Source organism: Agrobacterium sp. 6Ca8, assembly GCF_055382765.1.
Window position 1 is genome coordinate 1190172 of the sequence record NZ_AP026434.1, and the last position, 55647, is coordinate 1245818.

Genomic DNA, 55647 nt, shown 5'->3' on the forward strand with positions numbered 1-55647 from the left:
GGCATTGCCCGGCCGGAGGCAGAAACACGGGCAATCGAACTCCTGAAGATGGTCGGCCTGGCCGACAAGAAGGATCACTATCCAGTGCAGCTTTCTGGCGGCCAGCAGCAGCGTGTCGCCATTGCCCGCTCTCTTGCCATGCGCCCGCGTGTCCTGCTTTTTGACGAACCAACCTCCGCCCTAGACCCCCAGCTGGTCGGCGAAGTGCTTTCCGTCATCCGTGGCCTGGCCCACGAGCACGATTTGACCATGTTACTTGTTACCCACGAGATGCGTTTCGCTCGGGAAGTGTCGGACCGGGTCTGCTTCTTCGACAAAGGGCGTATTTGTGAGCAAGGAACGCCAGAAGAAATCTTCGGCGCACCAAAGGAAGATCGGACCCGCGAGTTCCTGTCATCCGTTCTGCGGTAACCGCACTCTCACACGACCAGGAAACAGCCATGACCACAGCGACGACGAGGTAGCAGATGTGCTCGATGATGCTGAATAGGGTGGTCACACCGGAGGCGACCTGAAGCAGTTCCCCGAGGCGGCTGAGCAAAATAGCCGTCGCGCCGCAACGTCTCGCCGCTGCGGCTGGATTTGCTCATTAATCAAGTGTTGGCGAGATTGACAACACCGTAAGATGTTGGCATTATAGACAACAAGAAGGGTCTCACGATAACAGAACACAAAAGTGTTGGTGCCGACGGCAGCATTATCCAGTTCGTTATTTGGAAAGTTCCAACGCCTGTTCCCCCAACCGAACATGGGTTCAAATATCGAATGGTCTATGCCCAGAACGGCATTAGGGTTGTGGGCTTCGACAATGAGCGGGGTAAAGGCGATCACATACATCTGGACGGCCATGAGTTTCCTTACCGGTTCACAACAATCCACCAACTGATTGAGGACTTTTTATTTGAGGTCGAAAAACGGAGGCAGTCATGAGAACTTTGACCATCACGACAAATGCCGACTGGAAATCGGCATTACGCGTAGCAGGTAAGCGCGCTGCTATTGGCCTCGAAAGCGGTGAGTATCAGGGTGAAACGCTAAACTTTGAGACACCCGGCACATTCTTTTCGCGTCTCACCGAGCGTCGTTGGGAACTACTGAACGTCCTTCTGGGAAGTGGAACGGTTGGCGTGCGAGAGCTTGCGCGCAGACTGAACCGGGACGTCAAGCGCGTCCATGAAGATGCTGCGGTGCTAGTCGAGCTGGGACTGATTGAGAAGGACGAGCGCGGTGCATTAAGTTGCCCGTTCGAGCATATCCATATCGATATGATGATGGTGTCAGCAAGACAGGTGGCGTGATAGGAGAGAGGGCGCTGACGTGTAGCACGATTAGCGTCGATTATGGCGAGAGGAACCGCCTTCGGCCCTTCGCCTCCCGGTCCCCTCGATACGGACACGGCACTCTGTTGATCTGAACCCTTCATACTGGACCGTTTTTGGTTAGAGTGTTCCGGTGCATTTTCCTGGCTGGGACAGGAACGGAAGACGATGAAAGCATCGCAGTTTTCGGACGCACAGAAGACGTTCATTCTGAAGCAGGGTCATGAAGGAGTGTCGGTGGCGGAAATCTGCCGGTGCCACTCCAGTTCCGCCGAAGTGCGGACGAAGATTGGCTGGTCGCCAGCACTGGCTGCGCAGCAAACCAGACACGGTTTGGCAGGCCCGACAGATGGCCAGGAGCATTCACATGAAAGTTGAAAAAATCACTTTAAATCCAGGCGATCAGGTTCCCAACAACCAGACCTTCCCTGTCATCATCTATCGACACGTCGGCTCGCCATTCGATTCCGCTGCTTTCGAGGCACTGTTCGCACGAAACGGATGGCGCGGCATCTGGCGCAATGGTGTGTTTGCCTATCACCATTACCACAGCGGCGCGCATGAAGTTCTGGGCGTGGGGGGCGGTGAAGCGACGTTGCAGATTGGCGGGCCGGATGGGCAAACCTTGCACGTTACGCAAGGTGACTGTCTGGTCTTGCCAGCCGGCACAGGCCACATGAAGCTGAAATCCTCTGCGGATTTTCAGGTTGTCGGCGCTTATCCACCCGGCCAGGAGGCCGATGTTCAGACGTCTGCACCAACCAGTGCGATGCTTGCACAGATAAAGTCTTTGCCAAAGCCGACGACCGACCCCGTGCACGGAGCATCAGGTGGCCTGATCGATCTCTGGTGAGAATGAGCCGGGTTTTCGACACCTACCAGCTTCCATCACTAATAAGAAGTATTGAGACTGCTCCGAGATTCAAGCCTCGGAAAGCTCCTGCTTCACCGCTCCCCCCGCAACGCGCGCAATACTCAGGAGTCGCTCTATGTCGCGGCCAATCCGCGCCATGGCGGAGAGACCGACCATGGTCGAACTCACGAAATCCGCCAGACGCTCAGCCTCTTCCGGATGGCGCGCGGCAATATAGGAGCGGATCACGCCCTCTGCCGCCGTGTGAAAAACGCGGGCTGCGGCACGCGCCTCTTCATCGTCGCAGCGCGTGCCTTCCAGAACGAGGCAACCAGGGGCTGCGGAATGAGCTGCATAGCGTCTTGCCGCATCTTCGAGCAACGATGCAAGGCACTCGCCAACCTCACGATCCGGCCGCAGAATATCGGCAAGAGGAATTGCTTCCGTTCCGGCATAGAGATCAAGAACCCTCTTGTAGAGGCCCATCTTGCTGCCAAAAGCGGCATAAAAGCTTGGCGGGTTGATGCCTAACACCGAGGTAATCTCCGCGACGCCCACAGCATCAAAGCCACGCGCGTGGAAAAGCTGCTTGGCCGTGGCCACAGCCTGATCAGGATCAAAACGGCGCGGACGGCCGCGGGAGCGAATGTTTTTTGTATCGGTCATTACATAATATCTTGACGAGTGAGTTATTCGGTATTTATGTATCGATCATTAAATTAATTTTCAAGGTCATGGAGAGTGCTCGTGTTTCAAGGAAAATCCGTTCTGGTTCTCGGCGGCAGCCGAGGCATAGGCGCAGCCATCGTGCGGCGGTTTGCAGACGAAGGTGCAAAGGTAACGTTCACCTATGGCGCGTCCCAAGGTGCGGCGGAAGAGCTGGCGAAGGAGACGGGCAGCACTGCCATACGGGCGGACAGTGCTAACCGCGACGAAGTCATCCGCGTAGTGCGTGACAGTGGTCCTCTGGACATATTGATCGTGAACTCCGGGATTGCCATTTTTGGCGATGCTCTCGAGCAGGACCCTAATGCCATCGACCGTCTGTTTCAGATCAACATCCAGACGCCCTATCACGCCTCTGTGGAGGCGGCGCGGCGGATGCCTGACGGTGGCAGGATTATCGTTATCGGCTCGGTCAATGGAGACCGGATGCCGGTGCCGGGCATGGCCTCTTATGCCGTTTCCAAATCGGCCTTGCAGGGGCTGGCGCGCGGTTTGGCACGCGACTTCGGGCCACGCGGCATCACCATCAACGTTGTGCAGCCCGGCCCGATCGACACCGACGCGAATCCGGAAAACGGGCCGATGAAAGACCTGATGCACAGCTTCATGGCACTCAAGCGCCATGGACGGCCGGAGGAAGTGGCCGGCATGGTGGCCTGGCTTTCCGGGCCTGAAGCCGGTTTTGTGACGGGCGCGATGCACACGATCGATGGCGCATTTGGCGCCTGATAAGCAGATTGCCTGATTGTTTGCGGCCGGTTTCGGGACAGCACGATGGTGTTGCTCCCGAAACCGGCGAATAGAATTCGGCGAAGGAAATTTCGCCGCGATCTTATCGGTTTTGCCTTTGGGTGATCTATCGCGGCATTCGGGCGAAGCCCTTTGCCAAGATTGGGCCGGTTGGCCTGCCTGTTGGTGATCCGCCTGCCTGTTCAAGCGTGATCTCGTAGAGCTGGTCGCTTCTCGGGGTCGGTAAAGCCGGTCCATCGAGACGCGCTGAACGGACGCCATCGATCAGGCCGAGCGAGACCGGGCCAACATCCTTGGACGGCAATGTCCATACCTGGATCGTCTTGTCTCCAGGCACTGCAAAATCGGCCAGCATCCGCACGGTTGCTCTTTCGTTGCCGAAATCCTCAACAACGGCCTGAACCTCACCCGTCTCGTTGACGAGGACTGCGATCACCAGCGGCTCCGTTGTCCGTGTCAGGCTAAACGTAAGGCCGGCGGCGAGCACAACGGTTGCGGCAATGGCAGACACGGCAACGGCGCGCCAGCGGTTTGTGCTGTTGTCGTTTGCCGTGTGGGTGGGCTTAAGGGATGCGGATGTCGACTGAAGCGGCAGGCGGGATTCGATGTTGCTCCACAATTCGCCCTTGATGGATGCCGGCTCAACGGTGGTATCGAGCGGCAGAAAACGCTCACGGCTGGCCGCGATTGCCGCCCGCAATTCGCCATCCGTTTCCATTGCCGCCTCAACAGCCGTGGCTTCGGAGGTCTCCAGCAAGCCCAATACATAGTCATCGGCGATGGCGGGAATATCTTTGCGCTCCATCATCATGCCATGCACTCCCGAAGCGCCGAAAGGCCGCGCCTGATCCAGGATTTCGTCGTTCCAAGCGGAATGCGCAACCGGCCAGCGATTTCGCCGTGGGAATATCCGGCCACGTAGGCCATCAGGATGCCCTGTCTCTTTGTCTCCTCAAGACCGCCGAGACATTCATAAAGGCGTGAATTCCGATCAAGCTTCTGCCATGCGGCCATTACTTCATCTGCCTGCGCGCCATCGCGGAGCGTTTCAACATCCTCCACGGGGAGTTCACGCCTGCTGTCGCGCAGAAGATTAAGCGCCCGGTTTCTGACGATCGCGTAAATCCAGCCGCGCGCCGACCCCTGATCTGCCCGGTATTGGTGCGCATGGGTCCAGATGCGCACGAAGCTCTCCTGTACCACCTCTTCCGCCAGTTCCCTGCGCTTGACGATGCGCTCTGCCACTGCAATCAGCCGGCCTGCCTCGCGATCGAAAATCGCACGCAATGCGTTTTTGTCCCCTTTTGCGCAGGCTGTGAGCGCCCTGTGTAGATCGTCCGGCACGGAGCCCATCTGCATTTGAAACCTTTCAACGTCTGATCGCCAGCATGGTCGACTTGGGCATAATACCCATCGTGGCGGCATATGGATGCATCTCGCAAATATTTTTTCGCTGTCTGCATCCAAATGCACCCTGCCCGGTGTCTTGAACTGTGGAAGCGTCGAAAACCAACCGCTGGACGCCTTCCGAACGGTTCAACGCACGGGAGAAACACCATGAATATCATCCGCTCCACTCTGATCGCCTCCGCCGCTTTCGCAGCATCGGCAAGCATCGCGGTTTCAGCACCGGTCCTGGGGCTGACCGGCGACAAGACGCTCGTCATGTTCGACACTGACAAGCCTGCCGTTACAAAGACAATGGATGTCACCGGCGTCGACAAGCTCATTGGCATCGATTTTCGCCCCGGTAACAAGACTGTCATCGGTGTAACGCCGGACCACCGCATCGTCTCCATCAACCTTGAGACAGGTGCTGCAACCGATGTGGCCAAGATGGACAAGATGCTGACCATGACCGAAGCGCCTGTTGTGGTCGATTTCAACCCAGCAGCGGATCGTCTTCGTTTCATGACCGGCACGACCAATCACCGCGTGCATCCCGACACCGGCGCTGTAACGGTTGATGGAACACTGGCTTTCGAAGATGGCGACATGCACAAGGGAGAAGCGCCAAACATCGTTGCCGCCGCCTATACCAACTCGATCGGCAAGCCGGAAAAGACGGCCATGTACAATATCGACGCGACCATCGGCGCCCTGGTTCAGCAGACGAAGCCGAATGACGGCACACTGAAGGCAATCGGCAAGCTCGGCCTCAAGGACATGCCGGCAACCTACGCATTCGATATCCACGGCGAGGAAGGCGGCAAGAACACCGCATACCTGGCCGCCGGCAACACGCTTTACACCGTCAACCTCGAAACCGGCGCTGCCACCGAAATCGGCGGGATCACAGGCGCAGACAACGGCTTGCGCGACATCACTATTCTTCCCGCGATGTGATTGGGGGTCGTAGACTGGGGATTTTAGTTGTCAGAAAGGGCTGGTCCGGTTGTGCGGGCCGGCCTCTTTTATTTAATCGGTAATGTTGACGATCAGATATTCGGAAACAGATCTTATTGTTGGGGTGTATGACAGTCGTCCGTTAACGATCGAGCGTAAGCCAACGAAAATATTGATAACACTGACACATACACCCACCGCCGTCAAAGAACCGATAAGTCCCCGCGACACCTTACCAGCTCCCTCAGTCTTGCCGTATCGCGCACCACATCGTCTTCGCTATCTTTCCATAGGCAAACACAAATACGGCACACCCTGTTCAAAATGCGTGTCTAACTCGAGTTATTTTTCACCTAATGGTTGACTCCATGTAATCTATTTAAATACCTGCTAGTAAAAGTTTATGCGCATATTCTAATGCTGGGGGGGCATGATGGGTGGCAGGTTGAGCTCGTGGAAAGACGCTGCAGGTCGTGCGGTGTCCTGTCTTCATACGATATCCAGAACGGGCGCCATCGCTCTTTCGCTTCTCCTTGTCCTAGCGACACAGGCGCTTGCCCAGTCCGTCACGGTTTCGGCCGTGCCTGCGACGTTCAATGGCCTTGGCGATAACATCCGTTTCGATTACGTTATTGATCCCGGCTCCTACACCATCACCAGCATCAATCCCACAACCACGTCCATCAAGGGTGCAGTAGTATCCTGTCCCAGCGTGGGCAGCGGCCTTGAATGGCCCAACAAGCTGACATGTACTGCGGCTTACCGCGTCGACGAATTGGATGTCATGGCCGGGCAGTTTTCGGATTTCGCCAGTTTCTCCGGCACCCGGGTGGGCGGACATTCTTTCAGCTTTACCAGCAATACGCTCGTCGTACGCGCCGTAGCAGGCGGGCCTGTCGTCCTGTCGGTAACGTCTTCGCCCAACCCATCCTTGCCCGGCCAAGAGGTGGAAGTCACGGCAACCGTCTCCTCCATGGGCTGCAATGCCGGCCAGTCGCCTCCGGGGAGCGTCAGCATTTCCATCGGTTCCCAATCGGCCAATCTCGGTCTGGCGCCGACCGGGCCGGTGAGCCCGGCATCTTCCGCCACCTTCCGGACGACGAGCCTGTCATCCGGAACATATCCAGTAAGCGCTTCCTACACAGGAGGCAGTGGCTGCAGCACATCTTCCGCAAGCGGCTCCAATCACACGGTCGAAACCAAACCGACTGTGACGATCAATCAGGCAACAGCGCAAGCGGACCCGACGTCTCGGTCGCCGATCCTGTTCGACGTCGCTTTCGACAAACCCATTGTTGGTTTTTCCGGCGCCGATGTGCAGCTGTCCGGCACGGCCGGCGCCACCACGGCCACGATTTCTGGTTCCGGTCCCACCTATCAGGTGGCGGTGTCGGGCATGAACCGGGCCGGAACCGTTGTTGCAACGATCCCAGCCGGAAGTGTCACGACACCGGCCGGCCTCGCAAACGAGGCGTCGACGAGTTCGGACAATTCGGTCTCATACGACCCGGTCAAAATCACCCCTGTCGCGATTGCCGATCCAGCCTATCAACAGGTCTATGGTCCGGTGGGCCTGACCGCGAGCGGCGGTAGTGCGCCTCACAGCTTTGCGGTCTCAGCAGGCACGCTGCCCGGCGGGCTTTCTCTTTCCAGCAACGGTGAGCTGACGGGCATTCCAACTCAGACCGGCAATTTCAGTTTTACCGTGACGGCAACCGACTCTGACGGTGCGACAGGAGAACAATCCTATTCCGTTTCCATCGCGGCACCCGTGATAGATATAAGTCCCACTTCCATCCCCAATGCGACGTATGACATAGCCTACAACCAGACCCTAACAGCCTCGGGCGGTGCATCACCACACAGCTTCTCAGTGAGCACGGGCTCGCTGCCGCCGGGCCTTTCATTGGCTGGCTCCGGCGAGCTTTCCGGCACGCCGATCTTGTCGGGCACCTATAACTTCACAGTCACCGCATCCGATGTAAATGGCCAGACGGGCAGCCGCGCTTATTCCATTAGTGTCGCATTCACTCTGCCCGATGCGCCGGTGGGTCTGATGGCAACCGCTGGTGACACCCAGGCGGCCGTGTCCTTCCAGCCGCCGCCACGCAATGGTGGTGTGGCGATCACGGGTTATATCGTGACAGCGACCCCCGCAGATGTGGCGCCGGTAGCAGGGGGGAACAGCCCCATCGTTGTCACAGGCCTAACCAACGGCCAAAGCTACACGTTCACGGTTACCGCCGAAAATGCTGCCGGTCAGAGTGTCGCCTCCGTTCAATCAAACAGCGTCACTCCGAAAGCGTCACAGACGCTCACGTTCAACAATCCGGGGCCGCAGACGTTTGGAACGACGCCCACGCTGACGGCTAGCAGCGATTCCGGATTGTCTCCGATTTTTACTTCCGTCACGACCGGCACCTGCACAATTACAAGCAGTGGCCTTCTGACCTTTGTTTCTACAGGCACATGTACGATCAATGCGGATCAGCCCGGCGACAGCGATTATCTTCCTGCGAGCCAGATCACGCGCTCGTTCACCGTCAATCCACAGGCACCTGTGGCCAACGCGGTCTCGGTCAGTGTCGCACCTGATTCGTCCGACAACGTCATCGCTCTCAATGTGACGGGTGGAGACCCGGCCAGCGTCGCCATCGCCACGGCTCCGTCCAATGGCAACGCGACAGCAACCGGAACCATGATCACCTATACGCCAAGACCGGCATATACGGGTCAGGACAGTTTCACCTATACGGCAACGAATGTCAGCGGTGTGTCTGCGCCTGCAACCGTCACAGTTTTGGTCACGGCGACGACACTCGTCTTCTCTCCCTCCGCAGGACGGCTGACGGATGCATTCGTCGATATGCCCTATATCCAGACCGTCACAGTATCAGGCGGCAATGCACCCTATCAATATACGAGCAGCGGCGCGCTGCCCGATGGCCTCAACCTGAATTCCGCCACCGGAGAGATCACGGGCAATCCGACGACGGAAGGAAATGCGAGCTTCAATATCACCGCACGCGACACCAACGGCGTTACCGCTTCTGCTGCCTACACCATAGCTGTCCTGGTTGCCGCGCCTGTCGCAAGCGACAGCACAGTAACCGTCGTCGCAGATAGTACCGGCAATCCCGTACCTCTCGGCATATCGGGAGGCAGGCTGGACACAATCGCTGTTATCACCGGCCCATCACACGGAACTGTCAGCGTGATCGGCACCAGTGTTACCTACACGCCGAACAGCGGCTATTCCGGCACCGACAGCTTTACCTATTCGGCGAGAAACTCTTCGGGCAATTCGTCCGCCACGGTCACGATCACAGTTACACCGCCAGCGGGCGCCCTCGCCCTTTCACCCGCAGGCGGAGCTTTGACGGAAGCGATGGCAGGAGAAGCTTACAGCCAGTCCATCACGGCTTCCGGCGGCACCAACCCGCTGCTCTACAGCCTTGCCGGCGGTACATTGCCAAAAGGTATGATCCTCAATCTTTCAACCGGTGAACTCACAGGTCCGCTGGAGACCGAAACCGAGGGTGACTATAGCTTTACCGTTCAGGTGCGGGACGCTCGAGGGGCAACCGCTGCAGCAGCCTATACGCTGAAAGTGAAGACCCGCGAAATCAACGTCGCCAACCGGGAGATCAGCGTAGCGCCGGGCGCAACACCGCCGAATATCAATCTCGCCACAGGCGCCACGGGCGGTCCCTTCACCGGCGCCGATCTCACCTTTGTCAGTCCTGCCAACGCCGGTCGGGCAAGCATCGTGAACGGCGAATTCGCTCAGGCCGGCGGTACGCAGGCGACGGGATTGTACCTCAAATTCATCCCCAATCCCGCATTCTCGGGTCAAGCCCGGGTGGGTTTTCGTCTCGTCAGTGCACTGGGTGCCTCCAACGAGGGGACCGTCACCTATAATCTCGGTTACGATGCTGCACAGGTGGCAGACGAGATAAATGATCTCGTGCATGGATTTGTCCGCGCCAGACAGAACATCATCGCGTCAACGATCAAGGTGCCGGGCCTTCTTGAACGGCGACAGATGGTCAACACCACCAGTGCCGTCACTTCACGTGCAATGCCTTCCGGAGAGGGCATGGTTCTGAGTTTCGCCACCAGCCTTGCGCAGATCGAAGCTGCCCGAAACAACGCCGATGGCGTGACGAGAACGGAAATGCCGCTTTTCAACATCTGGCTTGACGGCTCGTTCCTCGTCCACAACCGGGATGAATCGGGAAGCAAATGGGGCAGCTTCGCCATGGTTTCAGCAGGTGTGGACTATTTGCTTTCCGACAAGGCAATGCTTGGTTTTTCCTTCCATTTCGACCGCATGACGGATCCGACGAACGGTGACAACGAGTTGACCGGTAACGGCTGGCTCCTTGGCCCCTATGCCTCGTTTGAAATCGCCAGAAGCGTTTTCTGGGACAGCAGCCTGCTGTATGGCGGCTCTGCGAACGACATCGATACACCCTTCTGGGACGGATCCTTCGATACCAGCCGTTGGCTTTTCGACACGTCGATCTCGGGACGCTGGGACATCAATGACGTCACGACCTTCACGCCCAGATTTCGAGGTGTTTATCTATCCGAGACTATCGAAAACTATACAGTCGGCAATGACGTTGGTGACCTGATCGAGCTGCGCGGTTTTAAGGAAGAGCAACTGCGTGTCAGCCTCGGCGCCGAGATTGCGCGCCAGATTTCCCTTGAAAACGGTTCCATCATGACACCGAAATTCGGCGGAACAGTTGGTGTTTCGGGGCTGGATGGAGAAGGCGCCTTTGGCTCCCTCAGCACGGGAGTAACAGTTGAGACTGCGGAAAACTGGTCCATTGACGCCGGCCTCCTTTTTAACATTGAAGGCGATGGGGAAACCTCGGCTGGCGCAAGAGTGGGTGTCAGCAAAAAGTTTTAGACCAGGGGCTTCGTCACCATCACAATCGTGGATAATGCCTTGCAGACGATGGCACTCACCATTCGATCCTTGAACCGTCATAGGCAAAAAACTGCCCTGTTTGTGCCGGTGTGAGACCATCGATTGTTTCCATCAGGCGCGCGGCAGACTGCTGCGGGGTGAACAAGTCTTTGCCCTTCGAAAATTGCTTGGACAGCTCTGTTTCGACTGTTCCGGGATGAAGCGCCACGATGATGGCCTGTGGGTTTGTGCGGGCGATTTCGATGGCTGCGGTTCGGATGATCTGATTTTGAGCGGCCTTGGATGCTCTGTAGGAGATCCATCCGCCCAATCTGTTGTCGCCAATCGAGCCAACGCGCGCGGACAGGGAGGCGAAAATGCTTCGCCCGTCTCTGCGCAGAAGCGGGGTGAAATACTTGAGCAGCAAAGCAGGGCCTATGGCATTGACCGCAAACTGCCTCGCCATTTGAACTTCGTCGATCGCCCTTATCGATTTTTCGGGACCGGCACCATCGACCGTCAAGGCACCGGTTGCATTGAATATCAGGTCGAAGGAGCCGCGCTGAGCCTCCAGACGGGCGGCAACTTCGCGCACTCTGGTTTCGTTCGTTATATCGAGACCATCGACGCTTCGCGAGAGCGGCAAGGCGAACGCGCAACGAGGGTCGGCCTCGAAGTGCGACAACAGGGCTCCACCAATGCCGCCGGATGCGCCCAAGACGATCGCCCTGTAGCCATTTTCAAGCGACTGCATCATCCATGCGCTCCATCAGCTGTTATTTCTGGACCGGAAACTCGAGCTTGCTGACGTCGTAGCCAAGCTCACGTGCTTTCGTGATCATTTTATTGAGCTTCGTTTTGGACGGGATGTTGCGGGCGTAGATCCACACATCGCCGGTCGACGGGTTGGCGCTGATGAACCAGGACTTATCAGGCGATTTGTAGAAAACCCAATAATTGAATGTGATGAAAAGAGGGTAGCGAACGCGCATCTTCGCATTGGTTGATCCGAAATCCTCGATCTTGCCGACGCCGTTCACCGTCTTGAGGCGACCCTTCGGATTTCCTGCTCGACAGCCATCTTCTATCAGCACTTCATCCGCCGATGCTCCCTGCCGATAGGTGGAATATCCTGCAACACATCCGTCTGTCAGCAACATGGGTGTACGGCCGATTTCAAGCCAGGTACCGCGGTAATGATCGAGACCGACGGCAACTGGTTTGGGGGCTGCGGAAACCGCAAAACCGGCAAACAGAACCAGCGAAAATGTCAGGGCACCAATCACGCGGTTACAATGTCTAAGCATAAACTCCTCCTGTCGATGGCACGGCTCTTGTTCAGATTTCGGTTCGCCGTGAAATGCCGGCATATCTAAGGGCGATAAAGACCATGAGGCTGGCGGCAGAGAACGCATTCAGATTGAGAAGCGTTGCAAGATCATCTGCCGACCAGGATTGCAGCGGCGCGCCGAGAAACGTCCGCGAGAAAAAGAAAGCGATGAAGACGAGGATTGCCGTCGCATATTGCCAGAGCTTCTCGTCTGCGCGGAACGACATGGCTGCAAGCATGATGCAGGCTGCGAAGAAAAATTCGGTGCCAGAAGCCTGGCCGAATAGTTTGGTTTCAAACAGCGTGTCGATTGTTCCCACCAAAGGGAGAGCGAGGCGCGCGGCCAAAGGGGATTTTTTCGCCAGGAATGGTATCGCGAGAAAGAATGGCACCGACAATAGGGTGACAAGCGATGCCATGGCTCCGTCATCGACCAGATACCACACGTAAAGCGGATAAAATGGCTTGTTGAGGATGATGACCCAGGCAACGGTTATGGTTGCTCGTGTCAGATCATCTCTTGCAGCAGACCCTGCATTTGCGGGCTGGCTAGCGTGGCTTTGAAGCTCCATCGGACCCAGATTCGTCTCCCTTTTCGCCTGAACATTGAAGGCGCAAGCCATGTACGAAAGGCGAGCCAATTTGGTTTCATCCTGCCAAGAAAACTTTGTCATCATGTTCGTCACCATTGTTGCGACGCTGGGACCATACCCCGCCAATGAACCACGACTGAATAATCTCTTCAGCTTCCGTTCCAACGAGACCGTCTACAACAAAGACGTTCAACCGCGGTCTTATCCGCCTGAGGAGACAGTCATGATCCGTACGTCTTTCGTAGCAATTGCACTCTCCGCTCTCGTTGGCTTCACCGCCACGGCCCCCGCCATGGCCAACGATGTGCGCATCGAACAATATGGCTGGTCGAACTCTGCCGGTGGCGCACAGGAAGGTTATGGCAACCGGATCCGCACCTACCAGAACGGCGGCTATAACCGGATCGTCGGCCATCAATATGGTCGTCACAACCTTTCGGCTGTGGGTCAGGAGGGGCATGACAATTACGGCTCCACCTATCAGAACGGCAGCCGCAACGTGGCGGGCATCGGCCAGTTCGGCTCCAACCACACCACCATCCTGACCCAGGACGGCAACGGCAACATCGCGGCCGGCGTTCAGGTTGGCCGTGGCTGCAGCGCCAATGTGAACCAGGGCGGTAATGATAATGTCGCGGCCTTCGTGCAGGCCTGCCCGTAAGCCGCCGCAGGCCTTGACGTGCAACTGGTCGAGATCAAGTCAACAGATCATCAAGGAGACTAGCCATGCCCTACAGCGTCACACATCCACGCCGCCTGGCGGCTATCCTTGCCGTTGCACTGCTTCCCTTCGGCGCCATTGCAGCCATGTCGACCGCAAATGACCTGAGCGAAGGCAAGCTTTGCGAGATCAAGGCAACACCGCAGGCGGGCATGGTCAGGTTGGAGGCCTTCGCAAAGGGTAACACCGGTGCTGGAGGTACCTATGCCTTTCACGTCGAAAATTCAGGAGGCAGCGGGAGTTCCGTCATCAACCAGGGCGGCGGCTTTGATGCCGCTGCCGGGCGTTCGCAACTTCTGAGTTCGGTAACGCTTGGCGCGAAGGGAGCGCAGTACAAGGCAGTGCTAGATCTCGAAATCGATGGCAGGCGCTTCAGCTGCACGAAGCAGGTTGGCGGCGACTAGGCTGACCTCAACTATACATTTCCACCAGAGAGGGCGCCGGTTGAGCGCCCTTTTCTTTGATCCTCGTGCAGCGACTGAACGACATGTGAATGGGCAATTCCGTTCGGGTTCAGTTGCAGGATGCGAGATTGGATCATCGGCAAGGGCACTGACAGAATGGAGATCAGAATGACCCGCAACGTGTTGAAACTTCTCACCGTTACTCTGCTTGTTGGAGGCCTCGCGCCGCTCGGATTTACGGCTCCCGCCCATGCCGGTGGCCGCATTTCCTTTGACCTCGCGCCTGGCAATTCCGGGGATGAGGATCTGTTCTCAACCGGTCTGCGCGCCTACTCGCTTTATCGCGATCTGAAAGACGCAGACATCCGGCAACTGGGCCGGGGAAATGCGGCAGGCATCGCCCAGAACGGTCGCGGCAATCTCGGCTTTATCCGGCAGCGGGGCAACGGCCATTCCGCAACGCTGCAGCAAAACGGCAATAACAATGCCTATGGCATTTTCCAGTATGGGCGGAACACCGAAACCAACGTGGAGCAGAACGGAGACAACGGCAGCGGCCTGACATTCAGCTACGGCTGGTAAGTGATAGTTTAAAGTAAGCTGAGAAACGCGGCAGGCTTCACGTCGTTTCCGATAGCTCGCCTTCGCCGCTCTCATCATTGGCGCCATTGCCGCATGGACCGGCGGCGCTGTCGGTACCACGCGGAGCTGGTTTTACGAGCCGCGTCATGACGGAGATATGCGCAGGACAGCTCTGATCGGGTATCCCGCCGTCGGCAAAAACAGAGAAAGAGCCGCGTCAGCTCAGACGGTTCAAAAACAGAGCCGCCTTTGCTCTGATATCATGGCGGACGTCTTCGCTCATCCGGGACCATGTGGCGTAGGGCTGCGCCAGCCGATGGTTGGATTTCAGCCTTTCACGGTTGCGGGCCAGAAAATCCCAGTATAGCGCGTTGAATGGGCAGGCCTTGTCACCGAGACGCTCCTTGGGGTCATAGCGGCAATTACTGCAATAGTCCGACATGCGATTGATGTAGTTGCCACTTGCGGCATAGGGCTTTGTTCCGAGAAAGCCGCCATCGGCGAACTGGCTCATGCCGATCACATTCGGCAGCTCAACCCATTCATAGGCATCCGCATAGACCTCGAGATACCATTGATGAACGGCCTTCGGATCAATGCCGGCAAGAAGGGCAAAGTTTCCCGTGATCATCAGTCGCTGGATATGGTGAGCATAGGCATTTTCGATGGTTTCCGTAATTACGGTCGCCATGCAGTTCATGTGGGTTTTGCCCGTCCAGTAAAAGCCCGGTAGCGGCCTGTCGTTTTGGAAGAAATTGCTGTCGACATAGTCAGGCCCGGCAAACCAGTAGATGCCGCGCATATATTCCCGCCAGCCGATGATCTGGCGAATGAAACCCTCGACGGCATTGAGCGGTGCCGCGCCCTCGTAGTAGGCGCGCTCCGCCACCCTGCAGACCTCCAGCGCATCCAGCAGCCCGCAATTGATGTAAAAAGACAGAAGCGAGTGGTTGAGATACGGGTCATCCTGCAGCATGGCATCTTGCGTGGCGCCGAAATTCATCAGGAAATCGTTTATGAAGGCACTGAGCGCCCGCTCGGCATCGGCGCGGGTGACGGCGAACCCAAAGTTCTCAAGCTTGCCGAAATTGTCGGGAAACAGCCGCTCGACGGTGTCGATGACATCCCTTGTTATCCTGTCCGGTGCGAAGACCGGGTGTCTTGGCCTCAGCAGGTCCGGCTTGGCGGGACTGCGGTTTTCCGAGTCAAAATTCCAGCGTCCACCGACCGGCTCTTCGCCATTCATCAACAGGCCAGTCTTGCGACGCATTTCCCGGTAGAAATATTCCATCGTCAGGCTTTTGCGCCCGGCCGCCCAGCGCTCGAACTCCTCATGGCTGGCAAGAAAGCGCCGATCAGGGCGGATATCGACCTCGATATTGAAGGCACTGGCGAAGCGCTCGATCTCTGACTTGACGCGCCATTCTCCAGCCTCGGTGACGCAAATCCTGGAAGGGGTCAGGTCGTTTAACGCCCGCTGCACCTCACCCGAGAAGGAGCCCGCATTGTCGGGATCATCAATCCGCGTGTAGCGAACCCGGTATCCTTCGCCACGCAGTTCCTCGGCGAAGTGGCGCATGGCGGAAAAGATGAAGGCGATCTTCTTTTTGTGATGGCCGACATAGGTAGCCTCCGCCATTACCTCGCAAAGCAGGATCGTGTCGCGCGTCTTGTCGACACCATCCAGCGAAGATAGGGAGGGAGATAATTGATCGCCGAGGATCAAGACCAGTTGAGACACCGACAATTTCCTTCAAACCCGACATAATCATCACCTGCGCAAGATCACGGGCTAGACGCCCACTCCCTCTTCAGGGCGGCATAGATGAATTCATCCCCCCAGGTGCCGCCAAACCGGTCATTCTGGATCAAATGCGCTTCTTTCCGCAGGCCTAGGCGTTCAACAACGCCGATCGATCCGTGGTTCAGGGCATCCAGCCGCGCGAAAATCCGGTGATATCCGAGCGTCTCGAAGCCGAGGCTTATCATGGCCCGGACGGCTTCCGTCGCATATCCCTTACCTGAAAAATCAGGATTGAAGACATAACCGACTTCCGCCTGCAAAGCTGCCTTGCTCGCAATTTTAAGCAGGACTTCGCCGATCAACGTGTCATCGTCGCTGCGCGTAACGGCGAGTCGCAACGTATCGCCGTCCTCTTCGAACGGAGCCTCGAGCAGCGCTGCGAACTGCGTTTTCACCGCATCATCCGAAGGCGGTGCGGCATAGAGGAAACGGTAGACGTCATCGCGTGTGTGGTAATCGGCGTATGATGCGAGATCAGCGGCCTGGAATTTACGAAGGATCAGCCGGTCGGTCTTTATCGGTAGGTAGTTCTCAGGGTTCATTTATGCGCACTTTCAATAATGCGCGATATCTGGGGTCGCGTGCACCTGATCGCAAGAGAGCCCTCAATCGAGATCGTTCAGAGTATCTGGTCCACCAATGCGCTAGTCGGAAAGGGTGGCCAGAAGCTTTCCGCCACTGTTCAGCACGCTTGACCGAGGCGACACCGGTTCAGAACCGGTGGACGCAGGTGATGGTGTTATCAACCATGCACCGGGATAATCAGTCCGGATGTGCCGGGGATTGAGGCGAATTCCAGTGCCGGCTGCGAAGTGGAGCGCGCCCGCCGTTGCTTCCTTCGACAAAACCGCACTTCGGATTTCATAGAGTTTTCTTTCTCCATCGAGGGCGAGCGTGACATCCTCAAGAGCGAAATCATCAATGCGGATAACCTGGCCCGTGGGCGTGTCGAGAACCCACCTGTCGGAATCGATGAAACCGTCGGTATAGACATTGCCGGTGGAGGCACGCAGAAATGTGCCCTTCGGCAAGACAATGCCGTCGACGATGTTCCCGTCGGCAAGGACACATCGGCTGAATGCGGATACATCCCCGTCAGCCTTCAGGTCGAACTCCACCGGTTGTGCCGCATCGCAGCGCCAGCCGCTCTGCAGGGTCACGCCTGTGCCCGTCACCCGCATCGTCTCTGGAACAAAGCCGACGGTCTCATAATTTCCGTTGGTTTTTATCGCGATATAGCGGGCGATCTCGACGGCATCGACATTCGCGACCCGCACGGGATGGGGGAAGACCGCGCGGTTGAAGGATTCCCTGGTGTCGGCCACGGCCAGTTCAAGTTTCGTGCCTTTGGGCATGTCGATCTGGCCAAGGCGCACCGGCTCCCCAAGCTCCGGGCGATAGCTAGACGCCATTTCCCTGTCATAGGCACGCATCTGGAGATAGAAATTACCGAACTGCCAAAGTGTAAAAATCGCAATGGCGGTCGCCAGACCATAGGGCAGCATCATCGGGCGCGCCCAGCGGCCTCCTGCGTATCGTGCAACCAACACCACTGTCCAGATACCCCAGACCAGTGTCGTGGCAAGAAGGAAGGCAAGCAAAAGCAGCGTTTCGACGGAGGGTAGTGCTACTGGGATCATGCGAACCAACGAAATGATGCGGATCGGTAGCGATCCTGACAGGCAAGATAGCTCTACCCGACGAATGGTGCATTGTTCAACGGCCTGATCTGCCGGCCGGCACGCCACTGAATTCGATCCGGCTGCCTCAGCCTGTCGCAAAACGTCCGGTCAGGACGATGGACGGGCGGCATATTGCTCGAATTCGACGAGGCTCGTCGGCCTCGCAAAAAGATAGCCCTGAAACAATCGGCAGCCGTAGGACAGCATCATCCGCAGCTCCGCCTCGGTCTCCACGCCTTCGGCCAGAACTTCCAGTGAAAGGTCGTGCCCCATCTGGACGATGTTTCGCGTGATTGTCGCCATACGCCCGCTTTCGGTCACTCCCGTCACGAAGCTGCGATCAATCTTGATCTGTTTGAGCGGCAATTGCCGCAGGTAGCTTAGTGAGGAGTAGCCAGTGCCGAAATCGTCGAGTGAAATCGTAAAGCCGGAACGATCAAGGAGCTTCATTTTCGCGATCGCTGCCTCTATGTCGAATAGGAAAACGCTCTCGGTCAGCTCCAGCTTTAGAAGCTGTGGCTTGATGCCCTGAGACGAGGCGGCATCAAGAAGCTGCCCGGAAAATCCCGCGTCGACGAAATGATCGGCAGTGATGTTGATCGACAAGGTGAGATTCTGGGTTGCCGGGTTCTCTTGCCATCTCGCAAGTGTCTTGCAGGCTTCCGCAATGACCCAAGCGCCGATTGTCGGCATGAAACCGGTTTGCTGCGCAAGCGCGATGAAATCGGCTGGCGGGATGTATCCCCGTTTCGGGTGGTTCCACCGCAACAGCGCCTCTGCGCCAAGCAGCGTGCCATCCGCGCGAACCTGCGCCTGGTAGAAAAGTTCAAACTGGCCATTCGAAAGCGCGGAGCGCAGTTCCAGGGCTTTTTTTGTATGACTGCGAAACTGCGCCTGCATGGCGGCGACACCGCCACACAGCATCAACGCTGCGAAAACACTGTTGAACCAGGCGCTGATGCTGCGCACATCCTGCGGCATGGGAGTACTGAACGAAAACCGCGCGGCGGACGCGCAGAAATAAACAAAGGCCACGAGACTTGCCGCGATGACCAGAAACTGGGCGGCGGAACGCTGGCGTTGAAAATTCATGTAGCCGACGAAGATTATGACGAGCAGGTAGAGATGCGTCGTCCTCGGTACGGTATCGTCGGAGACATCGATAGCGACGGAGTACCAGCAGACGAACAGGATGCAGGCGCTCTGAGCCAAGATGAGTCCGAGGGAAAAGTGGCCTATCAGACAAGTTAGCCAGCACGGAACGATTGCAACCCCCAGAATGAGGAGGCTGAGCGCAATGCCCCATCTTTCCGTGAGAATGAAAAACACGAACCAGCCAGTCGCCAGCGCCACGCCCATCCAGGCTGCAACTCGACACAGGAGAAGAAGATGCTGCGAATATTCCTCTCGGTCTTTTGTTTTCTGAAAAGGCATGCTGACCCTTGGCTTGGACTACGGGGCGAGCCCGCTCCTTGATGCAAAAGCCGAACGGAAGCTAGACGAGGTCGCCGAACTTCGCAGATTTCAAAAAACGGGGTTAAGCAAACAGGAATGAAATACACAAATTTTGCACGATCAAATCATGCACAATCAATCGCATATCCATTTTTCCCGCTTCGCCGGCCTCAGCGGCCTGCGCCAACCGAGGAGACACCTTCGCCGCATCTCACCCAAGGGCGAAGCGGCGCCGGATTGGTTCACATGCGCGTGTTTGCAGCGATCTAGACGCGCGCCATGAGGTAGTGCCCAACGCCCCAGACCTTACCGTCTTCGTGCCCGAAAAGACCTGCCGTCGCGAGGAAGAACAGTCTCCAACGACGTTCCCACAAGCGCGCATCGTTGCCATAGACCCTCTGCAGGATCGGTCGGATACGGTCGATCTCCCGGTCGAAATTTCCAAGCCAGTCGAGGGCCGTCCGGCGATAATGTGATCCCGACCAGCGCCACTCCTGTTCCACGGTGAACTGCGCCGGGAAACGGTGAGGAAGATCGAAGGCAGGCATAATGCCGCCGGTGAAGAAATGCTGCGCGATCCAGTCTGCCCGGTTGCCATGGTCGAAACGATAGGATCGATCCCGGTGATTGAAGACGTGAAGGAAGAACTTGCCCTCGGGCGTCAGCCAGGAGCGGACGCGCTCGAACAATGCCTGCCAGTTCGACATGTGCTCGAACATTTCTACCGATACGACACGGTCGAAACGCTCGTCAGTTGTGAAATCATTCATATCGGCGGTCATCACCGAGATGTTCGACAGGCCACGCTCATTTGCACGTTCGATTATATATTCGCGCTGCGAAGCCGAATTTGAAACGGACGTAATCCGCGCATTGGGAAACCGACCGGCCATATAAAGGGAGAGCGAACCCCAGCCACAGCCGAGTTCGAGAATATTCATCCCGTCCTGCAATCGGGCATGGGAAACAGTCTCTTCCAGCGCCAATGTTTCAGCCTCATCCAGCGTTGTCTGAGCATTGGGATAAAAGCAGCAGGAATATTTTCTTTGCGCGCCAAGGACGATTGCAAAGAATTCAGCCGGCACCTCGTAGTGCTGCCTGTTCGCCTCGTCGGTGTGTGTGGCGACGGGGAATTTCGCCATATCAGACACAAAAGCGTTTTCTTCCGCCGCCGGAACGCCGGCAAGTCGCCGTTTAGTGCGTGCGCAGAGCATGTCGATGCCGGCAAGCGTCATATTGTCACTCAGCGGTGCGCGTTCGGCAGCATTGATGGCGAATGCGAGCATGTTCATGGCGTGTCCTCATTCTTGCGTGGCCCCGGAAAGAAGGCGTTGACGCGGTTTTGCAGGGCGCGGAATTTCTCTCCGCGTGATTTCAGCATGTGTTCTTCGAGCGGGGGAATGCCGGAGACGTGGACGAGCAGCCAGTACATCATGGCTGGCGCAGCAAGCGACAGCCATGACCACGGCTGCGCATGGATGGCCAACAACGGAAAGCCGCACCAGAAAAGCCACTCGAAAAAGTAGTTGGGATGACGCGAGTAACGCCACAGACCAGTCTCGCAGACGCCGGTTTTGGCCTCCGGGGTTTTTCTGAACTGTGAAAGCTGTGCATCGGAGGTCGCTTCTCCGACAAGCGCACCAGCCGCGACGATCAACGCGATCACATCGATAATGCTTGGAAGTGGCAGAGGATTGCTGGCGGCAAGATAGACGGCGAGAACCAGCACAAAGGCGGCAACGGCCTGAATCTGGAGAAAGGCGAAAAGCCGCAACGAGGCATTGCTGCCCCATTCTTCTATAAGCTTCGCGTAACGTGGATCTTCGCCACCTCCCCTCGTCCGCATGCCGATGTGTCCCGCGAGCCGCAGCGACCACACCAATACAAGAAAGAGAACCGCTCCCCGGCGCCAGCTATCTCCATCGGAAAACAAGACGGCAACCACGCCGCCGAGCCCGACACTCGCAGACCAGACGGTGTCGATCCAGCCACTCGAGCCTGTGTAACGCTGCAACTCAAAGGCTGCCGCCATCAGAAGCGACATCAGCACGGCAAGGGCCACCACAACAGACATCATCACCATTCCGCTCACTGCATTCGAAGGACTTCAGACCAAGTTTTCAGTGTCAACTACGGGAGAGACGGCAAAAGAGTTTCAAGCGCCTGACAAAATTCTGAAAAATTTGCGCGCCGCTGAAACTTATCGATCCGCTCCTTCGTATCTGTCGCAGGCCGTAAAACTGAATTGTGAATGCAATAGCGAGGAACCATGTTCGATACCGAAGCCAAAAGAAAAGACAGCCGGCGAAACATCGCCGTGATCGGAACAGGCATTTCCGGTCTGTCTGCGGCCTGGCTTTTGTCGAAACGGCATGATGTCACGGTTTTCGAGGCTGCGGACCGCGTCGGCGGCCACAGCAACACCGTGACGTTCAAAACTGAACAGGATGTGGTGTCTGTCGATACGGGGTTCATCGTCTATAATGAGGTGACGTATCCCAATCTGACGGCACTTTTCAAAACGCTGGGAGTGACGACCGCGGCATCCGACATGTCCTTTGCCGTTTCACTGGATGATGGCGGTTTCGAATATTCCGGCGGCTCTGGCTTTGGCCTTTTGGCGCAAAAGAGAAATGCCGTTAGACCGCGCTTCTGGGCAATGCTTGCCGACCTCTTGCGCTTTTATCGCAATGCCCCGCGCGATCTGCCGATGATGGGCGACATGTCGCTCGATGAGTATCTTTCTCAAAACAACTATGGCGACGCCTTTCGCAACGATCATCTTTACCCGATGGCAGCAGCCATCTGGTCTACCCCGGCCATGGAAGTCGGCCGTTACCCGGCAGCACATTTCGTGAAGTTCTGCAGCAATCACGGCCTGCTGTTGCTCCGCAACCGGCCCGTCTGGCGCACCGTTGTCGGCGGCAGCCGGGAATATGTGAAACGACTCACTGCGCCATTCGCCGATCGCATTCGGCTCTCGACACCTGTGACGCGCATCCACCGCCTGGCGGACGGGGTCGAGATCGCCAACACTAACGGCGAATTCGAACGGTTCGACGATGTGGTGATTGCCACACACGCAGATCAGGCGCTGGAGATGCTGACGGACGCGACGCAAGCCGAACGGCGCATTCTCGGCGCGTTTGGCTATACGAAAAACAGGGCGGTACTGCACACGGACAGCAGTTTCATGCCCCGCAGGCGCACCGCCTGGTCAAGCTGGAACTATGTGGCCGATACACGCATTGAAACGGGGCAGCCGAGCATCACCTACTGGATGAACAAGCTTCAGCCTCTGGGTGCAATCCCTGACACCTTCGTAACGCTGAACCCGACACGCGAACCGGAAAAGGGAAAAATCATCACCGAGGAAACTTACCACCATCCTGTTTTCGATGCCGGCACCGAGCAGATGAGGCAGGAACTGTGGGCCTTGCAGGGTTTGAGAAACACCTGGTTCTGCGGCGCCTATTTTGGCTCGGGTTTTCATGAAGACGGCATTCAGGCAGGGCTTGCCGCCGCCGAGGATCTGGGCGGCCTGTCGAGGCCCTGGAAGGTTACCGATGATAGCGGCCGGATCGTCCGTCTGAATTTGGCTTCGCGGAAAAGAACGATCAAACTCGTTGAGGCGATCCCATGACGTCTCATTTCTCCTCCGCGCTTTTTCCCGGACATGTCATGCATGCGCGCTTCAAGCCGAAAGCGCACCGGCTCGCCTATCGCATTTACTCGCTGCTTCTCGACCTTGATGAACTCGATGCGCTTGACCGTAAGCTGCGGCTGTTCTCCGTCGATCGTTTCAACCTGTTTTCCTTTCACCGCCGGGACCGCGGCGACGGGAGCAAGATGGAATTGCGCAACCAGATCGAAAACGCCATGACGGCCGCAGGCATGACCGTCGATGGTGGTCCGATCCGTCTGCTCACCATGCCGCGCATCCTTGGCTGGGCCTTCAATCCACTCAGCGTGTTTTTCTGCCACGGCCGGAACGGGTCTCTCAAAGCCATTCTCTGGGAAGTCGACAACACGTTCGGCGAGCGGCATTCCTATCTGATCCCGGTGGAGACAGAAGGTGCGGCCGAGATCGTCCAGCGCTGCGACAAGGCCTTCTATGTCTCGCCCTTCATGGACATGGATCTCCGTTATGTATTCCGGGTCATACCACCCGGCGACAAGCTGAAGATCGTTATCGATACATTTGACGACGAGGGGCCAGTCCTGACTGCAAGGCATCTGGCGCGGCGTGTCGAGCTGACCGATGGCGCGCTGCTGAAGGCTTTTGTCACCATCCCCTTTCTTACCCTCAAGGTTGTTGCCGGCATCCATTGGGAAGCACTTAAAATATGGCTCAAGGGTGTGCGGTTAAGAAAACGACCGCGTCCACCTTCTGCCCCTGTCTCCTTCATTCACCCATCACCATCGCAAATCGAGGCCAAACTTCATGACCCCGTTTGACAATCTCAACGAACTATCGCTGGAAAACACGCAGATGCGGCAACGCACCGGTCCCGAAGGCTGGCTCATGGCCAAGCTCTTGAACAACGTCTCCAAAGGCAGACTGCGCGTCATGCTGCCCGGTGGCGGCGTGATTGAGAAATCCGGGGAACATGAGGGCACCGAGGCGACGCTTGTTCTCCATCGCTGGCGCGCGCTACGGCGGCTCATCCTCAATGGCGACATCGGTTTTGCCGAGGGTTACATCGAAGACGACTGGTCCACACCGGATCTGACCGCCCTGATCCGTTTTGCGGCACAGAACAACGACGCTTTCGGGGGATCGACGCGCGGTAGCCTGCCCATGCGCCTCATCAATCGCCTTGGCCACCGCCTGAACGCCAATACAAAGCGCGGCAGCCGCCGCAACATCGAGGCCCATTACGATCTCGGCAACGAATTCTACCGGCAATGGCTCGATTCCTCGATGCTCTATTCGTCGGCGATTTTCGACGATACGACGCCAACGCTTGAGGCGGCCCAACTCAAAAAACTCAACCGCATCGTCGACAAGCTGCAATTGAGCGGCGGTGAGAGCGTATTGGAGATTGGCTGCGGCTGGGGCGCGCTTGCAATCCACCTCGCGACCCAGGCGGATGCCAACGTTACCGGCCTTACCCTTTCGCCATCTCAGTTGAATTGGGCAAAGGCGGCAGCGGAGAAAACCGACAAGGCTGAGCATATCGATCTCAGGCTCGAGGACTACCGCGATGTCGAAGGCAAGTTCGACCGCATCGTTTCCGTCGAGATGTTCGAAGCGGTCGGTGAGGCCTATTGGCCGAGCTATTTCGAAACACTGAAACGCTGCCTGAAACCCGGCGGGCGCGCGGTGCTGCAAATCATCTCCATTGAACCTGCCCGGTTCGATAATTACCGGCGAAACGCGGACTTCATCCAGAAATACATCTTTCCGGGCGGCTTTCTGCCATCTGACGAAGCCCTTGAAAGAGCAATCGGCAGGGCGGGTCTCAGCCTCACCGACACCGAGCTTTTCGGCCAGTCCTATGCCCGCACGCTGGCGGAATGGCGCCAGCGTTTCCATGCGCGCTGGCAGACAATCTCGCTGCTGGGTTTCGATGACCGCTTCAGGCGGCTCTGGGATTATTACCTCTGCTACTGCGAAGCCGGCTTTACCGAGGGAACCATCAATGTTGGCTTCTACACGATCGAGCACAAATAAGGCGGGGCAACAACTGCGGAGAAAGACGATGAAAATCAATCCCTTGATAATCGCATCTGTCCTGGGTCCGATGCTTGCGGCCTCTGGTGCCGGAGCAGCCGACATCGACGGAAACTGGGCGCGCGGCGACGGCAACGCGAAAGTGCTGATCGCGCCCTGCGGCGACAATATATGCGCCACCAATACCTGGATCAAACCGGGCACGCCCGAGGAAAAGACCGGTGACCGGCTGATCATGACCATAAAGCCAGATGAAACAGGCGTCTATTCGGGCACTGCCTTCGATCCGCAACGCGACAAATCCTACAAGATAACCGTGACGGTTGATGGCAACAGCATGACCACCAAGGGCTGCATCGTCGCTGGTCTCCTGTGCAAGGGCATTACCTGGGCCCGCATCAACTAGACTCTGGAAAGGACAAACCGATGAAGACCTATATCTCAGCCTACTTCTTCACCCTCATCGCCTTTCTGGTGATCGACTTCATCTGGCTAAGCACCATGGCGTCGCGACTTTATCGCCCGGCGATCGGCGATCTTCTGGCTGAGAACTTCCGGCTGGGCCCGGCGATCATCTTTTATCTCATCTACGCGGCAGGACTGACCTTTCTTGCGGTTCGTCCGGCCCTCATATCAGGCCAGTGGACGACCGCGTTGGTTTATGGTGCAGCCGTCGGCTTCATGGCCTATGCCACATATGATCTCACCAATCAGGCAACGTTGAAAAGCTGGTCCACGACATTGACCATCGCAGATCTTCTGTGGGGCACCTTCGTGTCCGCAGCCGCTGCCATCATCGGTTACATCGTCACCGTACGGCTGGTCGGTCCACTGCAAAATCCGGCAGGTGTGTTATGACAGCGACCATCCCTGCCGCCTGCTTCCACCCGGCCAATTTTTGGCCGGGAAGACGTGAACTTCATTTCGCGCATGCCTTGCCTTCCCACAAAGGACAACCCTATATAGGAGGAGCAAGAAGGGATGTTCGAATGCAGGGTACAGAGATAGCAACGCTCATAAACCGCGTCGGCATGGGCGACCGCTCGGCATTCGTTTCCCTCTATCAAGCCACCAGCCCGAAGCTTTATGCGATCTGCCTGAAAATCCTGCGTGACAGGACCGAAGCCGAAGAAGCGCTTCAGGAAGTCTATATCAAGATCTGGCAAAGAGCCCTCACATTTGCAGCAAGCGCCGGCACACCGTCGACGTGGCTCGCCGCAATCGCCCGCAACCATGCGATCGATACGATCAGGGCGCGCAAACCCGTGGGCGACGACATTGACGAAGCCTATGACCTTGCCGATGACAGCATCCGCAATCCGGAGCAGCAGGTCGTTCTGGCCGATGAGGGTCGCAGGATCGACAATTGCATGCAGGAACTTGAAACGGTTCATGCGCAGGCGGTGCGTCGTGCCTATATCGAAGGGCTGAGCTATATCGAACTCGCCAAAGAATTGCGGGTGCCACTCAACACGGTCAGAACCTGGCTGCGGCGAAGCCTTCTCAAACTCAGAGAGTGCATGCAGCGATGACCACGAGCGAAAACAGCGAGGGCATGCATTCGCGCGACGAAATCCTCGCTGGCGAATATGTGCTCGGCGTGCTGCCGTTTGAAAAGCGTCGTGAGGTCGAGCGGCGCATGCAGGACGACAGGGTCTTCGCGCAGCTGGTCCACCGTTGGGAAAGCGAATTTTCAGACTTCAACGTGGATTATGAAGAACAGGCGCCGAGTGCGGCCATTCTCGCCCGCATTGAAGAACGTCTGTTCGGCAGCAAGACCAGCAACGCCAATGGCAGCCTGTGGAGTTCCGCATCCTTCTGGCGATGGATATCGGTCGTCACGAGCGCGACTGCCGTTGCGGCAATCGTTTACGCCGCATTTCCCGAAAAATGGCAGGGCACAGCTCCGCTGGTAGCCGAACTTTCGACAACGGACAGCCAGGTCAACCTGCTTGCATCCTATGATGCAGAGACCGGCAGGATGCACATTATACCGGTTGCGACCGGCAAGGCCGATGAGAAATCACTGGAACTGTGGCTCGTGATGGATGGCGGCAAGACCCGTTCGCTCGGTGTCTTCCAGCCCGGAACGAATGGCGATCTCATTATCCCGGCGGATATGCGTAACAACATTTCGGAAGGCACGACCTTCGCGATCAGCGTGGAACCCTTCGGTGGCTCACCAACTGGTCAGGCAACCGGCCCTGTTATCGCGATCGGCACCGCACGAAGGCAGCTTTAAGGCGTCACGCCTTCATGCGCTTATGCCAACTGCTGAAACATGATTTCAGTCTGCGCACCGTTTAGCGGTTGCGCAATCATCGAGCATTGCCAGCGCGTTCTTTATTGCGGCACCGGAGGCGGTATTGTCGAAAACGCACCAGGATTCGGCGGAAAGGCTTTTTCTAAACGAGAGGATTTCGGCGGCGCTGTATTCGGAATAATAAATCCGGGGAGCGCCGTGGAGCCGGACATATTTGGGCGGCTCGGAAAAATCACTGGCCGGCCAGACCGGCGCAGGATCGGCCAGCACACGATCAATGGCATAGCGTTGCAGAACCTCTTGCGCTGACTGCGTGGCCCAACTTGTGTGACGCGGTTCGAGTACGAGCATGCCGGGAAAGGTCTGACGCATAGTATCAAACGCGGCCTCCGCGTCGGAGACATCAAATGTGAGATTGGGTGGCAACTGGCACAATAAGGGTCCAAGCTTGCCATCCAGCGCCGCAAGTTCCCCAACAAATGCCTTGAAGACTTGTCCGATTTCCCGCAACCGGCGCTCATGCGTAATCTCGCGCGGCAGCTTCACGGCGAAGCGGAAATCATCGGGCACCGAGTTTGTCCAACGCTCGAACGTCGTCGGCCGGTGGTGCCGATAAAAGGTGGAGTTGATCTCGACGCCGTTGAATACGGCAGCATATCGGCTTAGCCCACTTCCCGTTTCGGGAAAACGCTGCGCCACAGTCTTGGGGATCGACCATCCAGCTGTTGCAATGACCGGCACTTTCACCTGCCCCGAGGCTATCAAAGAGAAGGCCGGCACATGCCGACCTTCCCTGTTTCTAACGCTTAGCGTCTGTAACGCAGACGTTCCTGTTCGATTTCAGTGGGCTCATAAGGATCCAGCGTGTCGTCAAACCGTGACCAACCGTCTTCGGCATAGGCCGCGCGCCGCTTGTCCGGATCAACCCAGTTGGACTGGCGCAGGACTTCCTCGGCGTCCGTGTAAAGGCTGTCCTCGACCTTCGCGGTCACGAGCGTGCCACCCCGGCGAACGCCTTCTGCGTAAACATGGGCGTGGTCTTCGGAAACGCCTGCGTCCGTCAGCGCGCCGATAAGGCCGCCGGCGGCACCGCCTGCAACGGCACCGGCAACAGCGCCTGCCGCCGTCGCGGCAAGCCAGCCTGCCGCAACCACCGGTCCGACGCCGGGAATTGCCATGATGCCAAGGCCTGTCAACAGGCCGCCAACACCACCGACGGCAGCGCCGATGCCGGCACCCGTGCCTGCGCCTTCAGCAGCTTTTGAATCATTGCCATGGCGTTCGTCTGCATTGTTGGAAACAATGCTGATATCTTTAGACGGCACGCCGCGTTGTTCCAGTGCAGTAACGGCGGCGCTGGCATCGGAGTAGTCGTCGAAAAGTCCGGTAACGGTCTTCATAGGATTCTCCCAAAGATTGAATTAGTTAGCGACAATATTGCCCTGATAGTCGAGCGCCACATTTACGGACTTGCCGTCCTTCGAGGCCTTGGCCTGCCACACGCCCTTGTCGTTGAGCGTAAGACCGGTCACTTCGGCATATCCGGCGTCCATAAGGCGTTTATTCGCCTGTTCCTCGGTAAAGCTGTTTGCGCCTTCCACAGGCGCAGTCGCATTCTTGGTGTCTGGCGTAGCGACGGCAGGCTTGCTGCCATCGGTGGCTGGAGCGGTGGACGTCTGAGCGAAGGCGCCAAGGGTCGACGCGCCGAGAAGCGCGGCGGCTAAAAGAAGCTTTTTCATGATTTTTCCTCGTTGTAGCCTTCAGTGCAGGCTCGACAGGGAAACAACATGTCGGGCCTCATGGTTCCGCCAATCTGAAAATAGAATTTGCAGGCCTTGCCGTTCCATCATCGTCGAAGCGCCACCGAACTATCTCTGCCGGATACGGAACGTCCGCCTATTCAACCGGTTACTGGCATCGCTGCGATGCCACCGCGGACCGGAATGTGAATTCTTTTCCGGGAGCAGGAACATCGTCTCCACTCAGGGGTTGTCCAAGTACATCATTCAAAGTTGATCGGATTCCCACATGCCTGCGGAAACTACATTGCATGATCTGTTCCTCGATACGCTCAAGGACATCTGTCTCGCCGAACAACAAGTGCTGAAGGCTCTGCCGAAGACCGTGCGGGGACCCTTCCAAGCTAGGCCGCCTTTTAGCGCGGCTTTTTCATTTCCGGGTCGGATAGGCCCCTTCCAATTTCAGGAGCCACACCATGGCCAAGACCACCTCCACATCACCAAGCGACAAGACCGAAACCGTGACAATCCATGACCAGAAGCTGGAGCGCGGTGCTGGCGGCGAGCTGCATCAGACAGCCGAAAACGACGCGCCGGTGCTGACGACCGCTCAAGGGGGGCCGGTCGCGGACGACCAGAATTCTCTAAGGGTCGGGCCGCGTGGTCCGCTCGTCGTTGATGATTTCCATTTCCGCGAAAAGATCTTCCATTTCGACCATGAGCGCATTCCCGAGCGCGTCGTGCATGCTCGCGGTTACGGCGCGCATGGCTTCTTCGAGACCTACGAGTCCTTCTCCGCATACACAAAGGCGGATTTCCTGCAGCGCGCCGGCGAAAAGACACCAGCCTTCGTCCGTTTCTCGACGGTTGCGGGCAACAAGGGCTCAGCTGACCTTGCGCGCGACGTGCGCGGTTTCGCAGTGAAGCTCTATACACAGGAAGGCAACTGGGATCTCGTCGGCAATAATATTCCTGTCTTCTTTATTCAGGACGCCATCAAGTTTCCCGACCTGATCCACGCCGCCAAGCAGGAACCTGACCGGGCTTTTCCGCAGGCGCAGACGGCCCATGATAATTTCTGGGACTTCATCAGCCTGACGCCGGAAAGCATGCACATGGTCATGTGGGCCATGTCGGATCGTACCATACCGCGGTCTTTCCGCTTTATGGAGGGTTTCGGCGTTCATACCTTCCGTCTGGTCAATGCCAAGGATGAATCGACCTTCGTCAAGTTCCACTGGAAGCCGAAGCTCGGGCTTCAATCGGTCGCCTGGAACGAGGCGGTCAAGATCAATGGCGCCGATCCCGATTTCCATCGCCGCGATCTGTGGCAGGCGATCCAGTCCGGCAACTTCCCGGAATGGGAATTGCAGGTGCAGCTCTTCGATCAGGAGTTTGCCGACAGCTTCGATTTCGACGTGCTCGATCCGACAAAGATCATCCCCGAGGAAATCCTGAAGCCGCAGCCGGTCGGACGACTGGTGCTCGACCGCATGCCCGACAACTTCTTTGCCGAAACCGAGCAAGTTGCGTTCATGACGCAGAACGTGCCGCCGGGTATCGACTTCAGCAATGATCCGCTGTTGCAGGGTCGCAACTTTTCCTATCTCGACACCCAGCTGAAACGCCTTGGTGGGCCAAACTTCACCCATCTGCCGATCAATGCACCGAAGTGTCCCTTCGCGCATTTCCAGCAGGATGGCCACATGGCCATGCGCAATCCTGTTGGCAGGGTGAATTACCAGCCGAACTCGTTCGATGAAGGCCCTAGAGAGTCGCCGAGCCGGGGGTATCGTCATTTTCCTGCAGAAGAACAGGGGATCAAGGCGCGGCTGCGCCCCGAGAGCTTTGCCGACCACTACAGCCAGGCACGGCAATTCTACATAAGCCAGACCCCGCCAGAACAGCGTCATATTGCGGCAGCCCTGACATTTGAACTGAGCAAGGTGGAAACAGCCGTGATCCGCGAACGCATGGTGTCGCATCTCATGAACATCGACGAGACGCTGGCAAACACCGTTGCGCAGAAGCTGGGTTTCAAGTCCATGCCGAAGCCGGCGGATGCGGCCATGCCGACACGTCAGGATCTGGAACCCTCGCCGGCGCTCAGCATCGTCGAGCGTGGTCCGAAACGCTTCGAAGGCCGCAAGCTTGGTATACTCGTCACCGACGGTGTCGATGCCAAATTGCTGAACGGTCTGACGTCGGCGATTACCAAGGAAAAAGCCGTCTGCGAATTGATAGCCCCGAAGGTCGGTGGCGTCACCGCCTCAGACGGGAGCTGGATTGCGGCCCATCACATGATCGACGGCGGGCCATCGGTTCTCTTCGATGCAGTTGCACTGTTGACTTCTGCCGAGGGGATAGACGATCTGGTCAACGAGGCGACGGCGCGTGACTTCGTGGCCGATGCTTTCCAGCACTGCAAGTTCATAGGTTACGACCAGTCGGCGCTGCCATTGCTGGAAAAGGCCGGTATCGCAGGCGATCTTGACGAGGGCACGATTATCCTCCCAGGTGAGGAAGGCCTCGCTGGCTTCGTGTCGAACCTTGGCAAGCTGCGTGTCTGGGGACGGGAACCTTCCGTAAAACTCGGCAAGGCTTCACCGCCAGTAAAGTGAAATCACAGGCGGGCGCGGCTACAATGCCGCGCCTTGATGATGCATGATCGCCCGCCCGAGGGCGTGAAAGCGTTTCAGCGTGAACAACATCAAGATGGCTCATAAAGGATGTACTGAATGAAGATTCGCGCCGGGTTCGATATTGCTTATGAATGCGAGAATGAGACGGCAATGCTGCTTGTTCTCAATCTCCACCCCAGCCGGCGCGCGGATCTGCTCACCGAACAGGTGCTGACCTTCGACAGGCCGATCGAGGCCTGGGGTTATATGGATATCTTCGGGAACGCCTGCAGCCGCATAACCGCACCGCCAGGCGTGACGACGATCTCGACGCGGTTCGACATATACGACGGCGGCCTGCCAGATCCGGTTCCTGAAAACGCTTTCCAGCACGATATCAAGGATTTACCAGACGATGTTCTAGTGTTCCTGCTAGGCAGCCGTTACTGCGATACCGACCGCCTGGCGGACTTCGCCTGGAAAAACTTCTCGGCAACACCGCTCGGCTGGCCCCGTGTGCAGGCGATCCTCGATTTTGTGCATTCCCATATTGTCTTCAACTACGAGAAAGCCGATCCGCTCAGGACAGCATATGGCGGCTTCATCGACCGGACCGGGGTTTGCCGCGATTTCGCACATCTTGCGATCACCCTCTGCCGTTGCATGAATATCCCCGCTCGCTATTGCACCGGCTATCTCGGTGATATCGGCGTGCCGAAGGACCCCAATCCGATGGATTTCAGCGCCTGGTTCGAAGTATATCTCAGCGGCCGCTGGTATACGGTCGATGCCCGTCACAACAGGCCCCGCATCGGACGCATCTTGATGGCGACAGGACGAGATGCGACGGACGTCGCCCTGTCCACCGCCTTCGGGCCGGCTATCCTGAAGCGGTTCGAAGTCATTACGGAAGAATTGGTCGGATAGCGACGGGTAGCGTCAAGACGCTCAGGTCTCGCTCGACCTAAACAGAGGCGACCTGAATGACCTCTGGAGCGGAACCATATGTTGCCTTGTTCTGACGGTGAAAGGCGATGAATTCATCGGCCGGAAGCGGCTTGGAAAACAGCCAGCCCTGACCAAAATCCACACCATGTTCCCGCAGATAGGCCGCCTGCTCCGGCCTCTCGATACCTTCCGCAACGGAAAACAGTCCAAGCTCACGCGCCATCTCGATAATATGGAGCGTCACGGTGCTGGTTGCCGTGTTCCTGCCGATCGTATCAACGAAGGACTTGTCGATTTTCAGGGCGTCCAACGGCAGTCCCTGCAAATACTGAAGGCTGGAATAGCCGGTTCCGAAATCGTCAATTGCCACGGAATGCCCGGCCTTGCGAGCTCTGTCCAGCGTGACGCGCGCCGCGTCAATGTCGATGAAACCGCGCTCGGTCGCTTCAAGCCATATCTGCTCCTTGCGTATATCCGCGCGGACAAGGCGTTGATCGATGAAGTCTAGTATCCGGCCCGATTTTACATCTTCGGCGCAGAGATTGATGGCGATATGTGCGCTGCGATCCCCAACGAGCATGGTACCAAGATCTGCAATAATGGCTTCAACGACCTGATCGGTGATGGGCTCTATCAGCCCTGTTTCTTCCGCCACCGGAATGAAGAGGTCTGGCCTCACCAGCGTGCCATCAGGCCGCCGCCAGCGGATAAGCGCTTCGGCGCCCACGCATATATTGGTCTTAAGTTCGATGATCGGTTGATAGTGGACGATGAATTCACGGTTCTGGACGGCGATTTCCAGTTCCGTTTCCGGCGACAACCGCTTGCGCGACATCCAGATGACGATGCCGACGATAAAGAGCGCAATGAATGCGCCGATGGGCAAAAGGATAGTCAACTCCCGTACCAGCCTCGTTCGCAACGCCGCCCTTGGCTCGAGAACCACCGCCGTCAGCGCGTTCTCCTTTACCACCGAATAAAGCCATGCGTCCGTCGTGCCCTGCCCCTCTTTTGTCGGCAACGTGGCCAGAACCCCTGTATCGGGAAGGTTCTGCGTGCTGATGACCGCAGCTTTATCGTTGAGGATCGCGAGAGACATCCCGTCCCGCAGCACAATATCAGCAAATCTCGAAGGTGCGACGAGCGCGTTGTGGTGGCCGAGATGCAGGCTCGTCATCTGGTCGCCGTGGCTGATGCCGGGTTGGATACGCAACGTCACTTCAAGACCGTCCGGTGTGACGTAGTCGACATGGGATTTGGCTACGTCGCCAGCGGCGCGTCCCCAGGAGGTGCATTTGATGAAGCCGTTTTCGAAATAGCCAATCTCCTCGATTGAGGGGACGTTGATCGTCACCATCCGCATTTGTGCAATATGCTGATCCGAACATGCGGGAGGGTGCGCCGTTTCAATTGCTTCCAATGCCCCTTGCGCTTGCCTGAATGTATTTCCGGCACGAACAAGCGATCTTTCGGCAACGAGGTCGAGAATGAAGAGTTCTTTTTGGATGGCGACACGCCAGGACGTCCAGGCCATGGCGGCAATGGGCAGCGCGGCGCCGACTATGGCCAGAAATATCCCCACGGCTATTACACGCCAACGTCGTGACTGCATCATCACTCTCCAAAAGGTAGTCGAGACATCAGTGTCGCAATCTCCTTAATTTTTGCTGTGTGCGGAACGGTGAAAACAGGGTGATGCAAATTACGATTTCTGCCGTCAACGCAATCTGAAAACCACCGTGAGGGCAGGAACGCGGGGCCGATAATCCAGTTACCCCGAGAGGGTATCACGCCCCTGTCGAAGTTCAGTCCCGGTGCAATTACGATGCGAAAACAAAGCGTTCCAGTTTGCCGAGCGTCTGCTGACCCAGTTCGATAGCCCCAAAACCCTTCGCGTCCTGGAACTCGGCATCCGTGCTGAACACCATGCCGAGCACGACTTTCGTCGCGCCGTCCTGATCCTCGAACGAAGCCCAGGCGTCGGCATGTTTCGGCCCGTTTTCGCCCCAGAGCAGCGTGTAGCCGATCCTCTCCTCAGGCCTGACCTCGATATATCGATGATGGTTCGGGAAGACAGTGCCGTCAGGTCCGATCATGTCGAACACCCACTCGCCGCCGGTTCGCAGATCGATCCTCTTCGTGCGACACGAAAACCCTTCCGGTCCCCACCATTGCGGCAGCGTCTCGGAATTCATCCAGGCCTTCCAGACGATGTTGCGCGGCGCCCTTATTGTTCGCTCCAGCACCATTGTTCGTCTGGCCACCTCGGCCAGATTGTTAAGACCGGCACCGAAGCCCTGCCGGTAACCCGCCTGCATATCCGCAGCCAAGGAGGAAAGCTGCACGGTTACGACAACGCGACTGCCCTGCTCCGTCGCCGAAAAATCAGCGGTCACCAGCGCCGCAGACTGCGTCACGTCACCGGACGACACCACCTCGTAATTGACGCTGCGCAAGGCTGGCTGCAATTCCAGCCACCCGCATTCGCAGCGAATATCAGGCTGCCCATCGACCTTGCAAAGCGAAACTTCGCGTCCGCCAACTCTGGTATCGGCTTCCAGAAACTCCACGGTCACGGCGGGCGTGGGCGCTGCCCAGACAGCCCGCGCGGCAGGCGACGTCCACACTTGCCAGAGGACCGACAATGGAACAGCGATCACCCTTTCGAAGCTCAGTGTTGCAAAGCGGCCATCGCCAAGATGGGGTTCAGCACGGGTGCCGTCCTGATTGCGTTTCGACATCATTCCGTGCGCTCCTTCGCAGCCTGCATTGCAAATGCCTCCAACCGGTCGAGCCGGCTCTCCCAAATGGCCCGCTGTTCATCAAGCCATGTCCGCACCGGCTCCAGAGCCTCGGGCACGATAGCGCAGGTGCGCACCCGCCCATCCTTTGAGGTGCGGATAAGCCCCGCCTCCTCCAGTACCGACAGATGCCGCATCACGGTCGGCAAGCGCAGCCCCGTGGGAGCGGATAATTCCATGACGCGGGCAGGCCCTTGCGCGAGCTTCGTTAGAATAGACCGGCGCGTTGGATCGGCCAGAGCCTGAAAGATCAGCGATAGTTCGGGCGAATGCTTAGTCATAATGCTAACTATCATGCAGTACGGCTCAAACGCAAGGAAAACTTCGTCGATTAGCTAAGTGTTTGACCGCGAGCATTTGTTGGCCGCCGCGCAAAAGAAAACGCCGGAGCATTGCCCCGGCGTTTCATTTTTTAAGCCACCAGACCCTTGGTCAGTTCCAGCGCCTGCCGCTCGAACAGCCGGCGATAGATGCCGTCATTCAGACGGATCAGCGCCTGGTGGTCGCCCTCTTCGACAATCTTGCCCTTGTCGAACACCAGCAGACGGTCAAGCGCCCGCACGGTGGAAAGCCGGTGCGCAATGACCAGCGTGGTGCGGCCATCCATCAGACGTTCCATGGCCTCCTGGATCTGCACTTCGCTTTCGCTGTCGAGGCTCGATGTCGCCTCGTCCAGAATCAGCACCGGCGCATCCGCGAGGAAGGCACGTGCAATGGCGACACGCTGCCGCTCCCCGCCAGACAATTTAACGCCGCGCTCACCCACCATCGTCTCATAGCCCTTGGGAAGGGACATGATGAAATCATGGGCGCTTGCCTGCCTCGCCGCCTGCTCGATCTCACGCCGCGAGGCGCTCGGCCGGCCATAGGCGATGTTTTCCGCCAGCGTGCGGTGGAACAGGATGGGTTCCTGCTGCACGATGGCGATCTGGCTGCGCAGGTTTGCCTGCCTGGCCTTGGCGATGTCCTGGCCGTCAATGCGGATCGAGCCGGAATTCACATCGTAAAGCCGCTGGATAAGCTTGACGAATGTCGTCTTTCCCGACCCCGAATGCCCGACCAGCCCCACACGCTCACCCGACCTGATGGTGACTGAAAAGTCCTCATAGAGCGGGCTGGGATGCGCGCCATATTGAAAAGTGACGTTGTCAAAAACGATTTCGCCCTTCTCTATCCTGATCGGCCTGGCATCCGGCCTGTCTTCGACACCCAAAGGCATCTTGTCGAGCAACACCAACTCTTCCATGTCGTTGACGGCGCGTTGCAGGTTACGGATGTGTTGACCGACATCACGCAGATAGCCCTGCAGGACGAAGAACATCGCCAGCACGAAGGTGATGTCGCCCGGCGTCGCCAGTCCCAGCTGCCACATGACAAGGCCTGTTCCCAGAATACCGGCCTGCATGGACACCATCATGAAGCCCTGGATCGTGCCGTTCAGCGTGCCGCGTTTCCATGTCCTTCGCGTACGGTTGTCCCATTTGGCCAGCACATGGCGCAACCGCGCCTCTTCGCGAGTCTCGGCGCCAAAAGCTTTCACCACCGAATTGCAGCTGACGGCATCTGCCAGCGCGCCACCAAGCTTGGTATCCCAGGCGTTTGCAAGTCTTGCCGCCGGCGATACAAAGCCCATGGAGAGCACCACGGTGACGCCGACATAGATCAGCGACCCCGTGCCCACGATTAAGCCCATGATCGGCCAGTAACTGCCCAGTACGATGGTGGCGCCCACCAGCATGACGATGGAGGGCAACAGGGCGATAAGAAGCACGTCATTGAGTGAATCAAGCGCCCACATGCCACGCGTGATCTTTCGAACCGTTGAACCGGCAAAGCTGTTGGCGTGCCAGTCGGTTGAGAACCGCTGCACCCGGTAGAAACCGTTATTCGCCACATCCGCCATGGTTTTCAGCGTCAGCCTGATGATGCCGTTAAACACGAACCAGCGCAGGACTACGCTGGTCAAGCCCAGCGCCACGACGACGACAAAGGCGCGCAGCGCCCGGTCAGCCCCGTTGCCGCCGGCAATGGCATCGACGATCTGGCCGGAGAAAACCGGCACCATGACTTCGGCCAGCGTGCTGGCAATCACCAGCACAACAATAAAGCCCACCAATGCCCGCCGGTGGGTCCAATGGTGGAAAACAAAGCCGAGCACATGGCGATAGGCATCGGCGCGGAAATCGAGCTTCTTGCGAGACATTTTAACCAGCACGGCGCCATGCGTTCGGCAACCGGTCCTCAAAAACGGAAGTTGGATGGCACAGCCCGGGCGGAAAACAAAATGATCCCGTCAGATCAATCGGGCTATGAAGGAAAACAAAACCGCATGTGGGGCGCGCTCGGGGCGGGCCACGAATGGAAATGACCTAGTGTCGGTTCATTCCACGCGGGAGGAACTTGATGAATGATGATGTCATGCAACGCCTCCCTATGTTCGATCTGACGCGGTGAGAAATTTGTACCTGAGCTGTTCGCCGTTGCCAACCGGGTAATTGCAACCTTATGGCAAGTGATGCGAAAACGACACATCAGCTGGTGTGACGGCAACGAACGTGGCCGATGCCAATGAAAGCTTCGGCCACGTTTTTTTTGCGTAGTGGCGCTTCCCGCCGCACCCAGGCTCCGGTGCGCGGCGAGAACATATCTGGTCAATCCATCTGGACGTTTGCGTTCTTGACGACCGGTTCCCACTTGGCGATTTCGGCCGCAACGTGGCTTTTCAGCTCATCGGGCGAAGAGCCGACGATCTTGGCGCTGAATTCGGCCATGCGGGCCGCCACACCCGGATCGGCAAGCGCTTTCTTGGCCGCCGCATTCAGTGTGTCCACCACATCGGCCGGCGTGCCGGCAGGCGCAAACAGCGCGTTCCACGTGTAGGTTTCATAACCGGGTACGGTTTCGGCAATGGTCGGCAGATCCGGGAATGATGACGCCCGCTCGGCAGTCGTTACGCCAAGCGCCCGCAATGTGCCGGATTTTATGTGGCCGGACGACGACGGCAGATTGTCGAACATGATCGAAATCTGGTTGCCGAGAAGATCGTTGAGCGCGGGGCCGGCACCTTTATAGGGAACGTGCTGCATGCTCACACCGGTCATGCTCTTGAACAATTCCCCTGAAAGATGCAGCGGCGTGCCATTGCCGGACGAGGCATAGGCATATTTGTCGGGTTCGGCTTTCAGAAGCGCGATCAATTCCGCGACGCTGTTGACGTTCAGCTTCGGATTGACAACAAGCACATTGGGAACCACGACCAGAAGCGAGACCGGGGCAAAATCCTTTTGCGGATCGTAAGGCTTTGTCTTGAGAATGAGCGGGTTCAAGGCATGGGTAGCAACGGTGCCCATCAGGATCGTGTAACCGTCAGGCTCTGCGCGTGCGACACGGTCGGCACCGAGATTACCGCCTGCACCGGCAACATTTTCAACGACGATCTGGTGACCAAGCTCATCACCCATTTTCTGTGCGATGACGCGCGCAACCACATCGGTTGAGCCACCTGCCGCAAAGGGAACGACCAGCGTAATCGTTCGATCAGGAAAACCCTGCGCGCTCGCCGTCAGTCCCATCATGCAAAAAGAAGCAGCCGTAGCCGCAAGTTTCAACACCATATGCCGTTTCAAAGACCGGTAATTCATGAACCCTCCTGTAGAATGGCCTCCCCGCCATCAGCGCATAGTAGCTCAAATGGACTTGAGAGCAAGCAACCGGCATCGCAAACCATGCGCGAAGGCCATGCGACACGCCTACCCTGCAACGCTTGGCGGAACCGCGCGTTATAGCGGGCACAAAGCATTGAAATACCGGGGGCAACATGGACGACAACGTAAACATTCCCAAGATCAACCGGCTCGTGTTGCAAAACCTCATAGCTGGCCTCAGCGACGGGTTGATCCTGCTCGAAAACGACGGAACGATAGCCTGGGCCAACAAGGCCGCCCTTCAGATGCACCGTATAGAAGCGATGCCTGAGCTTGGGGAGGATGCCGCTGCCTATCGGCGAAATTTCACGCTTCGATACCGCAACAACCACCTGCTCGACGAGGGGCAATATCCGCTTGAACGGCTTCTGGCGGGCGAGACCTTCGAAGATGTGACGGTAGAGATATCGCCAAGCGGCGATGAAGCGGAATGCTGGGTCCACACAGTGCGCGGGCTCGTTCTTGAAGATGCTGGCGCAAAACCGGATGTTCTGGTCCTGATCATCCGGGACGAAACGCCGCGTTTCGAGGCGGAGGCGCGCTTCGAGAGCGCCTTCAATGCCAATCCGGCGCCGGGACTGATATGCCGGCTGGAGGACAAGCGTTTCATCCGCGTCAATCAGGGTTTCCTTGAGATGACCGGGTTCAGCCGTGAAGAGATCATCGGCATCAGTGTCGAGGAACTCGGACTGTTTTCCGAGTGCGATACAGGCGAGGACGCCCTGAAAAAGCTGGAGGATGGCCGGCTCATCCGTCAGCGCGAGGCGCTCATTCCCATCCCCGGCGGCGACAGGCTGGTTATCGTGGCCGGCGAAACGATCGCCGTTGCCGAAGAACCCTGCATGCTGTTCACCTTCGCCGATCTGGACGGCCGCCGCAAAGCCCAGAACGCCCTGCGACAGAGCGAGGAGCGCTTCTTCAAGTCCTTTCGCCTGTCGCCTGTCCCGGCAGCGATTTCGAGGCTGGACGACTTCGTGCTGATGGAAGTCAATGACGCTTTTCTGGTCCTGTGCGGACGCAACGAGGCCGAAGTCGTGGGCAAGACGGCCAGCGAATTGCGGCTGTGGGAGGACGCGGGCGCGCGCCGCGATCTCGAAAAGCGGCTGAAGGACAACATCCCCATCCGCGATGAGAACATGCGCATGAATCTTTCCGGTGGCGGTTTGGCCGAATGCATCGTTTCCGCCGAACGCGCCGAGATCAACGATCAGCTCTGTGTCATCTGGGCGATACAGGACGTGACTGAGCGGCGTAGAACCGAGAACGAACTGATTGAAGCGATCGAAAGCGTCATGACCGATACATCGTGGTTCAGCCGGACGGTTGTCGAGCGGCTGGCGGGGCTGCGGCAGAACTCCCGCGGCACAACGTCTTCAGCCTCCCTCAAGGATCTCACCGAGCGCGAGGAGCAAATCCTGTCACTGATCTGCGATGGATGCAGCGACAAGGAAATGAGCGACAGGCTGAACCTGTCCAAGCATACGATCCGCAACCATATCGCCTCACTCTACGGCAAGATCGGTGTCAACCGCCGCACCGCCGCCGTGATCTGGGCACGCGAGCGCGGTTTTACCGGCCATAGGGAAAAATAACCGCAGCCGAACGCGAAAATAGGTCAGTTTGTACCAGTTCAACTAGTAGCTATTGCTCTGCAAACTGTGATTTTTCCGAACTACCTTGCCATCATGCCGCTACCAACAGCGGCACCCTCTAACGATGGAAGGAGTTCGTCATGGACAATAACCGTATCGAAGGTATCGCCCGTCAAGCCAAGGGCACCATCAAGGAAGCAGCCGGCAAGATCACCGGCAACGACAAGCTTCAGGCAGAAGGCAAGGCCGAGAAACTGGCTGGCCAGGCGCAGGAGAAGCTCGGACAGGCAAAGGACGCCGTCAACAAAGTTCTCAAGTGAACCATCTATGTTCAAGGCAGGAGGTTTCACGATGATGCTCTCGTGCGATGCAAACCAGGTGTCAAGCTGCGATCCCCAGGAGATCAGCCTGTGCGCCGCGTTGCAAGCCGTGATCGCCTATGCGGACGGGCAGGAAAAAAGCTCGATCTCCGTCACCTCCGTGGAGGGCCGTATCGTGCTCTCCGGCGAGGTGGAAACACTCTCTGCCTTCGAACATGCGGTCATCATCGCAGAATGTTTCGCGTCGCGGCCCATCATCGCCGATCTGGCGATACGGCAGCGGCCTTGCACCTATCTGGAGACGCCGTCCCGGCGCATCCATCTAGCGAATAACAACAGGAGTGAAAAACAATGAAGACATTCGTTCTCGCAACCGCGATTGCAACCCTGGCCCTTGCCCCGATTGCTTCAGCCGAAACGAAGCACAATGCAAAGCGCCCCATGGAAACCGCGCAGAAGGAACGCGTCGGCACCCTGTCGTGCGAAATTGCCGGCGGCGTCGGCCTTGTGGTCGGCTCCAGCAAGAGCGTGGCCTGCGAGTTTCGCCAGCGCTCCGGCAAGACCGAGCGTTATACCGGCACGATCGGCAAGCTCGGTCTCGACATCGGCGTAACCGGCAAGACCTATATGAGCTGGATCGTGCTGAACACCGCAGCCAGCCGCGTGGGTGACGGTGCGTTGAGCGGCAACTATGTTGGTGCCTCCGCTGCCGCATCGGTCGGCGTGGGCTTGGGCGCCAATGCACTGATCGGCGGCAATGCCAAGAACTTCGCGCTTCAGCCGCTCAGCGCCGAAGTCGGCACCGGCGTTAACATCGCTGCGGGTGTCTCGCGTCTGCAGTTGAAGCGTGCGGGCTAAACCTTAAAAAAACCGGCGGCGCGGGCTCGGGACGGTTATCGTCTTCGAGCCCGCGCCGTCTGGCGCAGATCAGGCCCCAATATCAGGGTTTGGGGTGAGGCATCATCTCGCCCATCGGGCCGTCGCCTTTTGGCCCGCGCATCATATCCTCTTTAGGACCATGATGCGGCGGACGGCCTGCCGGTCCAAGTGCCTCGATAGTGCCATCCTGACGGACGACATAGCTTGCCCGCAGGACACCCCTGTCGAAACGGCCCTGAACGCTGACCGCTTCATCGACAGTCACGACCTTCCCATTATCGCCCTCGGGGCCGGTATCGATGAGTGCGCGGCCGCTATCATCCTGAACGATGAACTTGTTGCCGAAAATCTCGGCGACCTTGCCCTTCAGGGTCACGAGATTTCCTTCCTTGACGGTGGAAATGGCAACGGGTGTCATCGGCGCCATCTCGGGTGTCGGGCGTGTCAGCTTCACCGCACCGGCTCCGGCAGCGGCTCCAACGGCCAGCATGGCAACGGCCGCAAAGGCGAACGCGGCGGTTTTACGGCGATGTTTCCGGTGCGGCGGCACGGGAGTGTCAGAAGTGGCCTTCGGTGCTGCGATTTCGTTATTCTCTTCAGAGTGGGACATGATGGTCTCCTGTTTGATTGACAGGGCCTTTTTACCTGCCAGGCACCACCAGCAGCCTGAACCTTGTGGTTCAGGTTGAGTTAAGCCTTCCGGGCCTAGTTAAAACACCGCCCACGAAACCGAAACGGCAGGACCATGCGCATACTTCTCGTTGAAGACGATACCGATCTTTCCCGGCGCATCGCAGCCAGCCTGCGGGCGGAAAATTTTGTCGTCGACATCGCGCAGAATGGCGAGGATGCCGAACATGCCGGGCTTACCGAACTTTACGACGTGGCCGTTCTCGATCTGGGATTACCGAAAATCGATGGCGTATCGGTTCTGAAATCATGGCGGTCGGCGCAGCGGAACCTGCCCGTACTCGTTTTGACCGCGCGTGACGGATGGCCGGACAAGGTGGCGAGTTTCAAAGCTGGAGCAGACGATTTTCTCACCAAGCCGTTCAAGGTAGAAGAACTGGTGCTGCGGCTGCGTGCACTCGTTCGCCGCGCCACCGGCCACGCCGCCTCCGCCATCACCTGCGGTTCGCTCATCTTCGATGCGCAGCTCGGAACCTTCGAACAGGACGGCTTGCCGTTGAAGCTGACCGCGCTGGAGTGGCGGGTCCTCTCCTGCCTCATCCTGCGCAAGGAAGTGGTGGTCGACCGCCGCGAACTCATCGAACGGGTCTATGAGGGCGATGCGGAAGTGGATTCCAATTCCATCGAAGTGATCATTGCCCGCCTGCGGCGCAAGATCGGTGCCGGGCATATAGAGACCGTTCGCGGGCGCGGTTACATGCTGAAGGCAGAGCCATGAGGGAATTTTCGGCCATTCCGGGTTCGTCGATCTCGCGCCGCCTCACGGTTTTTTCCGTGGTTTTCGTCACCGCGACCGTGATCGTCGCCTCCATCATACTCTATCTCATCGTTGCCGCCGTGGTGCGTGAACAGATCGACCAACGGCTCGACACGCAGATAGAGGGATTGCGGAGCGCGCTCTCCGGCAGCGCAAGCGGCGGCGTGACACTCAACGCCGCGCTGGACGGCCCGCCATTCGACAGGCGCGGCTCCGGCTGGTACTGGCAGATCACCGGCGAGGGCGTAGCTATCGTCTCTCGGTCGCTCGCGGGGCAAACCATAACCAACCCGCCCTCCCCGTTCGAATGGCGCAAAATGATGAGCCACGGCCCTCGTCCCGGCGCGAATGCCGATTTTCACGGCGAGAAGCTCTATCTCAGATCCATTCAAACCATGGTCGGACAGCGCCTCGTCGAAATCACTGCCACTGCGCCGCAATTCGCGCTGGTTGCACCCGCCCGCAGCGCGCTTCTGTGGTTGATACCTGCCATGACCCTCTTGGGCGCGAGCCTCGTCGGCGGTATTTTCCTGCAGGTCAGATATGGTCTGCGACCACTGCGGCAACTCACCGCCGATATTTCCTCGATTGCGGCAGGCACACTCGACAGGTTGCCGGAGGCGGATGTCGAGGAACTGCGTCCAGCCTCGGGCGAAATCAACCGTCTCGTGGAGCAGAATAGCGAGAGGCTTGCGGAAACACGTCTGCACTTTGCAAATCTCGCCCATGGTCTGAAAACCCCTGTGACAAGCCTCTACCTTGCGCTCAACGAAACCAACGACCCGGATCGCGAAATGCGTGCGCTTGTGGACAGGATCGACCAGCGCATCCGCCACCATCTGGCAAGAGCCCGCAAGACCGCAGCAGGCGGCACGGCCACGGTGACCGCCCTCAAACCGAGGATAGACGATATCGTTGATATCATGTCGCGTATTCATGCCGACCGGGGGATTGTCGCTACAGTCGATGTGGACCCCGAGTTTCTATTGCAGGTCACGCCTGAGGATCTGGACGAGATCGTTGGCAATATCATCGACAACGCATTCAAATGGGCCAAAAGCGCGGTTTGTATTTCCGCGAAAAAGACCGGACGCGACGTTTGGATCGTGATCTCGGACGATGGACAGGGCATCGAGGATGCCCGCATTTCCGAGGCTTTCCAGCCGGGCAGACGCATGGACGAGACCGTTCCGGGTGACGGCTTCGGTCTTACCATCGTCAAGGAACTTGTCGAGCTTCATGGCGGCAGCATCAGGCTGGAGCGCGGCGAAAATGGCGGACTTACCTGTTCGCTGACCCTGCCGGCAGGATCTTGAGGAAAGCCCGCCTTTCCCTTTGTTGACCCTGCTGCACAGCAGCGGTAAATACAGGTTTCGAAAGCAGGGAGATTTATGCGCAGAGGTTGAAAATCTGACCGCTCATCGCGGTTTCAGCCGGCTCTGAAAACGGAGCTGACCCTTTGGCATGTCTAATTCTGCGGAATTTCCATGAATATCAAATCTATCGACATCCGGCCCTTTGACGCGGCAGCGGATACGCAAATCCTGTCACGCATCTGGCTCGATGCCTCGCTGCTGGCACATCCCTTTATCGGCACGCAGCGTTTGCGCGAGCAGCAAAGACTGATCGAAGATACCTATCTGCCGTTATCGGAGACTCTCGTCGCGGCGCAGGCCGGTAACCCTGTCGGCTTCATCAGCCTGCTCGACAGTTTCATCGGAGGCCTGTTCGTCGCACCGGCACAACAGGGCAAGGGTATCGGGCGCAGGCTCATCGCCCACGCGCTTGATCTCAAGGGTGAATTGTCGCTTGAGGTCTATACCGCCAATGAGCAGGCGATGCGGTTTTACCGTTCGCACGGCTTCCTTGAAGTCTCGCGCAGGTCGACTGACGATGACGGCCTGCCCTTCGAGAATGCCCGCCTGTCAATCAAGGCCTGAAAACAAATCCGGGCAGCCACAGGGCTGCCCGGACCATCTGATGTTTGTTGCAATCAGCCAAACAGCACAAGGCTGCTTTTGACCGTGACCCACACGCCCCAGAGAAGTGGTATGCCGACGGCTGCCCAGGCGAGTGCGGCCTTGGCGTCCAAGCCACCCCTGCCGATACCGAAGGAACCGGTGGGCCCTGCATTGGCTGCGGCGGTCTTGGCCTGAAGTGTCGCAACCTCCGCATCCGACATGAACCATTTCTCCGGCAACGGCCGGACAAACGCGTTGGCGATGAGGCCGATCGCGAGCATCCCCGCCAGGATGTACATGGTGCTGGTATAGAGTGCGGGACCCGGTGCGACACCGGCCGCAATCTGTGCCTCGCGGATGTAATTCACGACAACAGGCCCGGCGATACCCGCCGTTGCCCATGCCGTCAGCAGACGGCCATGGATCGCGCCGACGAACTGTGTGCCGAAGATGTCGGCAAGATAGGCGGGAATGGTTGCAAAGCCGCCGCCATACATCGACAGGATGATGCCGAGGGCAAGAACGAAGAACGCCTTGGAACCCATCGTTGCCAGCGTCGGGGCCAGCGCATAAAGAATGATGCCAAGCACGAAGAAGCAGAAGTAAGTGTTCTTGCGGCCGATTTTGTCGGACATGGAAGCCCAGAAGAAGCGGCCACCGATGTTAAACAGCGACAGCAGGCCCGTGAACCCGGCCGCGATGGCGGCGATCGATGCTTTCTGCTCGATGTTGAGGTCCGCAAAACCAACGCCGGGCAGACCGATCAACGAACCCGCGAAAATCTCCTGCAACATTGGCGATGCCATGCCGATCACGCCGATACCCGCCGACACGTTGAGGCACAGAACCGCCCAGATGAGCCAGAACTGCTTCGTCTTGTGCGCATCACGCAGATGAACGTGACGATTGGTGATCATGGCACTTTTGGCCGCCGGGGCCGTCCAGCCTTCCGGACGCCAGCCCGCCGGTGGAATGCGGTAACCGAAGGCACCCGCCATCATGAAGACGAAATAGATCAATGCCATGACGACGAACGTTTGCCAGACACCGACTGAAGTATCCGTCTTGAAGGTATTCATGAGCAGATTGGCAAGCGGTGCGCCGATCATAGCACCGCCGCCGAAGCCCATGATGGCCATGCCGGTTGCCATGCCGCGCCGGTCCGGAAACCATTTGATCAATGTCGAGACCGGCGAGATGTAACCGAGGCCAAGACCAACGCCGCCGATGACACCTGCCCCGACCCACATCAGCCAGAGCTGGTGCGTCATCACGCCAAGCGCTGCAACCAGAATGCCGCCGCACCAGCAGCAGGCGGAAACGAAGCCGGCCTTGCGCGGCCCGACCCTTTCCAACCAACCGCCCCAGATCGCCGCCGAGCATCCGAGCAAGACGAAGAAGAGCGTATAGATCCAGCCAAGATCGGCCACACGCCAGTTGCACTCCGTGGTGAACAGTGCCCCGACAAGGGTAAGGCTGGAGCAACTGGGGTCCGTTGCCGGCAATGCCTTGGACAGCGGCAGCCAGAAGACGCTGAAGCCGTAGGCCATGCCGATACACAAGTGAATGGCCAGAGCCGCTGGCGGCACCAGCCAGCGGTTGAAGCCCGGTTTTGCTATGATCCGTTCGCGGTCCAGAACCCCGGCTTGCGCCGGCCCTCCCGCAGATACGCCTGCTACTGCCATCGACACTACCTCCCTCGTGAATGTCTGGACAACCATGATACGCCCCCATTGGCCGCATCGACCGGGCGTTACCGAGATCGCCGGATGTCCCCCATCCGGCAATACCTGTTTGCGGCGTGTTACCGCCTGGCTTTACGTGGTTTCGGGAATGCTCGGTTCGGACAAGGACTCGCCCGCAGCAACGCCCTTGCCCTCCGGCGTTCCCGTGGCATCCTTGCCAAGCCCGACCGCATCGGCGGCGGGCACCCCGGGCCTCTTGATCTTGAGCGCTGCTGCGAGCACCAGCGGCAAAAACTCCCCGGCACCGGCATCAAACATCTCGAAAAACCGTTTGCGCATACGGGGTTCCCAGAATTTGTTAATGTGCGTGGCGACCCCCTCAACGCGGATATCCTCCGGCTGGGAAAGGAAAAAAGTCGCGATCTGGTTCGCCATTCTCACCAGTTTTTCGTCGGTGTGATTAAGCAACATGGCTGTTTTCCCCGCGCCGCCTGACGGACGACGTTCACGTTTTCAAAAGGCCGGGATTGCCCCGGCCCCGACTATTCGGCCGCCTCGAGCTTGCCTGCGATCCGCCGCGAACGGCGGCTGAGCGCGTCATATCCTTCCTGCCATTCGGTCGGCCCGTTCGAGGGCGAGACCTGAACTGCAGTGACCTTGTATTCCGGACAGTTCGTCGCCCAGTCGGAGTAGTCGGTGGTGATGACGTTTGCCTGCGTGCCCGGATGGTGGAAGGTGGTATAGACCACCCCCGGCGCAACGCGATCGGTGATTAGCGCCCGTAGCGTTGTATCGCCCGAGCGGCTGGCGAGCTTGATCCAGTCACCATCCTTGACGCCACGCTGTTCGGCATCATGCGGATGGATTTCGAGACGATCCTCCTCATGCCAGACGACGTTTTCGGTGCGCCGTGTCTGCGCGCCGACATTGTACTGCGACAGAATGCGGCCGGTGGTGAGCAGCAGCGGAAAGCGCGGGCCGGTACGCTCGTCCGTCGCAACATATTCGGTGCGGATGAACTTGCCCTTGCCGCGCACGAACCCGTCCACATGCATGATCGGCGAGCCTTCCGGGAATTTTTCGTTACACGGCCACTGCACCGAGCCTCTGCTCTCCAGATAGTCATAGGAAACGCCGGCAAAGCTCGGTGTCGTCGCGGCGATTTCATCCATGATCTGCGACGGGTGCGTATAGTTCCAGTTCAGCCCCATGGCCTGAGCCAGCTTCTGAGTGACCTCCCAATCCGAATAGCCGTTTTTCGGCGACATGACCTTGCGCACACGATTGATGCGGCGTTCAGCATTGGTAAACGTGCCATCCTTTTCGAGGAAGGTGGAACCCGGCAGGAAGACATGCGCGTAGTTCGCCGTCTCGTTCAGGAACAGATCGTGCACGACAACACATTCCATCGCGGCAAGACCGGCTGAAACATGCTTGGTGTCCGGGTCCGACTGGAGGATGTCTTCGCCCTGAATGTAGATGCCCTTGAAACTGCCATCGACGGCTGCATCCAGCATGTTGGGGATGCGCAGCCCCGGCTCGTTGTTGAGGGTAACACCCCAGAGCTTTTCGAATATTTCCCGGGTGGCATCGTCGGATATATGACGATAACCGGGAAGCTCATGCGGGAAAGACCCCATGTCGCAGGAGCCCTGCACATTGTTCTGGCCGCGCAACGGATTGACGCCGACACCGGGGCGACCAATGTTGCCGGTCGCCATGGCCAGATTGGCAATCGCCATGACGGTCGTGGAGCCCTGGCTGTGTTCGGTAACGCCAAGCCCGTAATAGATTGCGCCATTGCCGCCCTTGGCGAAGAGCCTGGCGGCACCGCGCAGCTCCTCGGCGGGAACGCCGGTAAAGTTTTCTGTTTCCTCCGGGCCATGCTGCGGTTCGGCCACGAACGCGGCCCAGTCCTCAAATTCCGACCAGTCGCAACGCTCGCGGATGAAGGCCTCGTCGAACAATCCTTCGGTAACGATGACATGGGCAAGGGCTGTCAGCACGGCGACGTTCGTTCCAGGCTTCAGCGGCAAATGGAACGACGCCTCCACATGCGGCGTGCGAACGAGATCGATGCGGCGCGGATCGATGACGATCAGCTTGGCGCCCTGGCGCAGCCGCTTCTTCAAGCGTGAGCCGAACACCGGGTGCCCGTCCGTCGGGTTGGCGCCGATGACGAGGACAACATCCGAATGTTCGACGGAATCGAAATTCTGCGTTCCGGCAGAGGTGCCGAACGCCTGCCCCAACCCGTACCCCGTCGGCGAATGACAGACGCGGGCGCAGGTATCGACATTGTTGTTGCCGAAACCGGCACGGATGAGCTTCTGGACCAGAAAGGTCTCTTCATTGGTGCAGCGAGAAGAGGTGATGCCGCCGATGGATTCGCGGCCATACTTGCCCTGAATTCGCTGGAATTCGGAGGCGACATGGGCAAATGCCTCGTCCCACGTCACTTCGCGCCACGGGTCGCTGATCTTTTCACGGACCATCGGGTTGAGAATGCGGTCGCGGTGGCTGGCATACCCATAAGCAAAGCGACCCTTGACGCAGGAATGGCCACGGTTTGCCTGACCGTCCTTCCACGGCACCATGCGAACCAGCTCTTCGCCACGCATCTCCGCCTTGAACGAGCAGCCGACACCACAATAAGCGCAGGTGGTGACCAGCGAATGTTCCGGCTGGCCGATGTCGATCACCGATTTTTCAGTCAGCGTCGCCGTCGGACAGGCCTGCACGCAGGCACCGCAGGAAACGCATTCGGAATCAAGAAATGCCTCGTGCGCGCCGGGCGAAACACGGCTTTCAAAGCCGCGCCCTTCGATCGTCAGGGCAAACGTTCCCTGCACTTCCTCACAGGCGCGCACGCAGCGGGAACATACGATGCACTTTGACGGATCGTAGGTGAAATACGGGTTGCTCTCGTCCTTGGGCATCCAGTTGGCGTTGAGGTCGCCATCGCCGGCACGGGCCTTCACATGGTTGTCACCATCATAGCCGTAACGCACGTCACGCAGGCCGACGGCGCCAGCCATATCCTGCAATTCACAGTCGCCATTTGCGGCGCAGGTGAGACAGTCGAGCGGGTGGTCGGAGATATAAAGCTCCATCACACCCTTGCGGATCTGCTTCAGGCGTTCCGTCTGGGTGTGGACGACAAGACCGGCCGCCACTGGCGTGGTGCAGGAGGCGGGGGTGCCATTGCGGCCCTCCACCTCGATGAGACAGAGGCGACAGGAACCGAAGGCATCGACCATATCGGTGGCGCAGAGTTTGGGAACATCGATGCCCGCTTCTCTCGAAGCACGCATGATGGACGTTCCCGCCGGCACGGTGATCTCGCGGCCGTCGATGGTTAGCGTGACCATCTCTGTCGAGGTGGATTTTGGTGTTCCGTAGTCGATTTCAGATATAAGGGCCATGGTCTTACTCCGCCGCTTCGACACGTGGGATGGGTGCAAAATCCTGCGGGAAGTGCCTGAGCGCGCTCATCACGGGATAAGGCGTGAAACCGCCTAGCGCGCAGAGCGAACCGAACTTCATGGTTTCGCAGAGATCCTCAAGCAGCGCCGTATTTCGCTCTGCTTCTATTCCAAGGGAAATCTTGTCCACCGTCTCGACACCGCGTGTCGAACCGATCCGGCATGGCGTACACTTTCCGCAACTTTCGACGGCACAGAATTCCAGGGCAAAACGCGCCTGGCGCAGCATATCGGCGGTGTCGTCAAAGACGACGATGCCGGCATGACCGATCAGGCCGCCTGCAGCGGTAAATGCTTCGTAGTCGAACAGCGTATCAAACAGCGACACCGGGAAATAAGCGCCCAATGGGCCGCCGACCTGAACCGCCTTGACCGGCCGGCCAGTAATGGTGCCACCACCGATTTCGTTGACCAATTGCCCGAGCGGCAGACCGAAAGCGGTCTCGTAAAGTCCGCCATGTCTGATGTTTCCGGCAAGCTGGATCGGGATCGTGCCGTGCGAACGACCAATGCCGAAATCCCGGTAGAACGCCGCGCCGCGATCCATGATCACAGGGATCGAAGCGAGAGAAATGACATTGTTGACTACCGTCGGCTTGCCGAACAGCCCCTGCAGGGCGGGAAGCGGCGGCTTGGCGCGCACCGTGCCGCGCTTGCCTTCGAGACTGTTGAGCAGCGAGGTTTCCTCACCGCATACATAGGCTCCAGCGCCCATGCGCACCTCGAGATCGAACGCGCGACCCGAACCCAGCACAGACGCGCCGATCACCCCTTCTCGCCGGGCAATGTCGATGGCTTTTTCCATCGTCCTAACGGCATGGGGATATTCGGAGCGGGTGTAGATGTAGCCCTTCGTTGCACCAACCGCGAGGCCGGCAATGGCCATGCCCTCGATAAGGACAAAGGGATCACCTTCCATGATCATGCGGTCAGCAAAGGTGCCGCTGTCGCCCTCATCCGCATTGCAGACAATGTATTTCTGATCGGAGGTGGCATCCGCCACGGTTTTCCACTTGATACCGGTCGGAAAACCCGCGCCACCCCGTCCGCGAAGGCCGCTATCGGTGACCTGTTTGACGATCTCCGCGGGGGTGAGTGCGACGGCTCTCTCCAGCCCCTTCATGCCCTTGTTGGCACGGTAGTCTTCCAGCGAAAGCGGATCGGTCACGCCGCAGCGAGCGAAAGTGAGGCGCGTCTGATTCTTCAGGAAAGGGATTTCTTCGGTCAGACCAAGACAGAGCGCATGATCGCCGCCATCAAGAAAATCCGCATCGAACAGCCCGGAAACATCAGAAGCTTTGACCGGACCATAAGCAACGCGGCCATGATGGGTGTCGACCTCTACCAGCACTTCAAGCCAGAGCAGGCCGCGCGAACCGTTGCGGACAAGGCGAATGTCAAGATTGCGGGCCGCGGCCTCACCTTGGATTGCTTCGGCAACGCGGTCGGCACCAACGGCGAGTGCTGCGGAATCGCAAGGCACGAAAACGGTCACGCTCATCGACGCACCTCCGCCAGAATGTCGCCAAGACAGTGCTCATCCACTCTGGCATGAACCTCGCCATCCAGCATCAGCGCGGGTGCCTGGGCGCAGAGCCCGAGACAGAAGACCGGCTCGAGTGTGACCGAGCCATCCTTTGCCGTCTGGTGCCAGTCGAGACCAAGTCTCCCCTTGATGGTGTCGGCAAGAGACTCGCAGCCCATCGACTGGCAAGCCTCGGCCCGACAGAGCTTCAGCACATGGCGCCCGCCGGGATGGTCGCGGAAATCGGGATAGAAGCTCACAACACCATGCACTTCGGCACGCGATACGTTGAGGGCCAGGGCGATCACCTGTTTGACGCTATCAGGCACATAGCCGAATTCTTCCTGCACCCTGTGCAGGATGGGCAGCATTGGCCCTTCCATATGCAGACAGTCGTCAATGATAGCCTGCACACGCGTCGCCTCATCTGCGGCGACAGCACGAATATTCATGAGCCAGTCCTCCCAAACCGACAGGTGGCGGGCGTTTGAACCGGAGGACCTCCACATCCTTATCCGGCGCGCCGCGCTGCCTGATGGCGAAAGAATGGCGAGCGGAGCAAGATCAGGTCAATATCGTCTTTCCGTCAGTCGATAGGAAATTTCTATCAAAAGCGAAGGCCGCGACGCGCAATCGCGCCTCATGCAGCAGTGCGGAAACAAGTGGCGTATGGGGTTCACGATAGGTGGCGATGAGGCCGACAAGATGCTCGGCATCGGGCTCGACAATCGGGATCATTCGAATCTGTTTTGGAAAAACAAACGATTCCGCGATGTTACGCGGCATAATTGAAGCCCATTGTCCGGTTCGGATATGGGAAAACAGTACAATCATCGAATTGGACTCGAGCGTGGGTTTCGCTTCAACACCCGCTTCGGCCATGTGCTTGTTGATAATGCGGCGGTTTTGCATGTCGGAAGTCAATAGGCAAAGCCGAAGACCCGAAACCTGCTTCCAGGTCACGCTCTCTTGATCGGCAAGGGGCGTGCCTGCAGCCGCAATCAGGTGATATCGCTCCGAGTAAAGCGGAACCGTCGTCACCCGGCCCAGAGGTTCGTTGTCGAGATAGGTGATTCCCGCGTCGATTTCGAGATTTTCGATCTGGCTGAGAACCTGCAACGACGTGCGGGAGGTGACGGAAAACGTGACTGCCGGGTGACGCGCCTGAAAGGGTTCGGTGAGCCTGGGCACCATGGCGAGAGCGGTGGGGATGACGGCCAGCCGGATATGGCCGGCGAGACCTTTACGCGCAGCGCGCATTTCCTCCCGCATCGTGCGTGTATCGGCAACGATGCGCCTTGCCCATTCGAGCACCCGCTGTCCCTCCGGCGTCAGGCCCTGATATCGGGCCGCGCGCACGACGAGCACGACACCGAGCTGATCTTCCAGTTGCCGGATGGCCGCAGACAGCGTCGGCTGCGAGATGCCGCACTCCTCCGCGGCCCGCCCGAAATGCTCCGCGCGCGCAAGTGCAATGAAAAACTCCAGCTTGTCGATCATCCTGCCTCCCATCCCGCGCGACCATTCTGCGGACCGGCGCGAAAGCAGACACTAGAGCGAGGCGAGCTTTGTCGCAAACGCCGTGGAGGCGCTTTGCCGCACCCGCGTTTCCCGGTCAGGCGACGAGCTTGGTTTCCTTCACCCGCGGATAATCATAGGCATTGACCTTGGATGTCACGTAACCCGCGCCCACCAGGGCTTCGGCCAGCTTGACGGCGGCCGTGACACCATCGATGACAGGGACGCCGGTTGCCTCGCGCAGCCTGTCGCACAGTGCGGACATGCCGGCGCAACCGAGGATGATGGCTTCTGCCGCATCTTCTTTCTTGGCCGCTTCGATTTCGCGGATCAACATCGCCTCGGCTGCAAGCGGATCCTCTTCAAGACCCAGCACCGGCAGATTGATGGCACGAACCCTACGGCAATGCCGCTGTGCACCGTAGCTATCGACGAGATCTTCGATAATGGGGATGGAGCGCGGCAGCGTTGTGATGATGGAAAAGCGGCGGCTGATCGTCATCGCCACCTGAATGCCGGCCTGGCAGATGCCGATCACGGGACCACGCGCGACTTCGCGCGCCGCATGCAGGCCCGGATCATCAAAGCAGGCAATCACATAGGCATCGACGCCCAGCCGCTCGCCCTTGCGGATTTCCTCCAGCATGCCGGGAACAGCCAGCGCCTCATCGGCCCCGCCTTCGATACTGACCGGCGTATCGACAGGGTTTGCAGCGGAAATCTTCGTATCCGCCTGCCTGACGCGCAAGGCGCTCTCGAGCGCCTGCGCCGTCATCGAGGCGGTTGAGTTCGGGTTGATCAGACGAATATGCATTCAGGTCAGCCTTTCGGGACTGTCACTTGCCATCTGGCTTGATGAAGTCGGTAATGGGGGGCGCCTTCAAGACGAACTGGCGATCCGAGGTAATGTAATTGTCGGCATGGAGGCGTGCGATCGGCTGGTATCGGTCCGGATCGACATAATGCCCCTCCTTGTCGAGGCAGTCCCTGTGGACATGCATGTGCACGACTTCCCCCAGCACCAGCGTCCGCCGCGGATAATCGATCAGACGCTCCACCCGGCACTCGAAGGCGCAGGGCGATTCCGCTGCAAAGCTTGCATCGATCTTGTTGCAGGGCGCCGGCGTCAGCTGCGCCATGGAAAGTTCATCGACCTCGCTGTCGAAACCGAGGCCGCAGACAAGCATATGTTCGGATATAGTCATATCGACCATGTTGACGACAAACTCGCCGGTGCGGCGAATATTGGCCATCGTGTCCTTCTCCTCGCCATTCAGACGCGGCTGGATTCCGAGAACAACGATGGGCGGATCATGGGAAAAGACGTTGAAAAAGCTCATCGGCGCTGCATTGTTGTGGCCCGCTTCCGAGCGGGTCGTGACAAGCGCTATCGGCCGTGGACCAATAAAATTCGTCAGCAACCGATAGCGGCTCTGTGGCTCAAGCGTGGTGAAGTCGAATTCCATGACACTGTCCCGTTTATAGTATACAATATTGTTTCATATTGTTGACAATTGTGCAACCAAAACCCTGTTGAAACAGTTGACTTTTTCGGCGGCATCACGCTTTTCTAACCCTAATGGAGAGCGAACAAAATGACCGAGCAGAACGGCCAGTCCACACAGCAAATTGTCGAGAAAGTCTGGCTATCCATCGCTGAGCGGCGGCTGCGTCCCGGCGTGCAGCTGAAGGAAGAACAACTGGCGACAATTTTCAGTGTCAGCCGTGCACGTATCCGTCAGGCCCTGTCCGTTCTGGAGCGCGACGGTCTCGTCACCATCGTTCCCAATCGCGGCGCCTTCGTTTCGAAACCATCGGTCGAAGAAGCCAGAGACGTGTTTTTCGTGCGTCGCACCGTGGAGCAATGTGTCGTTGAACGTCTGTGCAAATCGGCCACCAAGGCCGATCTGAAACGGCTTCGCGACCATGTCGCCAAGGAGCGCGTGGCCAATGCTCACAACATCACCACAGATATCATCAAGCTCTCCGGCGGGTT

Annotated in this window: 57 protein-coding genes (2 of these 57 running past the window's edge); 28 read left to right on the plus strand and 29 right to left on the minus strand. The window is 58.1% G+C overall.

Annotation, left to right across the window (positions count from 1 at the left end; genetic code table 11):
* From ehuA to ACZ5A6_RS19680, 4 genes are all read left to right on the plus strand, one after another.
* Nucleotides 1-411 carry the 3' portion of an ectoine/hydroxyectoine ABC transporter ATP-binding protein EhuA gene (gene ehuA, locus ACZ5A6_RS19665; RefSeq protein WP_013761013.1) on the plus strand. The gene continues 369 nt to the left of window position 1, outside the view, so 411 of the gene's 780 nt are visible here — the last part of the coding sequence; its start codon lies off the left edge, out of view; the stop codon is at nt 409-411.
* 300 nt (nt 412-711) lie between these two features.
* Nucleotides 712-930, plus strand: a complete 219-nt coding sequence (locus tag ACZ5A6_RS19670) for a toxin-antitoxin system TumE family protein (protein ID WP_245260845.1) — start codon at nt 712-714, stop codon at nt 928-930.
* Entirely contained in the window at nt 927-1298 is a 372-nt protein-coding gene (locus ACZ5A6_RS19675) for an HVO_A0114 family putative DNA-binding protein (RefSeq protein ID WP_013761014.1), read from the plus strand. The genes ACZ5A6_RS19670 and ACZ5A6_RS19675 overlap by 4 nt, the downstream gene beginning before the upstream one ends.
* A 388-nt stretch (nt 1299-1686) precedes the next feature.
* Complete coding sequence (locus ACZ5A6_RS19680; protein WP_013761016.1) at nt 1687-2172, plus strand: hypothetical protein; 486 nt, start codon at nt 1687-1689, stop codon at nt 2170-2172.
* Between the two features lie 69 nt (nt 2173-2241).
* Here ACZ5A6_RS19680 and ACZ5A6_RS19685 read toward each other — a convergent pair whose 3' ends face one another.
* Entirely contained in the window at nt 2242-2838 is a 597-nt protein-coding gene (locus ACZ5A6_RS19685) for a TetR/AcrR family transcriptional regulator (RefSeq protein WP_013761017.1), read from the minus strand.
* An 81-nt stretch (nt 2839-2919) separates the two neighbouring features.
* Here ACZ5A6_RS19685 and bdcA point away from each other — a divergent pair, with 81 nt between their 5' ends.
* Nucleotides 2920-3627 (plus strand): SDR family oxidoreductase, encoded by a 708-nt coding sequence (gene bdcA / locus ACZ5A6_RS19690; RefSeq protein WP_013761018.1) that lies wholly within the window; start codon nt 2920-2922, stop codon nt 3625-3627.
* A gap of 127 nt (nt 3628-3754) precedes the next feature.
* On the opposite strand, the gene ACZ5A6_RS19695 is transcribed toward bdcA, so the two are convergent.
* Nucleotides 3755-4459, minus strand: coding sequence for an anti-sigma factor (locus ACZ5A6_RS19695; RefSeq protein WP_013761019.1), 705 nt, complete (start codon nt 4457-4459; stop codon nt 3755-3757).
* Nucleotides 4456-5001, minus strand: a complete 546-nt coding sequence (locus ACZ5A6_RS19700) for a sigma-70 family RNA polymerase sigma factor (RefSeq protein ID WP_025594844.1) — start codon at nt 4999-5001, stop codon at nt 4456-4458. Before ACZ5A6_RS19700 ends, ACZ5A6_RS19695 begins: the two co-directional genes overlap by 4 nt.
* Nucleotides 5002-5205: 204 nt before the next feature.
* Between ACZ5A6_RS19700 and ACZ5A6_RS19705 the strand changes: the two genes are divergently transcribed.
* Together ACZ5A6_RS19705 and ACZ5A6_RS19710 are read left to right on the plus strand one after the other, a co-directional pair.
* Entirely contained in the window at nt 5206-5994 is a 789-nt protein-coding gene (locus ACZ5A6_RS19705; protein WP_013761020.1) for a DUF4394 domain-containing protein, read from the plus strand.
* 433 nt (nt 5995-6427) lie between these two features.
* Complete coding sequence (locus ACZ5A6_RS19710) at nt 6428-10915, plus strand: putative Ig domain-containing protein (RefSeq protein WP_464111307.1); 4488 nt, start codon at nt 6428-6430, stop codon at nt 10913-10915.
* Nucleotides 10916-10970: 55 nt separating this feature from the next.
* On the opposite strand, the gene ACZ5A6_RS19715 is transcribed toward ACZ5A6_RS19710, so the two are convergent.
* The 3 genes from ACZ5A6_RS19715 to ACZ5A6_RS19725 are packed head-to-tail and all read right to left on the minus strand — an operon-like array spanning nt 10971 to nt 13003.
* Nucleotides 10971-11672: an SDR family oxidoreductase gene (locus ACZ5A6_RS19715; RefSeq protein ID WP_013761022.1), complete on the minus strand. Its 702-nt coding sequence runs from the start codon at nt 11670-11672 to the stop codon at nt 10971-10973.
* Nucleotides 11673-11691: 19 nt separating this feature from the next.
* A complete protein-coding gene (locus tag ACZ5A6_RS19720; RefSeq protein ID WP_038495503.1) occupies nt 11692-12222 on the minus strand; it encodes a lipocalin family protein in 531 nt (176 codons plus the stop codon).
* A gap of 31 nt (nt 12223-12253) precedes the next feature.
* Nucleotides 12254-13003: a hypothetical protein gene (locus ACZ5A6_RS19725; RefSeq protein ID WP_236760428.1), complete on the minus strand. Its 750-nt coding sequence runs from the start codon at nt 13001-13003 to the stop codon at nt 12254-12256.
* Nucleotides 13004-13061: 58 nt separating this feature from the next.
* On the opposite strand from ACZ5A6_RS19725, the gene ACZ5A6_RS19730 reads away from it, so the two are divergent.
* The 3 genes from ACZ5A6_RS19730 (at nt 13062) to ACZ5A6_RS19740 (ending at nt 14545) form a co-directional block, all read left to right on the plus strand.
* Nucleotides 13062-13499 carry a curlin gene (locus ACZ5A6_RS19730; RefSeq protein WP_013761025.1) on the plus strand — a complete coding sequence of 146 codons (438 nt, stop codon included), beginning with the start codon at nt 13062-13064 and terminating at the stop codon, nt 13497-13499.
* Nucleotides 13500-13564: 65 nt separating this feature from the next.
* Nucleotides 13565-13963: a curli-like amyloid fiber formation chaperone CsgH gene (gene csgH / locus ACZ5A6_RS19735; RefSeq protein ID WP_013761026.1), complete on the plus strand. Its 399-nt coding sequence runs from the start codon at nt 13565-13567 to the stop codon at nt 13961-13963.
* A gap of 168 nt (nt 13964-14131) precedes the next feature.
* On the plus strand, nt 14132-14545 hold the full coding sequence (locus ACZ5A6_RS19740) for a curlin (protein WP_038495499.1): 414 nt from the start codon (nt 14132-14134) through the stop codon (nt 14543-14545).
* A gap of 217 nt (nt 14546-14762) precedes the next feature.
* Here the strand turns inward: ACZ5A6_RS19740 and phrB are convergent, their stop codons facing one another.
* From phrB to ACZ5A6_RS19770, 6 genes are all read right to left on the minus strand, one after another.
* A complete protein-coding gene (gene phrB, locus ACZ5A6_RS19745) occupies nt 14763-16286 on the minus strand; it encodes a (6-4)DNA photolyase (RefSeq protein WP_013761029.1) in 1524 nt (507 codons plus the stop codon).
* Nucleotides 16287-16330: 44 nt separating this feature from the next.
* Nucleotides 16331-16891 carry a GNAT family N-acetyltransferase gene (locus ACZ5A6_RS19750; protein ID WP_464111308.1) on the minus strand — a complete coding sequence of 187 codons (561 nt, stop codon included), beginning with the start codon at nt 16889-16891 and terminating at the stop codon, nt 16331-16333.
* 102 nt (nt 16892-16993) lie between these two features.
* Entirely contained in the window at nt 16994-17989 is a 996-nt protein-coding gene (locus ACZ5A6_RS19755; RefSeq protein ID WP_464111309.1) for a hypothetical protein, read from the minus strand.
* 150 nt (nt 17990-18139) lie between these two features.
* Nucleotides 18140-19243 carry a putative bifunctional diguanylate cyclase/phosphodiesterase gene (locus tag ACZ5A6_RS19760; RefSeq protein ID WP_236772244.1) on the minus strand — a complete coding sequence of 368 codons (1104 nt, stop codon included), beginning with the start codon at nt 19241-19243 and terminating at the stop codon, nt 18140-18142.
* A gap of 509 nt (nt 19244-19752) precedes the next feature.
* A complete protein-coding gene (locus tag ACZ5A6_RS19765) occupies nt 19753-20778 on the minus strand; it encodes an SAM-dependent methyltransferase (RefSeq protein ID WP_112291654.1) in 1026 nt (341 codons plus the stop codon).
* The gene (locus ACZ5A6_RS19770; RefSeq protein WP_464111310.1) at nt 20775-21563 is read right to left on the minus strand and encodes a DUF1295 domain-containing protein; all 789 of its coding nucleotides are present in this window, start codon (nt 21561-21563) and stop codon (nt 20775-20777) included. The genes ACZ5A6_RS19765 and ACZ5A6_RS19770 overlap by 4 nt, the downstream gene beginning before the upstream one ends.
* 192 nt (nt 21564-21755) lie before the next feature.
* Here ACZ5A6_RS19770 and ACZ5A6_RS19775 point away from each other — a divergent pair, with 192 nt between their 5' ends.
* The 7 genes from ACZ5A6_RS19775 to ACZ5A6_RS19805 all read left to right on the plus strand — a co-directional run bounded on the left by ACZ5A6_RS19775 (nt 21756) and on the right by ACZ5A6_RS19805 (nt 27405).
* A complete protein-coding gene (locus ACZ5A6_RS19775; RefSeq protein ID WP_464111311.1) occupies nt 21756-23129 on the plus strand; it encodes an NAD(P)/FAD-dependent oxidoreductase in 1374 nt (457 codons plus the stop codon).
* Complete coding sequence (locus tag ACZ5A6_RS19780) at nt 23126-23944, plus strand: DUF1365 domain-containing protein (protein WP_013761037.1); 819 nt, start codon at nt 23126-23128, stop codon at nt 23942-23944. Before ACZ5A6_RS19775 ends, ACZ5A6_RS19780 begins: the two co-directional genes overlap by 4 nt.
* Nucleotides 23931-25163 carry an SAM-dependent methyltransferase gene (locus ACZ5A6_RS19785; RefSeq protein WP_004431399.1) on the plus strand — a complete coding sequence of 411 codons (1233 nt, stop codon included), beginning with the start codon at nt 23931-23933 and terminating at the stop codon, nt 25161-25163. The genes ACZ5A6_RS19780 and ACZ5A6_RS19785 overlap by 14 nt, the downstream gene beginning before the upstream one ends.
* Nucleotides 25164-25191: 28 nt before the next feature.
* Nucleotides 25192-25569 carry a DUF2147 domain-containing protein gene (locus ACZ5A6_RS19790; RefSeq protein ID WP_019566744.1) on the plus strand — a complete coding sequence of 126 codons (378 nt, stop codon included), beginning with the start codon at nt 25192-25194 and terminating at the stop codon, nt 25567-25569.
* 20 nt (nt 25570-25589) lie between these two features.
* A complete protein-coding gene (locus ACZ5A6_RS19795; RefSeq protein WP_464111312.1) occupies nt 25590-26021 on the plus strand; it encodes a DUF2177 family protein in 432 nt (143 codons plus the stop codon).
* A 131-nt stretch (nt 26022-26152) separates the two neighbouring features.
* Entirely contained in the window at nt 26153-26695 is a 543-nt protein-coding gene (locus tag ACZ5A6_RS19800; protein WP_004431393.1) for a sigma-70 family RNA polymerase sigma factor, read from the plus strand.
* A complete protein-coding gene (locus ACZ5A6_RS19805; RefSeq protein ID WP_013761042.1) occupies nt 26692-27405 on the plus strand; it encodes an anti-sigma factor in 714 nt (237 codons plus the stop codon). The genes ACZ5A6_RS19800 and ACZ5A6_RS19805 overlap by 4 nt, the downstream gene beginning before the upstream one ends.
* A 45-nt stretch (nt 27406-27450) precedes the next feature.
* Here ACZ5A6_RS19805 and ACZ5A6_RS19810 read toward each other — a convergent pair whose 3' ends face one another.
* The 3 genes from ACZ5A6_RS19810 to ACZ5A6_RS19820 all read right to left on the minus strand — a co-directional run bounded on the left by ACZ5A6_RS19810 (nt 27451) and on the right by ACZ5A6_RS19820 (nt 29165).
* The gene (locus ACZ5A6_RS19810; protein ID WP_464111432.1) at nt 27451-28167 is read right to left on the minus strand and encodes a DUF72 domain-containing protein; all 717 of its coding nucleotides are present in this window, start codon (nt 28165-28167) and stop codon (nt 27451-27453) included.
* A gap of 65 nt (nt 28168-28232) precedes the next feature.
* Nucleotides 28233-28826 (minus strand): general stress protein, encoded by a 594-nt coding sequence (locus ACZ5A6_RS19815; RefSeq protein ID WP_019566741.1) that lies wholly within the window; start codon nt 28824-28826, stop codon nt 28233-28235.
* Between the two features lie 21 nt (nt 28827-28847).
* Nucleotides 28848-29165, minus strand: coding sequence for a PepSY domain-containing protein (locus tag ACZ5A6_RS19820; protein WP_111796632.1), 318 nt, complete (start codon nt 29163-29165; stop codon nt 28848-28850).
* A 476-nt stretch (nt 29166-29641) separates the two neighbouring features.
* Between ACZ5A6_RS19820 and katE the strand changes: the two genes are divergently transcribed.
* Both katE and ACZ5A6_RS19830 read left to right on the plus strand, forming a co-directional pair.
* A complete protein-coding gene (gene katE, locus ACZ5A6_RS19825; protein ID WP_112752934.1) occupies nt 29642-31786 on the plus strand; it encodes a catalase in 2145 nt (714 codons plus the stop codon).
* A 117-nt stretch (nt 31787-31903) separates the two neighbouring features.
* The gene (locus tag ACZ5A6_RS19830) at nt 31904-32713 is read left to right on the plus strand and encodes a transglutaminase-like domain-containing protein (protein WP_112682830.1); all 810 of its coding nucleotides are present in this window, start codon (nt 31904-31906) and stop codon (nt 32711-32713) included.
* A 37-nt stretch (nt 32714-32750) separates the two neighbouring features.
* Here the strand turns inward: ACZ5A6_RS19830 and ACZ5A6_RS19835 are convergent, their stop codons facing one another.
* The 4 genes from ACZ5A6_RS19835 to ACZ5A6_RS19850 all read right to left on the minus strand — a co-directional run bounded on the left by ACZ5A6_RS19835 (nt 32751) and on the right by ACZ5A6_RS19850 (nt 37738).
* On the minus strand, nt 32751-34346 hold the full coding sequence (locus tag ACZ5A6_RS19835) for an EAL domain-containing protein (protein WP_464111313.1): 1596 nt from the start codon (nt 34344-34346) through the stop codon (nt 32751-32753).
* Nucleotides 34347-34554: 208 nt separating this feature from the next.
* Complete coding sequence (locus ACZ5A6_RS19840; protein WP_112682832.1) at nt 34555-35478, minus strand: SRPBCC family protein; 924 nt, start codon at nt 35476-35478, stop codon at nt 34555-34557.
* Nucleotides 35475-35816 carry an ArsR/SmtB family transcription factor gene (locus ACZ5A6_RS19845; protein WP_025594895.1) on the minus strand — a complete coding sequence of 114 codons (342 nt, stop codon included), beginning with the start codon at nt 35814-35816 and terminating at the stop codon, nt 35475-35477. Before ACZ5A6_RS19845 ends, ACZ5A6_RS19840 begins: the two co-directional genes overlap by 4 nt.
* A gap of 131 nt (nt 35817-35947) precedes the next feature.
* On the minus strand, nt 35948-37738 hold the full coding sequence (locus ACZ5A6_RS19850; RefSeq protein ID WP_464111314.1) for an ABC transporter ATP-binding protein: 1791 nt from the start codon (nt 37736-37738) through the stop codon (nt 35948-35950).
* On the opposite strand from ACZ5A6_RS19850, the gene ACZ5A6_RS19855 reads away from it, so the two are divergent.
* A complete protein-coding gene (locus ACZ5A6_RS19855) occupies nt 37670-37903 on the plus strand; it encodes a hypothetical protein (protein WP_162163082.1) in 234 nt (77 codons plus the stop codon). The genes ACZ5A6_RS19850 and ACZ5A6_RS19855 overlap by 69 nt on opposite strands.
* 283 nt (nt 37904-38186) lie before the next feature.
* Here ACZ5A6_RS19855 and ACZ5A6_RS19860 read toward each other — a convergent pair whose 3' ends face one another.
* Nucleotides 38187-39176 (minus strand): Bug family tripartite tricarboxylate transporter substrate binding protein, encoded by a 990-nt coding sequence (locus ACZ5A6_RS19860; protein WP_464111315.1) that lies wholly within the window; start codon nt 39174-39176, stop codon nt 38187-38189.
* A gap of 176 nt (nt 39177-39352) precedes the next feature.
* On the opposite strand from ACZ5A6_RS19860, the gene ACZ5A6_RS19865 reads away from it, so the two are divergent.
* The 4 genes from ACZ5A6_RS19865 to ACZ5A6_RS19880 all read left to right on the plus strand — a co-directional run bounded on the left by ACZ5A6_RS19865 (nt 39353) and on the right by ACZ5A6_RS19880 (nt 42009).
* Nucleotides 39353-40831: a PAS domain S-box protein gene (locus ACZ5A6_RS19865; protein ID WP_111796637.1), complete on the plus strand. Its 1479-nt coding sequence runs from the start codon at nt 39353-39355 to the stop codon at nt 40829-40831.
* Between the two features lie 140 nt (nt 40832-40971).
* On the plus strand, nt 40972-41151 hold the full coding sequence (locus ACZ5A6_RS19870) for a CsbD family protein (RefSeq protein WP_004431371.1): 180 nt from the start codon (nt 40972-40974) through the stop codon (nt 41149-41151).
* A gap of 7 nt (nt 41152-41158) precedes the next feature.
* The gene (locus ACZ5A6_RS19875) at nt 41159-41506 is read left to right on the plus strand and encodes a BON domain-containing protein (RefSeq protein WP_019566731.1); all 348 of its coding nucleotides are present in this window, start codon (nt 41159-41161) and stop codon (nt 41504-41506) included.
* On the plus strand, nt 41503-42009 hold the full coding sequence (locus ACZ5A6_RS19880; RefSeq protein ID WP_004431368.1) for a DUF992 domain-containing protein: 507 nt from the start codon (nt 41503-41505) through the stop codon (nt 42007-42009). Before ACZ5A6_RS19875 ends, ACZ5A6_RS19880 begins: the two co-directional genes overlap by 4 nt.
* A gap of 82 nt (nt 42010-42091) precedes the next feature.
* Here the strand turns inward: ACZ5A6_RS19880 and ACZ5A6_RS19885 are convergent, their stop codons facing one another.
* Nucleotides 42092-42640: a hypothetical protein gene (locus ACZ5A6_RS19885; protein WP_111796638.1), complete on the minus strand. Its 549-nt coding sequence runs from the start codon at nt 42638-42640 to the stop codon at nt 42092-42094.
* A gap of 135 nt (nt 42641-42775) precedes the next feature.
* Between ACZ5A6_RS19885 and ACZ5A6_RS19890 the strand changes: the two genes are divergently transcribed.
* The 3 genes from ACZ5A6_RS19890 to ACZ5A6_RS19900 all read left to right on the plus strand — a co-directional run bounded on the left by ACZ5A6_RS19890 (nt 42776) and on the right by ACZ5A6_RS19900 (nt 45417).
* Complete coding sequence (locus tag ACZ5A6_RS19890) at nt 42776-43438, plus strand: response regulator transcription factor (protein ID WP_065705589.1); 663 nt, start codon at nt 42776-42778, stop codon at nt 43436-43438.
* A complete protein-coding gene (locus ACZ5A6_RS19895) occupies nt 43435-44793 on the plus strand; it encodes a sensor histidine kinase (protein ID WP_464111316.1) in 1359 nt (452 codons plus the stop codon). Before ACZ5A6_RS19890 ends, ACZ5A6_RS19895 begins: the two co-directional genes overlap by 4 nt.
* 171 nt (nt 44794-44964) lie before the next feature.
* Complete coding sequence (locus ACZ5A6_RS19900; RefSeq protein WP_464111317.1) at nt 44965-45417, plus strand: GNAT family N-acetyltransferase; 453 nt, start codon at nt 44965-44967, stop codon at nt 45415-45417.
* Between the two features lie 53 nt (nt 45418-45470).
* On the opposite strand, the gene ACZ5A6_RS19905 is transcribed toward ACZ5A6_RS19900, so the two are convergent.
* From ACZ5A6_RS19905 to ACZ5A6_RS19940, 8 genes are all read right to left on the minus strand, one after another.
* Nucleotides 45471-47123, minus strand: a complete 1653-nt coding sequence (locus ACZ5A6_RS19905; protein ID WP_013761061.1) for an OFA family MFS transporter — start codon at nt 47121-47123, stop codon at nt 45471-45473.
* A 132-nt stretch (nt 47124-47255) separates the two neighbouring features.
* Nucleotides 47256-47594, minus strand: a complete 339-nt coding sequence (locus tag ACZ5A6_RS19910) for a formate dehydrogenase subunit delta (RefSeq protein ID WP_111796641.1) — start codon at nt 47592-47594, stop codon at nt 47256-47258.
* 71 nt (nt 47595-47665) lie between these two features.
* Complete coding sequence (gene fdhF, locus ACZ5A6_RS19915) at nt 47666-50548, minus strand: formate dehydrogenase subunit alpha (RefSeq protein ID WP_111803983.1); 2883 nt, start codon at nt 50546-50548, stop codon at nt 47666-47668.
* A 4-nt stretch (nt 50549-50552) separates the two neighbouring features.
* The gene (locus tag ACZ5A6_RS19920; protein WP_464111318.1) at nt 50553-52109 is read right to left on the minus strand and encodes a formate dehydrogenase beta subunit; all 1557 of its coding nucleotides are present in this window, start codon (nt 52107-52109) and stop codon (nt 50553-50555) included.
* Nucleotides 52106-52585, minus strand: coding sequence for a formate dehydrogenase subunit gamma (locus ACZ5A6_RS19925; RefSeq protein ID WP_065661920.1), 480 nt, complete (start codon nt 52583-52585; stop codon nt 52106-52108). The genes ACZ5A6_RS19920 and ACZ5A6_RS19925 overlap by 4 nt, the downstream gene beginning before the upstream one ends.
* Before the next feature lie 112 nt (nt 52586-52697).
* Nucleotides 52698-53633 (minus strand): LysR family transcriptional regulator, encoded by a 936-nt coding sequence (locus tag ACZ5A6_RS19930; RefSeq protein WP_464111319.1) that lies wholly within the window; start codon nt 53631-53633, stop codon nt 52698-52700.
* 115 nt (nt 53634-53748) lie between these two features.
* Entirely contained in the window at nt 53749-54465 is a 717-nt protein-coding gene (locus ACZ5A6_RS19935) for an aspartate/glutamate racemase family protein (protein WP_013761066.1), read from the minus strand.
* A gap of 22 nt (nt 54466-54487) precedes the next feature.
* Complete coding sequence (locus tag ACZ5A6_RS19940) at nt 54488-55117, minus strand: flavin reductase family protein (RefSeq protein WP_013761067.1); 630 nt, start codon at nt 55115-55117, stop codon at nt 54488-54490.
* Nucleotides 55118-55246: 129 nt separating this feature from the next.
* Here ACZ5A6_RS19940 and ACZ5A6_RS19945 point away from each other — a divergent pair, with 129 nt between their 5' ends.
* Nucleotides 55247-55647 carry the 5' portion of a GntR family transcriptional regulator gene (locus ACZ5A6_RS19945; RefSeq protein ID WP_004431355.1) on the plus strand. Its footprint extends 277 nt past the window's final position, so 401 of the gene's 678 nt are visible here — the first part of the coding sequence; its start codon is at nt 55247-55249; its stop codon lies beyond the right edge, outside the window.

What these genes read in the sequence shown, in the direction of transcription:
- ACZ5A6_RS19755 (WP_464111309.1), bottom strand. Translation starts at nt 17,989, where the DNA reads ATGATCCCAGTAGCACTACCCTCCGTCGAAACGCTGCTTTTGCTTGCC.
- ACZ5A6_RS19895 (WP_464111316.1), top strand. Translation starts at nt 43,435, where the DNA reads ATGAGGGAATTTTCGGCCATTCCGGGTTCGTCGATCTCGCGCCGCCTC.
- ACZ5A6_RS19790 (WP_019566744.1), top strand. Translation starts at nt 25,192, where the DNA reads ATGAAAATCAATCCCTTGATAATCGCATCTGTCCTGGGTCCGATGCTT.
- ACZ5A6_RS19855 (WP_162163082.1), top strand. Translation starts at nt 37,670, where the DNA reads ATGGTGGAAAACAAAGCCGAGCACATGGCGATAGGCATCGGCGCGGAA.
- ACZ5A6_RS19695 (WP_013761019.1), bottom strand. Translation starts at nt 4,459, where the DNA reads ATGATGATGGAGCGCAAAGATATTCCCGCCATCGCCGATGACTATGTA.
- ACZ5A6_RS19700 (WP_025594844.1), bottom strand. Translation starts at nt 5,001, where the DNA reads ATGGGCTCCGTGCCGGACGATCTACACAGGGCGCTCACAGCCTGCGCA.
- ACZ5A6_RS19820 (WP_111796632.1), bottom strand. Translation starts at nt 29,165, where the DNA reads ATGAAAAAGCTTCTTTTAGCCGCCGCGCTTCTCGGCGCGTCGACCCTT.
- ACZ5A6_RS19870 (WP_004431371.1), top strand. Translation starts at nt 40,972, where the DNA reads ATGGACAATAACCGTATCGAAGGTATCGCCCGTCAAGCCAAGGGCACC.
- ACZ5A6_RS19940 (WP_013761067.1), bottom strand. Translation starts at nt 55,117, where the DNA reads ATGGAATTCGACTTCACCACGCTTGAGCCACAGAGCCGCTATCGGTTG.
- ACZ5A6_RS19840 (WP_112682832.1), bottom strand. Translation starts at nt 35,478, where the DNA reads ATGATGTCGAAACGCAATCAGGACGGCACCCGTGCTGAACCCCATCTT.
- ACZ5A6_RS19705 (WP_013761020.1), top strand. Translation starts at nt 5,206, where the DNA reads ATGAATATCATCCGCTCCACTCTGATCGCCTCCGCCGCTTTCGCAGCA.
- fdhF (WP_111803983.1), bottom strand. Translation starts at nt 50,548, where the DNA reads ATGGCCCTTATATCTGAAATCGACTACGGAACACCAAAATCCACCTCG.
- ACZ5A6_RS19880 (WP_004431368.1), top strand. Translation starts at nt 41,503, where the DNA reads ATGAAGACATTCGTTCTCGCAACCGCGATTGCAACCCTGGCCCTTGCC.
- ACZ5A6_RS19770 (WP_464111310.1), bottom strand. Translation starts at nt 21,563, where the DNA reads ATGATGTCTGTTGTGGTGGCCCTTGCCGTGCTGATGTCGCTTCTGATG.
- ACZ5A6_RS19860 (WP_464111315.1), bottom strand. Translation starts at nt 39,176, where the DNA reads ATGAATTACCGGTCTTTGAAACGGCATATGGTGTTGAAACTTGCGGCT.
- ACZ5A6_RS19830 (WP_112682830.1), top strand. Translation starts at nt 31,904, where the DNA reads ATGAAGATTCGCGCCGGGTTCGATATTGCTTATGAATGCGAGAATGAG.
- ACZ5A6_RS19905 (WP_013761061.1), bottom strand. Translation starts at nt 47,123, where the DNA reads ATGGCAGTAGCAGGCGTATCTGCGGGAGGGCCGGCGCAAGCCGGGGTT.
- ACZ5A6_RS19815 (WP_019566741.1), bottom strand. Translation starts at nt 28,826, where the DNA reads ATGAAGACCGTTACCGGACTTTTCGACGACTACTCCGATGCCAGCGCC.
- ACZ5A6_RS19875 (WP_019566731.1), top strand. Translation starts at nt 41,159, where the DNA reads ATGTTCAAGGCAGGAGGTTTCACGATGATGCTCTCGTGCGATGCAAAC.
- ACZ5A6_RS19795 (WP_464111312.1), top strand. Translation starts at nt 25,590, where the DNA reads ATGAAGACCTATATCTCAGCCTACTTCTTCACCCTCATCGCCTTTCTG.
- ACZ5A6_RS19685 (WP_013761017.1), bottom strand. Translation starts at nt 2,838, where the DNA reads ATGACCGATACAAAAAACATTCGCTCCCGCGGCCGTCCGCGCCGTTTT.
- ACZ5A6_RS19730 (WP_013761025.1), top strand. Translation starts at nt 13,062, where the DNA reads ATGATCCGTACGTCTTTCGTAGCAATTGCACTCTCCGCTCTCGTTGGC.
- ACZ5A6_RS19805 (WP_013761042.1), top strand. Translation starts at nt 26,692, where the DNA reads ATGACCACGAGCGAAAACAGCGAGGGCATGCATTCGCGCGACGAAATC.
- ACZ5A6_RS19920 (WP_464111318.1), bottom strand. Translation starts at nt 52,109, where the DNA reads ATGAGCGTGACCGTTTTCGTGCCTTGCGATTCCGCAGCACTCGCCGTT.
- ACZ5A6_RS19890 (WP_065705589.1), top strand. Translation starts at nt 42,776, where the DNA reads ATGCGCATACTTCTCGTTGAAGACGATACCGATCTTTCCCGGCGCATC.
- ACZ5A6_RS19935 (WP_013761066.1), bottom strand. Translation starts at nt 54,465, where the DNA reads ATGCATATTCGTCTGATCAACCCGAACTCAACCGCCTCGATGACGGCG.
- ACZ5A6_RS19900 (WP_464111317.1), top strand. Translation starts at nt 44,965, where the DNA reads ATGAATATCAAATCTATCGACATCCGGCCCTTTGACGCGGCAGCGGAT.
- ACZ5A6_RS19835 (WP_464111313.1), bottom strand. Translation starts at nt 34,346, where the DNA reads ATGCAGTCACGACGTTGGCGTGTAATAGCCGTGGGGATATTTCTGGCC.
- ACZ5A6_RS19885 (WP_111796638.1), bottom strand. Translation starts at nt 42,640, where the DNA reads ATGTCCCACTCTGAAGAGAATAACGAAATCGCAGCACCGAAGGCCACT.
- ACZ5A6_RS19750 (WP_464111308.1), bottom strand. Translation starts at nt 16,891, where the DNA reads ATGAACCCTGAGAACTACCTACCGATAAAGACCGACCGGCTGATCCTT.
- ACZ5A6_RS19715 (WP_013761022.1), bottom strand. Translation starts at nt 11,672, where the DNA reads ATGATGCAGTCGCTTGAAAATGGCTACAGGGCGATCGTCTTGGGCGCA.
- ACZ5A6_RS19845 (WP_025594895.1), bottom strand. Translation starts at nt 35,816, where the DNA reads ATGACTAAGCATTCGCCCGAACTATCGCTGATCTTTCAGGCTCTGGCC.
- ACZ5A6_RS19710 (WP_464111307.1), top strand. Translation starts at nt 6,428, where the DNA reads ATGGGTGGCAGGTTGAGCTCGTGGAAAGACGCTGCAGGTCGTGCGGTG.
- ACZ5A6_RS19930 (WP_464111319.1), bottom strand. Translation starts at nt 53,633, where the DNA reads ATGATCGACAAGCTGGAGTTTTTCATTGCACTTGCGCGCGCGGAGCAT.
- csgH (WP_013761026.1), top strand. Translation starts at nt 13,565, where the DNA reads ATGCCCTACAGCGTCACACATCCACGCCGCCTGGCGGCTATCCTTGCC.
- ACZ5A6_RS19675 (WP_013761014.1), top strand. Translation starts at nt 927, where the DNA reads ATGAGAACTTTGACCATCACGACAAATGCCGACTGGAAATCGGCATTA.
- ACZ5A6_RS19765 (WP_112291654.1), bottom strand. Translation starts at nt 20,778, where the DNA reads ATGAACATGCTCGCATTCGCCATCAATGCTGCCGAACGCGCACCGCTG.
- katE (WP_112752934.1), top strand. Translation starts at nt 29,642, where the DNA reads ATGGCCAAGACCACCTCCACATCACCAAGCGACAAGACCGAAACCGTG.
- ACZ5A6_RS19785 (WP_004431399.1), top strand. Translation starts at nt 23,931, where the DNA reads ATGACCCCGTTTGACAATCTCAACGAACTATCGCTGGAAAACACGCAG.
- ACZ5A6_RS19780 (WP_013761037.1), top strand. Translation starts at nt 23,126, where the DNA reads ATGACGTCTCATTTCTCCTCCGCGCTTTTTCCCGGACATGTCATGCAT.
- ACZ5A6_RS19865 (WP_111796637.1), top strand. Translation starts at nt 39,353, where the DNA reads ATGGACGACAACGTAAACATTCCCAAGATCAACCGGCTCGTGTTGCAA.
- ACZ5A6_RS19680 (WP_013761016.1), top strand. Translation starts at nt 1,687, where the DNA reads ATGAAAGTTGAAAAAATCACTTTAAATCCAGGCGATCAGGTTCCCAAC.
- ACZ5A6_RS19720 (WP_038495503.1), bottom strand. Translation starts at nt 12,222, where the DNA reads ATGCTTAGACATTGTAACCGCGTGATTGGTGCCCTGACATTTTCGCTG.
- ACZ5A6_RS19800 (WP_004431393.1), top strand. Translation starts at nt 26,153, where the DNA reads ATGCAGGGTACAGAGATAGCAACGCTCATAAACCGCGTCGGCATGGGC.
- ACZ5A6_RS19775 (WP_464111311.1), top strand. Translation starts at nt 21,756, where the DNA reads ATGTTCGATACCGAAGCCAAAAGAAAAGACAGCCGGCGAAACATCGCC.
- ACZ5A6_RS19850 (WP_464111314.1), bottom strand. Translation starts at nt 37,738, where the DNA reads ATGTCTCGCAAGAAGCTCGATTTCCGCGCCGATGCCTATCGCCATGTG.
- ACZ5A6_RS19910 (WP_111796641.1), bottom strand. Translation starts at nt 47,594, where the DNA reads ATGTTGCTTAATCACACCGACGAAAAACTGGTGAGAATGGCGAACCAG.
- ACZ5A6_RS19925 (WP_065661920.1), bottom strand. Translation starts at nt 52,585, where the DNA reads ATGAATATTCGTGCTGTCGCCGCAGATGAGGCGACGCGTGTGCAGGCT.
- ACZ5A6_RS19740 (WP_038495499.1), top strand. Translation starts at nt 14,132, where the DNA reads ATGACCCGCAACGTGTTGAAACTTCTCACCGTTACTCTGCTTGTTGGA.